This is a genomic window from Azohydromonas sp., assembly GCF_035325925.1.
Classification (GTDB): domain Bacteria; phylum Pseudomonadota; class Gammaproteobacteria; order Burkholderiales; family Burkholderiaceae_C; genus Calidifontimicrobium.
The window spans coordinates 1-41,957 of record NZ_DAOKZA010000033.1 but is presented as its reverse complement, the minus strand read 5'-3'; the positions used below and the strand labels follow the sequence as shown (position 1 = coordinate 41,957).

The 41,957-nt window shown below is 71.1% G+C and carries 43 protein-coding genes; 25 read left to right on the top strand and 18 right to left on the bottom strand.

The window, feature by feature from the left end; translation table 11 throughout:
* Nucleotides 1–225: 225 nt before the first annotated feature.
* The 17 genes from PKC53_RS12885 to PKC53_RS12805 all read left to right on the top strand — a co-directional run bounded on the left by PKC53_RS12885 (nucleotide 226) and on the right by PKC53_RS12805 (nucleotide 16,549).
* Entirely contained in the window at nucleotides 226–585 is a 360-nt protein-coding gene (locus tag PKC53_RS12885) for an NADH-quinone oxidoreductase subunit A (RefSeq protein ID WP_324429196.1), read from the top strand.
* A gap of 15 nt (nucleotides 586–600) precedes the next feature.
* On the top strand, nucleotides 601–1,077 hold the full coding sequence (locus tag PKC53_RS12880; protein WP_046113908.1) for an NADH-quinone oxidoreductase subunit B: 477 nt from the start codon (nucleotides 601–603) through the stop codon (nucleotides 1,075–1,077).
* A gap of 11 nt (nucleotides 1,078–1,088) precedes the next feature.
* Nucleotides 1,089–1,688, top strand: a complete 600-nt coding sequence (locus PKC53_RS12875; protein ID WP_324429182.1) for an NADH-quinone oxidoreductase subunit C — start codon at nucleotides 1,089–1,091, stop codon at nucleotides 1,686–1,688.
* A 65-nt stretch (nucleotides 1,689–1,753) separates the two neighbouring features.
* On the top strand, nucleotides 1,754–3,007 hold the full coding sequence (locus PKC53_RS12870) for an NADH-quinone oxidoreductase subunit D (protein ID WP_324429180.1): 1,254 nt from the start codon (nucleotides 1,754–1,756) through the stop codon (nucleotides 3,005–3,007).
* Complete coding sequence (locus tag PKC53_RS12865) at nucleotides 3,007–3,495, top strand: NAD(P)H-dependent oxidoreductase subunit E (protein ID WP_324429200.1); 489 nt, start codon at nucleotides 3,007–3,009, stop codon at nucleotides 3,493–3,495. Before PKC53_RS12870 ends, PKC53_RS12865 begins: the two co-directional genes overlap by 1 nt.
* Nucleotides 3,488–4,879 carry an NADH-quinone oxidoreductase subunit NuoF gene (nuoF, locus tag PKC53_RS12860; protein ID WP_324429178.1) on the top strand — a complete coding sequence of 464 codons (1,392 nt, stop codon included), beginning with the start codon at nucleotides 3,488–3,490 and terminating at the stop codon, nucleotides 4,877–4,879. The genes PKC53_RS12865 and nuoF overlap by 8 nt, the downstream gene beginning before the upstream one ends.
* Nucleotides 4,876–7,182: an NADH-quinone oxidoreductase subunit NuoG gene (nuoG, locus tag PKC53_RS12855; protein WP_324429176.1), complete on the top strand. Its 2,307-nt coding sequence runs from the start codon at nucleotides 4,876–4,878 to the stop codon at nucleotides 7,180–7,182. The genes nuoF and nuoG overlap by 4 nt, the downstream gene beginning before the upstream one ends.
* A gap of 1 nt (nucleotide 7,183) precedes the next feature.
* The gene (gene nuoH, locus PKC53_RS12850; RefSeq protein ID WP_324429175.1) at nucleotides 7,184–8,251 is read left to right on the top strand and encodes an NADH-quinone oxidoreductase subunit NuoH; all 1,068 of its coding nucleotides are present in this window, start codon (nucleotides 7,184–7,186) and stop codon (nucleotides 8,249–8,251) included.
* A 154-nt stretch (nucleotides 8,252–8,405) separates the two neighbouring features.
* Entirely contained in the window at nucleotides 8,406–8,894 is a 489-nt protein-coding gene (nuoI, locus tag PKC53_RS12845; RefSeq protein ID WP_324429173.1) for an NADH-quinone oxidoreductase subunit NuoI, read from the top strand.
* 73 nt (nucleotides 8,895–8,967) lie between these two features.
* Complete coding sequence (locus PKC53_RS12840; protein ID WP_324429171.1) at nucleotides 8,968–9,606, top strand: NADH-quinone oxidoreductase subunit J; 639 nt, start codon at nucleotides 8,968–8,970, stop codon at nucleotides 9,604–9,606.
* Nucleotides 9,606–9,917, top strand: coding sequence for an NADH-quinone oxidoreductase subunit NuoK (gene nuoK / locus PKC53_RS12835; protein ID WP_324429198.1), 312 nt, complete (start codon nucleotides 9,606–9,608; stop codon nucleotides 9,915–9,917). Before PKC53_RS12840 ends, nuoK begins: the two co-directional genes overlap by 1 nt.
* Before the next feature lie 126 nt (nucleotides 9,918–10,043).
* Complete coding sequence (nuoL, locus tag PKC53_RS12830) at nucleotides 10,044–12,068, top strand: NADH-quinone oxidoreductase subunit L (RefSeq protein ID WP_324429169.1); 2,025 nt, start codon at nucleotides 10,044–10,046, stop codon at nucleotides 12,066–12,068.
* A gap of 31 nt (nucleotides 12,069–12,099) precedes the next feature.
* On the top strand, nucleotides 12,100–13,575 hold the full coding sequence (locus tag PKC53_RS12825; protein WP_324429167.1) for an NADH-quinone oxidoreductase subunit M: 1,476 nt from the start codon (nucleotides 12,100–12,102) through the stop codon (nucleotides 13,573–13,575).
* Nucleotides 13,576–13,715: 140 nt separating this feature from the next.
* Nucleotides 13,716–15,200, top strand: coding sequence for an NADH-quinone oxidoreductase subunit NuoN (gene nuoN / locus PKC53_RS12820; protein WP_324429165.1), 1,485 nt, complete (start codon nucleotides 13,716–13,718; stop codon nucleotides 15,198–15,200).
* A complete protein-coding gene (locus tag PKC53_RS12815; RefSeq protein ID WP_324429163.1) occupies nucleotides 15,197–15,499 on the top strand; it encodes a DUF2818 family protein in 303 nt (100 codons plus the stop codon). The genes nuoN and PKC53_RS12815 overlap by 4 nt, the downstream gene beginning before the upstream one ends.
* Nucleotides 15,499–16,080, top strand: coding sequence for an NUDIX hydrolase (locus PKC53_RS12810; RefSeq protein ID WP_324429161.1), 582 nt, complete (start codon nucleotides 15,499–15,501; stop codon nucleotides 16,078–16,080). The genes PKC53_RS12815 and PKC53_RS12810 overlap by 1 nt, the downstream gene beginning before the upstream one ends.
* Before the next feature lie 31 nt (nucleotides 16,081–16,111).
* On the top strand, nucleotides 16,112–16,549 hold the full coding sequence (locus PKC53_RS12805) for a DUF1178 family protein (protein WP_324429159.1): 438 nt from the start codon (nucleotides 16,112–16,114) through the stop codon (nucleotides 16,547–16,549).
* On the opposite strand, the gene PKC53_RS12800 is transcribed toward PKC53_RS12805, so the two are convergent.
* The gene (locus tag PKC53_RS12800; RefSeq protein ID WP_324429157.1) at nucleotides 16,503–17,117 is read right to left on the bottom strand and encodes a GNAT family N-acetyltransferase; all 615 of its coding nucleotides are present in this window, start codon (nucleotides 17,115–17,117) and stop codon (nucleotides 16,503–16,505) included. The two genes, PKC53_RS12805 and PKC53_RS12800, sit on opposite strands and share 47 nt — an antisense overlap.
* A complete protein-coding gene (locus tag PKC53_RS12795) occupies nucleotides 17,114–17,539 on the bottom strand; it encodes a DUF2917 domain-containing protein (protein WP_324429155.1) in 426 nt (141 codons plus the stop codon). Before PKC53_RS12795 ends, PKC53_RS12800 begins: the two co-directional genes overlap by 4 nt.
* A gap of 17 nt (nucleotides 17,540–17,556) precedes the next feature.
* On the opposite strand from PKC53_RS12795, the gene gcvA reads away from it, so the two are divergent.
* Nucleotides 17,557–18,480: a transcriptional regulator GcvA gene (gene gcvA, locus PKC53_RS12790; RefSeq protein ID WP_324429153.1), complete on the top strand. Its 924-nt coding sequence runs from the start codon at nucleotides 17,557–17,559 to the stop codon at nucleotides 18,478–18,480.
* On the opposite strand, the gene PKC53_RS12785 is transcribed toward gcvA, so the two are convergent.
* A complete protein-coding gene (locus PKC53_RS12785; protein ID WP_324429151.1) occupies nucleotides 18,455–19,882 on the bottom strand; it encodes an FAD-binding oxidoreductase in 1,428 nt (475 codons plus the stop codon). The two genes, gcvA and PKC53_RS12785, sit on opposite strands and share 26 nt — an antisense overlap.
* Nucleotides 19,879–20,277, bottom strand: coding sequence for a DUF2069 domain-containing protein (locus PKC53_RS12780; RefSeq protein ID WP_324429150.1), 399 nt, complete (start codon nucleotides 20,275–20,277; stop codon nucleotides 19,879–19,881). The genes PKC53_RS12785 and PKC53_RS12780 overlap by 4 nt, the downstream gene beginning before the upstream one ends.
* A gap of 19 nt (nucleotides 20,278–20,296) precedes the next feature.
* Between PKC53_RS12780 and PKC53_RS12775 the strand changes: the two genes are divergently transcribed.
* Nucleotides 20,297–21,562 carry a YihY family inner membrane protein gene (locus tag PKC53_RS12775; protein WP_324429148.1) on the top strand — a complete coding sequence of 422 codons (1,266 nt, stop codon included), beginning with the start codon at nucleotides 20,297–20,299 and terminating at the stop codon, nucleotides 21,560–21,562.
* A gap of 4 nt (nucleotides 21,563–21,566) precedes the next feature.
* On the opposite strand, the gene PKC53_RS12770 is transcribed toward PKC53_RS12775, so the two are convergent.
* Both PKC53_RS12770 and PKC53_RS12765 read right to left on the bottom strand, forming a co-directional pair.
* On the bottom strand, nucleotides 21,567–22,367 hold the full coding sequence (locus PKC53_RS12770) for an alpha/beta hydrolase (RefSeq protein WP_324429146.1): 801 nt from the start codon (nucleotides 22,365–22,367) through the stop codon (nucleotides 21,567–21,569).
* Nucleotides 22,368–22,374: 7 nt separating this feature from the next.
* On the bottom strand, nucleotides 22,375–23,673 hold the full coding sequence (locus PKC53_RS12765) for an O-acetylhomoserine aminocarboxypropyltransferase (protein WP_324429144.1): 1,299 nt from the start codon (nucleotides 23,671–23,673) through the stop codon (nucleotides 22,375–22,377).
* Between the two features lie 87 nt (nucleotides 23,674–23,760).
* Here PKC53_RS12765 and PKC53_RS12760 point away from each other — a divergent pair, with 87 nt between their 5' ends.
* A complete protein-coding gene (locus PKC53_RS12760) occupies nucleotides 23,761–24,228 on the top strand; it encodes a CBS domain-containing protein (protein ID WP_324429142.1) in 468 nt (155 codons plus the stop codon).
* Nucleotides 24,229–24,240: 12 nt separating this feature from the next.
* On the opposite strand, the gene PKC53_RS12755 is transcribed toward PKC53_RS12760, so the two are convergent.
* Nucleotides 24,241–25,899, bottom strand: coding sequence for a methyl-accepting chemotaxis protein (locus PKC53_RS12755; RefSeq protein ID WP_324429140.1), 1,659 nt, complete (start codon nucleotides 25,897–25,899; stop codon nucleotides 24,241–24,243).
* A 177-nt stretch (nucleotides 25,900–26,076) separates the two neighbouring features.
* Here PKC53_RS12755 and thpR point away from each other — a divergent pair, with 177 nt between their 5' ends.
* The gene (thpR, locus tag PKC53_RS12750; RefSeq protein ID WP_324429138.1) at nucleotides 26,077–26,724 is read left to right on the top strand and encodes an RNA 2',3'-cyclic phosphodiesterase; all 648 of its coding nucleotides are present in this window, start codon (nucleotides 26,077–26,079) and stop codon (nucleotides 26,722–26,724) included.
* Nucleotides 26,725–26,972: 248 nt separating this feature from the next.
* Here thpR and PKC53_RS12745 read toward each other — a convergent pair whose 3' ends face one another.
* From PKC53_RS12745 to PKC53_RS12710, 8 genes are all read right to left on the bottom strand, one after another.
* Nucleotides 26,973–27,893: a cell envelope integrity protein TolA gene (locus tag PKC53_RS12745; RefSeq protein WP_324429136.1), complete on the bottom strand. Its 921-nt coding sequence runs from the start codon at nucleotides 27,891–27,893 to the stop codon at nucleotides 26,973–26,975.
* Nucleotides 27,894–27,915: 22 nt separating this feature from the next.
* Nucleotides 27,916–28,344: a protein TolR gene (tolR, locus tag PKC53_RS12740; RefSeq protein ID WP_324429134.1), complete on the bottom strand. Its 429-nt coding sequence runs from the start codon at nucleotides 28,342–28,344 to the stop codon at nucleotides 27,916–27,918.
* A 2-nt stretch (nucleotides 28,345–28,346) separates the two neighbouring features.
* Nucleotides 28,347–29,063, bottom strand: coding sequence for a protein TolQ (gene tolQ, locus PKC53_RS12735; RefSeq protein ID WP_324429132.1), 717 nt, complete (start codon nucleotides 29,061–29,063; stop codon nucleotides 28,347–28,349).
* Nucleotides 29,060–29,494, bottom strand: a complete 435-nt coding sequence (gene ybgC, locus PKC53_RS12730; RefSeq protein WP_324429130.1) for a tol-pal system-associated acyl-CoA thioesterase — start codon at nucleotides 29,492–29,494, stop codon at nucleotides 29,060–29,062. The genes tolQ and ybgC overlap by 4 nt, the downstream gene beginning before the upstream one ends.
* Complete coding sequence (locus PKC53_RS12725) at nucleotides 29,491–30,627, bottom strand: nucleotidyltransferase family protein (protein ID WP_324429128.1); 1,137 nt, start codon at nucleotides 30,625–30,627, stop codon at nucleotides 29,491–29,493. The genes ybgC and PKC53_RS12725 overlap by 4 nt, the downstream gene beginning before the upstream one ends.
* Nucleotides 30,624–31,529: an HprK-related kinase A gene (locus PKC53_RS12720; protein ID WP_324429126.1), complete on the bottom strand. Its 906-nt coding sequence runs from the start codon at nucleotides 31,527–31,529 to the stop codon at nucleotides 30,624–30,626. The genes PKC53_RS12725 and PKC53_RS12720 overlap by 4 nt, the downstream gene beginning before the upstream one ends.
* Nucleotides 31,523–31,717, bottom strand: coding sequence for a hypothetical protein (locus PKC53_RS12715; RefSeq protein ID WP_324429124.1), 195 nt, complete (start codon nucleotides 31,715–31,717; stop codon nucleotides 31,523–31,525). The genes PKC53_RS12720 and PKC53_RS12715 overlap by 7 nt, the downstream gene beginning before the upstream one ends.
* Before the next feature lie 166 nt (nucleotides 31,718–31,883).
* Complete coding sequence (locus PKC53_RS12710) at nucleotides 31,884–32,585, bottom strand: hypothetical protein (protein ID WP_324429122.1); 702 nt, start codon at nucleotides 32,583–32,585, stop codon at nucleotides 31,884–31,886.
* A 461-nt stretch (nucleotides 32,586–33,046) separates the two neighbouring features.
* Between PKC53_RS12710 and PKC53_RS12705 the strand changes: the two genes are divergently transcribed.
* Both PKC53_RS12705 and PKC53_RS12700 read left to right on the top strand, forming a co-directional pair.
* Nucleotides 33,047–34,054: an NAD-dependent epimerase gene (locus tag PKC53_RS12705; RefSeq protein ID WP_324429120.1), complete on the top strand. Its 1,008-nt coding sequence runs from the start codon at nucleotides 33,047–33,049 to the stop codon at nucleotides 34,052–34,054.
* 22 nt (nucleotides 34,055–34,076) lie between these two features.
* A complete protein-coding gene (locus tag PKC53_RS12700) occupies nucleotides 34,077–34,865 on the top strand; it encodes a serine protease (RefSeq protein ID WP_324429118.1) in 789 nt (262 codons plus the stop codon).
* Nucleotides 34,866–35,108: 243 nt separating this feature from the next.
* Here PKC53_RS12700 and PKC53_RS12695 read toward each other — a convergent pair whose 3' ends face one another.
* On the bottom strand, nucleotides 35,109–36,308 hold the full coding sequence (locus PKC53_RS12695; protein WP_324429116.1) for an IS256 family transposase: 1,200 nt from the start codon (nucleotides 36,306–36,308) through the stop codon (nucleotides 35,109–35,111).
* 487 nt (nucleotides 36,309–36,795) lie between these two features.
* Here PKC53_RS12695 and PKC53_RS12690 point away from each other — a divergent pair, with 487 nt between their 5' ends.
* Nucleotides 36,796–37,620 carry a long-chain N-acyl amino acid synthase gene (locus PKC53_RS12690; protein ID WP_324429114.1) on the top strand — a complete coding sequence of 275 codons (825 nt, stop codon included), beginning with the start codon at nucleotides 36,796–36,798 and terminating at the stop codon, nucleotides 37,618–37,620.
* An 828-nt stretch (nucleotides 37,621–38,448) separates the two neighbouring features.
* Entirely contained in the window at nucleotides 38,449–39,423 is a 975-nt protein-coding gene (locus PKC53_RS12685) for a PEP-CTERM sorting domain-containing protein (RefSeq protein WP_324429112.1), read from the top strand.
* A gap of 385 nt (nucleotides 39,424–39,808) precedes the next feature.
* Here the strand turns inward: PKC53_RS12685 and PKC53_RS12680 are convergent, their stop codons facing one another.
* Nucleotides 39,809–40,657: an EamA family transporter gene (locus PKC53_RS12680; protein ID WP_324429110.1), complete on the bottom strand. Its 849-nt coding sequence runs from the start codon at nucleotides 40,655–40,657 to the stop codon at nucleotides 39,809–39,811.
* 43 nt (nucleotides 40,658–40,700) lie between these two features.
* Nucleotides 40,701–41,852, bottom strand: coding sequence for a glycosyltransferase family 4 protein (locus PKC53_RS12675; RefSeq protein ID WP_324429108.1), 1,152 nt, complete (start codon nucleotides 41,850–41,852; stop codon nucleotides 40,701–40,703).
* Between the last annotated feature and the right edge of the window lie 105 nt (nucleotides 41,853–41,957).

The window sequence follows — 41,957 nt, the reverse complement described above, 5'->3', positions numbered from 1 at the left end:
CTTGAGGGGGTAGTGGCGAAAGCTGTGCGAGTTCGAGTCTCGCCGTCGGCACCAGGGTTTCCACAGTCCGCTGTACCGAGATCGCCGCGACGTCCTCACCCGGTGCGACGCGGCGGGCCCTGACAGGTTCGTGCAGGGTTCGGCAGGCAAGCTCGGGCTCACCGCGGTGGCCTCGATGCGCGAGGCCTGCCACGCCGGGTGAGCGAACAAGAGCACGCCGACACCATGGACCTGCAACAGTACCTGCCCGTCATCCTGTTCATCCTGGTCGGCGTGGCGGTCGGCGTCGCGCCGCAGGTCATCGGCTTCGTCTTCGGGCCCAACCGGCCCGACCCCGAGAAGAACTCGCCGTACGAGTGCGGCTTCGAGGCCTTCGAGGACGCGCGCATGAAGTTCGACGTGCGCTACTACCTCGTCGCGATCCTGTTCATCCTGTTCGACCTCGAGATTGCGTTCCTCTTCCCGTGGGCCGTCGCGCTGCACGACATCGGCGCCACCGGCTTCTGGGCCATGATGATCTTCCTCGCGATCCTCGTCGTCGGCTTCGTCTACGAGTGGAAGAAGGGCGCCCTGGATTGGGAATGACCCGGGAGCAGTGACATGGGCATCGAAGGCGTTCTGAAGGAAGGCTTCGTCACCACCTCGGTCGACAAGCTGATCAACTGGTCCAAGACCGGCTCGCTGTGGCCGATGACCTTCGGGCTGGCGTGCTGCGCGGTGGAGATGATGCACGCCGGCGCGGCGCGCTACGACATCGACCGCTTCGGCATGCTGTTCCGCCCCAGCCCGCGCCAGAGCGACCTGATGATCGTCGCGGGCACGCTGTGCAACAAGATGGCCCCGGCGCTGCGCAAGGTCTACGACCAGATGGCCGAGCCGCGCTGGGTGCTGAGCATGGGCTCGTGCGCCAACGGCGGGGGCTACTACCACTACAGCTACAGCGTCGTGCGCGGCTGCGACCGCATCGTCCCGGTGGACGTCTACGTGCCGGGCTGCCCGCCCACCGCCGAGGCGCTGCTGTACGGCATCCTGCAGCTGCAGGCCAAGATCCGGCGCGAGAACACGATCGCGCGCTGAGCCCAACGATCATGAGCGAACGACTCGACAGGCTCGAAGCCGCGCTGCGCGCGGCGCTCGGCGAGCGCATGCAGGACCTGCGGCGCGACCGCGGCGAGATCACGGTGACGGTGCGCGCGGCCGACAGTCTCGACGCCGCGCGCACGCTGCGCGACGACGCGGCGCTGCGCTTCGAGCAGCTGATCGACCTCGCCGGCGTCGACTACTCGGGTTACAAGGACCGGCCCTGGGAGGGCCTGCGCTACTGCGTGGTCACGCACCTGCTGTCGGTGAGCCTGAACCACCGCGTGCGGCTGAAGGTGTTCGCGCCCGACGACGACCTGCCGGTGGTGCCGTCGCTGACCGGCGTGTGGAGCGCGGCCAACTGGTTCGAGCGCGAGGCCTTCGACCTGTACGGCATCGTCTTCGACGGCCACGACGACCTGCGCCGCATCCTCACCGACTACGGCTTCATCGGCCACCCGATGCGCAAGGACTTCCCCGTGTCGGGCCACGTCGAGATGCGCTACGACCCAGAGCGCCGCCGCGTGATCTACCAGCCGGTGACGATCGAGCCGCGCGAGATCACGCCGCGCATCGTGCGCGAAGAATCCTATGGTGGACTGCAATGACCGCAGTGCTCGTCGTCGTCGAGCGGCCACGAGGGCCTCAGGCCGCTTCGCGGGGGGGCTGATCCATGGCTGACATCAAGAACTACACGCTGAACTTCGGGCCGCAGCACCCGGCGGCCCACGGGGTGCTGCGCCTGGTGCTCGAGCTCGACGGCGAGGTCATCCAGCGCGCCGACCCGCACGTCGGGCTGCTGCACCGCGCCACCGAGAAGCTCGCCGAGACGAAGACCTACATCCAGGCGCTGCCGTACATGGACCGTCTCGACTACGTGTCGATGATGTGCAACGAGCATGCGTACTGCCTGGCCATCGAGAAGCTGCTCGGCATCGAGGTGCCCGAGCGCGCGCAGTACATCCGCGTGATGTTCGCCGAGATCACCCGGCTGCTGAACCACCTGCTGTGGCTCGGCGCGCACGGCCTCGACTGCGGTGCGATGAACATGCTCATCTACTGCTTCCGCGAGCGCGAGGACCTGTTCGACATGTACGAGGCGGTGTCGGGCGCGCGCATGCATGCCGCGTACTTCCGCCCCGGCGGCGTGTACCGCGACCTGCCCGAGTCGATGCCGCAGTACCAGCCCAGCAAGATCCGCAACGCGAAGGCCGTCGACAAGCTCAATGCCAACCGCCAGGGCTCGCTGCTCGACTTCATCGACGACTTCTGCGCGCGTTTCCCGGCCAACGTCGACGACTACGAGACGCTGCTCACCGACAACCGCATCTGGAAGCAGCGCACCGTGGGCATCGGCGTCGTCAGCCCCGAGCGCGCGCTGAACATGGGCTTCACCGGCCCGATGCTGCGCGGCTCGGGCGTCGCGTGGGACCTGCGCAAGACGCAGCCGTACGAGGTCTACGACCGCATGGACTTCGACGTGCCGGTGGGCAGCAACGGCGACACCTACGACCGCTACCTGGTGCGCGTCGAGGAGATGCGCCAGGCCAATCGCATCATCCGGCAGTGCGTCGACTGGCTGCGCGCGAATCCGGGCCCCGTCATCACCGACAACCACAAGGTGGCACCGCCGCCGCGGGTCGAGATGAAGGCCAACATGGAGGAGCTGATCCACCACTTCAAGCTCTTCACCGAGGGCTTCCACGTGCCCGAGGGCGAGGTCTACGCCGCGGTCGAGCACCCGAAGGGCGAGTTCGGCATCTACCTGGTCAGCGACGGCGCGAACAAGCCGTACCGCATGAAGATCCGCGCGCCGGGCTTCGCGCACCTCGCCGGGCTCGACGAGATGGCGCGCGGCCACATGATCGCCGACGCGGTGGCGATCATCGGCACCATGGACATCGTGTTCGGCGAGATCGATCGATGATGAAGTTCAGCGACGCAACGATGGCGCGCTTCGCGCGCGAGATCGCGAAGTACCCGCCGCAGCACAAGGCATCGGCGGTGATGGCCTGCCTGGCGATCGTGCAGCAGGAGCAGGGCTGGGTGTCGCAGGAGGCCGAGGTCGCGCTCGCCGAGGTGCTCGACATGCCGCCGATCGCGGTGCACGAGGTCACGACCTTCTACAACATGTACAACCAGCAGCCGGTGGGCCGCTACAAGCTCAACGTCTGCACCAACCTGCCGTGCCAGCTGCGCGACGGCGAGAAGGCGCTGGCGCGCCTGTGCGAGAAGCTGGGCGTCGAGGAAGGCGGCACCACCGCCGACGGCCTGTTCACGGTGCAGAAGTGCGAGTGCCTGGGCGCCTGCGCCGACGCGCCGGTGATGCTGGTCAACGACCGCCAGATGGTCAGCTTCATGAGCGACGAGCGGCTCGACGCGCTGATCGACACGCTGAGGGCGCACGATGCTTGACCTGTCGAGGTTCCAGGCCAGCGGGCGCGAGACCTGCTTCCACGGCCGGCACATCCAGCCGCAGATCTACGCCGGGCTCGACGGCAGCAACTGGCGCCTGGCCGACTACGTCGCGCGCGGCGGCTACCGCGCGCTGAAGAAGATTCTCGGCGTCGACCCGCCCGGCGGCGGGATGACGCCCGAGCAGGTCATCGCCGAGGTCAAGACCAGCGCGCTGCGCGGGCGCGGCGGCGCGGGCTTCCCGACGGGGCTGAAGTGGAGCTTCATGCCGCGCCAGTTCCCGGGCGCCAAGTACCTGGTGTGCAACAGCGACGAGGGCGAGCCCGGCACCTGCAAGGACCGCGACATCCTCGCCTACAACCCGCACATCGTCATCGAGGGCATGGCGATCGCCGCCTACGCGATGGGCGTGAAGACGGGCTACAACTACATCCACGGCGAGGTCTTCGAGGTCTACGAGCGCTTCGAGCGCGCGCTCGAGGAGGCGCGCGCCGCCGGCTTCCTGGGCGACGACATCCTCGGCTCGGGGTTCGGCTTCCAGCTGCACGCCTTCCACGGCTTCGGCGCGTACATCTGCGGCGAGGAGACGGCGCTGCTCGAAAGCCTGGAGGGCAAGAAGGGCCAGCCGCGGTTCAAGCCGCCGTTCCCGGCCAGCTTCGGGCTGTACGGCAAGCCCACGACGATCAACAACACCGAGACCTTCGCCGCGGTGCCGTGGATCATCAACCACGGCGGCTTGGCCTACCTCGAGTGCGGCAAGCCGAACAACGGCGGCACGAAGATCTTCTCGATGGTCGGTGACGTCGAGCGCCCGGGCAACTACGAGATCCCGCTGGGCACGCCGTTCGCGAAGCTGCTCGAGCTCGCCGGCGGCGTCAGGGGCGGGCGCAGGCTCAAGGCGGTGATCCCCGGCGGCTCGTCGGCACCGGTGCTGCCCGCGGGCGCCATGATGGACCTGACGATGGACTACGACGCCATCGCCAAGGCCGGCTCGATGCTCGGCTCGGGCGCGGTGATCGTGATGGACGAGACGCGCTGCATGGTGCGCAGCCTGCTGCGGCTCGACTACTTCTACATGCACGAGAGCTGCGGCCAGTGCACGCCGTGCCGCGAGGGCACCGGCTGGCTGTGGCGCATCGTCAACCGCATCGAGCACGGCCAGGGCCGCCTGGAGGACCTCGAACTGCTCGACTCGGTGGCCGACAACATCAAGGGGCGCACGATCTGCGCGCTCGGCGACGCCGCGGCGATGCCGGTGCAGGGCATGCTCAAGCACTTCCGCGACGAGTTCGTGCACCACATCGAACACAAGACCTGTCTCGTGGGTGCGCACGCGCGCAGCGCCTCGCTGCCCGCCGAGCCGGTCGCCGGAGCGGCCCGATGATCGAGATCGAACTCGACGGCAAGAAGGTCAGCGTGCCCGAGGGCAGCATGGTGATGCATGCGGCCGACGCGGCGGGCACCTACATCCCGCACTTCTGCTACCACAAGAAGCTCAGCATCGCGGCGAACTGCCGCATGTGCCTGGTCGACGTCGAGAAGGCCCCGAAGCCGATGCCGGCGTGCGCGACGCCGGTCACGCAGGGCATGGTCGTGCACAGCCGCAGCGACAAGGCGCTGCGGGCGCAGAAGTCGGTGATGGAGTTCCTGCTCATCAACCACCCGCTGGACTGTCCGATCTGCGACCAGGGCGGCGAGTGCCAGCTGCAGGACCTCGCCGTCGGCTACGGCCACTCGGCGTCGCGCTACGGCGAGGAAAAGCGCGTCGTGGCGCCGAAGGACGTCGGCCCGTTGATCTCGATGGAGGAGATGACGCGCTGCATCCACTGCACGCGCTGCGTGCGCTTCGGCCAGGAGATCGCCGGCGTCATGGAGCTCGGCATGGTGCACCGCGGCGAGCACAGCGAGATCACGACGATCAGCGGCGGCACCGTCGACAGCGAACTGTCGGGCAACATGATCGACATCTGCCCGGTCGGCGCGCTGACCAGCAAGCCGTTCCGCTACAGCGCGCGCACCTGGGAGCTGTCGCGGCGCAAGAGCGTGAGCCCGCACGACAGCGTCGGCGCCAATCTGATCGTCCAGGTCAAGGGCACCCGCGTGATGCGCGTCGTCCCGTTCGAGAACGAGGACGTCAACGAGTGCTGGATCGCCGACCGCGACCGCTTCAGCTACGAGGCGCTGAACACCGACCGGCGCCTGACCTCACCGATGCTCAAGCAGGGTGGCCAGTGGCGCGCGGTCGACTGGAACACCGCGCTGGACTACGTCGCCGACGGGCTGCAGCGCATCAAGGCCGAGTTCGGTGCGCAGGCCATCGGCGCGCTCGGCGCACCGGGCCAGACCTGCGAGGAGCTGCACCTGCTGGCCAGGCTGGTGCGCGGCCTCGGCAGCGACAACGTCGACCACCGCACGCGCCACGCCGACTTCTCGCCGCGCGCCGGCGTGCGCTGGCTCGGCACCCCGATCGCGTCGCTGTCGTCGCTGCAGCGCGCCTTCGTGATCGGCGCGTTCCTGCGCAAAGACCAGCCGCTGCTCGCGCAGCGCATCCGCCAGGCGGTGCGCCACGGCGCCGAGGTCTCGAGCCTGAACGCGGTGCACGACGACTGGGCGATGCCCGTGGCGCACCGCCTGAGCGCCGCGCCGTCGGGCTGGCTGCAGGCGCTGGCCGACGTCGCTGCCGCGGTCGCCGCGCGCACCGGCGCGGCCGCGCCGCTGCCCGGCCACGCGACGCCCGAGGCGCAGGCCGTGGCCGACTCGCTGCTCGGCGGTGATCGCAAGGCGGTGCTGCTGGGCAACGCCGCCACGTGGCACCCGCAGGCCGGCGCGCTGCTCGCGCTGGCGAACTGGATCGGCGCACAGTGCGGCGCCACGGTGGGCGTGCTCGGCGATGCCGGCAACGCGGTGGGCGCGCAGCTGGTCGGCGCGATGCCGCGCGCCGGCGGGCTGAACGCAGCGCAGATGCTGTCGCAGCCGATGAAGGCGCTGCTGCTGCTCGGCGTCGAGCCGGCGCACGACGCCGCCGATCCGGCCGCCGCGGTCGCGGCGCTGCAGGGGGCAGGCATGGTCGTCGCGCTGACCGCTTTCAACGACGCGGTCGTCGAGCACGCCGACGTGATGCTGCCGATCGCGCCGTTCACCGAGACTGCCGGCACTTTCGTCAACGCCGAGGGCCGCGCGCAGAGCTTCCACGGCGTCGTCAGGCCGCTGGGCGAGACGCGCCCGGCGTGGAAGGTGCTTCGCGTGCTCGGCAACCTGCTGGGCCTCGACGGCTTCGAGCACGAGTCGGTCGACGAGGTGCGCGCCGAGGCGCTCGGCGACGTCGCGTCGATCGCCTCGCGCCTGGACAACGCCGCCGCGTTCGCCGCGCCGATGCCGGCGGCCGCGGGCCTCGAGCGCATCGCCGACGTGCCCATCTACGCCGGCGACGCGATCGTGCGCCGCGCGGCGTCGCTGCAGCGCACCGCCGACGCCGCCAGGCCCGTGGCCGGGCTGCCCAGCGCGCTGTGGCGCGAGCTTGGCCTGCGCGTCGGCGACCACGTGCGCCTGTCGCGCGGCGCCGCGCAGGTGGTGCTCGCGGCGTGCGAGGACACGACGCTGGCGGCGGGTGCGGGGCGCGTGGCCGCCACCGCCGACACCGCGGCGCTGGGCGCGCTGTTCGGCCCGCTGAGCGTCGAGAAGGTCTGACATGCTCGATCAAGTGCATCAACTCGGGCAGGCCACGCTGGGCGGCACCTGGTGGCCGGTGGTGTGGAACCTGGTGAAGATCGTCGCGCTGGTGCTGCCGCTGATGGGCTGCGTGGCGTACCTGACGCTGTGGGAGCGCAAGGGCATCGGCTGGACGCAGATCCGCCCGGGCCCGAACCGCGTCGGCCCGTACGGGCTGCTGACGCCGATCGCCGACGCGGTGAAGCTGGTCTTCAAGGAGATCATCCGCCCGACCGCGGCGAACAAGGGGCTGTTCTTCCTCGGCCCGGTGATGACCATCATGCCGGCGCTGGCGGCGTGGGCGGTGGTGCCCTTCGGCCCCGAGGTCGCGCTGGCGAACATCAACGCCGGGCTGCTGTTCCTGATGGCCATCACCTCGCTCGAGGTCTACGGCGTGATCATCGCCGGCTGGGCGAGCAACTCGAAGTACGCGTTCCTCGGCGCGCTGCGCGCGTCGGCGCAGATGGTCAGCTACGAGATCGCGATGGGCTTCGCGCTGGTCGTCGTGCTGATGGTCTCGGCGAGCATGAACATGACCGAGATCGTGCTGTCGCAGGATCGCGGCCGGTTCGCCGAGATGGGGCTGAACTTCCTGTCGTGGAACTGGCTGCCGCTGCTGCCGATCTTCCTCGTCTACTTCATCTCCGGGCTGGCCGAGACCAACCGCCACCCGTTCGACGTCGTCGAGGGCGAGAGCGAGATCGTCGCCGGGCACATGATCGAGTACTCGGGCATGAGCTTCGCGATGTTCTTCCTCGCCGAGTACGCGAACATGATCCTGGTCAGCACGCTGTGCGTGATCATGTTCCTCGGCGGCTGGCTGCCGCCGATCGACTCGGCGCTGTTCAACTGGATCCCGGGCTGGATCTGGCTCGCGATCAAGACCTTCGTCGTCGTCACCATGTTCCTGTGGGTGCGCTCGACGTTCCCGCGCTACCGCTACGACCAGATCATGCGCCTGGGCTGGAAGATCTTCATCCCGGTGACGCTGGTGTGGCTGGTGGTCGTGGGGCTGTGGATCCAGTCGCCGTGGAACATCTGGAAATGAACCGGCCCACCCCCGAAGCGCCTTCGGCGCTCCTCCTCGAGGCGGCGCCGCCGGCGGACCGGCGATGCCGGATCCGCGGCGGTGGCTTGCGCGCCCGTGCGCCGCGACGCGTGCGGGCATGGTGCGGGGCCGTCAACGCGTCTGAGGGCTCGTCATGAGTGCGGTCAAGGACTTCTTCTCGAGCTTCCTGCTGCTCGAGCTGTTCAAGGGGCTCGCGATCACCGGGCGGCACTTCCTGTCGCCGCACATCACGATCCAGTTCCCCGAGGAGAAGACGCCGCTGTCGCCGCGTTTCCGCGGGCTGCACGCGCTGCGCCGCTACGACAACGGCGAGGAGCGCTGCATCGCGTGCAAGCTGTGCGAGGCGGTGTGCCCGGCGCTGGCGATCACGATCGAATCCGGGTGCCGCGAAGACAACACGCGACGCACCACCCGCTACGACATCGACCTCACGAAGTGCATCTTCTGCGGCTTCTGCGAGGAGAGCTGCCCGGTCGACTCGATCGTCGAGACGCACATCTTCGAGTACCACGGCGAGAAGCGCGGCGACCTGTACTTCACCAAGGACATGCTGCTCGCGGTCGGCGACCGCTACGAGAAGCAGATCGCCGCCGCCAAGGAGGCCGACGCCCGCTACCGCTGACAGGCCTGCGGCGTCGCCCGCGCCCCGCGCCGTCCGCACCGAAGGCGCGCGCGCATCACGCGGCCCACACACCATGAACACCATCACCGCGCTCTTCTACCTGTTCTCCGTCGTGCTGCTGTTCGCCGCGCTGCGCGTGATCACGGCGCGCAGCACCGTGCACGCGGCGCTGTACCTCGTGCTCGCGTTCTTCAACGCGGCGTGCGTGTGGATGCTGCTCGAGGCCGAGTTCCTCGCGATCGCGCTGGTGCTGGTCTACGTCGGCGCGGTGATGGTGCTGTTCCTGTTCGTCGTGATGATGCTCGACATCAACACCGACCGCTTCCGCGAGAACTTCTGGCGCCACTTCCCGCTGGCCGGGCTCGTCGGCGCGGTGATCGCGCTCGAGATGGCGCTGGTGCTGATGGGCGGCTTCGACCTGCCCGACGCGCCGCAGCCCGACGCCGCCGCAGTGGCGATGGGCAACACCCGGCTGCTGGGCATCGAGATCTACACCAAGTACCTGTACCCGCTGCAGGTCGCCGCGGTGCTGCTGCTGCTGGCGATCGTCGCGGCGATCGCGCTGACGCTGCGCCGGCGCAAGGACTCGCGCTACATCGACCCGGCCGCGCAGGTGCGCGTGCGCAAGGCCGACCGGCTGCGTGTCGTCAGGATGCCGCCGGTGGTCGAGCGGCCGGCCGCGGCGCCGGCCGGCGAGGAGGGCAAGGCATGATGGGTCCGATCACGCTCGGGCATTTCCTGTCGCTCGGCGCGATCCTGTTCGCGCTGTCGGTGATCGGGATCTTCCTCAACCGCCGCAACCTGATCGTGCTGCTGATGGCCATCGAGCTGATGCTGCTGGCGGTCAACCTGAACTTCGTCGCGTTCTCGCACTACCTCGGCGACATGGCCGGGCAGGTGTTCGTGTTCTTCATCCTCACGGTGGCCGCCGCCGAGTCGGCGATCGGCCTGGCGATCCTCGTCGTGCTGTTCCGCAACCGCGCGTCGATCGCGGTCGAGGAGCTCGACACGCTCAAGGGCTGACATGGACCACCCCCCCACGGCCCTCGCCCGCCCCCTCGAGGGGGCGCCGCCAGCGCACCGGCAACGCCGGGTCCGCGGCGGCCGCTCGCCTTGCCGGCGTAGCCCCGTGCCGCTGCTGAACAGACTATGGCCGCAGAACTGAACCCCAACACCCTGCTCGCGATCCCGCTGGCGCCGCTCGTGGGCGCGATCGTCGCGGGCCTGGCCGGCCGCTGGGTCGGCCGGCGCGGCGCGCACACGGTGACGATCCTCGGCGTCGCGCTGTCGTTCGTGCTGTCGGCACTGGTGCTGCGCGACGTCGCGGTCGACGGCGCGCGCTTCGACGCCACCGTCTACGAGTGGATGGTCGTCGGCGGCCTGAAGATGGAAGTCGGCTTCCTCGTCGACGGACTGAGCGCGATGATGATGTGCGTCGTGACCTTCGTGTCGCTGATGGTGCACGTCTACACCATCGGCTACATGGCCGACGACCCGGGCTACCAGCGCTTCTTCTCGTACATCAGCCTGTTCACGTTCTCGATGCTCATGCTGGTCATGAGCAACAACTTCCTGCAGTTGTTCTTCGGCTGGGAGGCGGTGGGCCTGGTGTCGTACCTGCTGATCGGCTTCTGGTTCAAGAAGCCGACGGCGATCTTCGCCAACATGAAGGCCTTCCTGGTCAACCGGGTCGGCGACTTCGGCTTCATCCTCGGCATCGGCCTGCTCGCCGCCTACGCCGGCACGCTGCACTACGGCGAGACCTTCGCGAAGGCCGGCGAACTGGCGCAGCTCACGTTCCCCGGCACCGACTGGATGCTGATCACGGTGGCGTGCATCTGCCTGTTCATCGGCGCGATGGGCAAGAGCGCGCAGTTCCCGCTGCACGTGTGGCTGCCCGACTCGATGGAAGGCCCGACGCCGATCTCGGCGCTGATCCACGCCGCGACGATGGTCACTGCCGGCATCTTCATGGTCGCGCGCATGAGCCCGCTGTTCGAGCTGTCGGACACCGCGCTGTCGTTCGTGCTGGTGATCGGCGCGATCACCGCGCTGTTCATGGGCTTCCTGGGCATCGTCCAGAACGACATCAAGCGCGTCGTCGCGTACTCGACGCTGTCGCAGCTGGGCTACATGACGGTCGCGCTGGGCGCCAGTGCCTACTCGGTGGCGGTGTTCCACCTGATGACGCACGCGTTCTTCAAGGCGCTGCTGTTCCTTGCCGCCGGCAGCGTGATCATCGGCATGCACCACGACCAGGACATCCGCAACATGGGCGGCCTGCGCAGGTACATGCCGATCACGTGGATCACGTCGCTGCTCGGCTCGCTGGCGCTGATCGGCACGCCGCTGTTCTCGGGCTTCTACTCGAAGGACAGCATCATCATGGCCGTCGAGGCGAGCACGCTGCCGGGCGCGGGGTTCGCGACCTTCGCGGTGATCGCCGGCGTGTTCGTCACCGCGTTCTACTCGTTTCGCATGTACTTCCTCGTCTTCCACGGCGAGGAGCGCTTCCGCCACAAGCCGTTCCCGCCCGCGGACGACCACGCGCACGGCCGCGACGACCATCACGACGCGACGCCGCACGAGTCGCCGTGGGTCGTCACCGCGCCGCTGATCCTGCTGGCGGTGCCGTCGGTGGTGATCGGCTACCTGACGATCGGCCCGATGCTGTTCGGCGACTTCTTCAAGGACTCGATCGTCGTCGACGCCGCGCGCCACCCGGCGATGACCCAGCTGGCCGCGCAGTTCCACGGCGCCGCGGCGATGGCGCTGCACGGGCTGCAGACGCCGCCGTTCTGGCTCGCGCTGGCCGGCGTCGTCACCGCCTGGTGGTTCTACCTGAGGCAGCCGTCGATCCCGGCGGCGATCAAGGCGCGCTTCGGCGTCGTGTACCGCGTGCTCGAGAACAAGTACTACATGGACTGGTTCAACGAGAACGTGATCGCCCCGACCGCGCGCGCGCTGGGCACCGGCCTGTGGAAGGGCGGCGACGTGGGCCTGATCGACGGCCTGATCAACGGCAGCGCGCGTGCCGTCGACGCCCTGGCCGCGGCGGCGCGCCGCGTGCAGACCGGGCACCTGTACTGGTACGCGCTGGTGATGATCCTGGGCGTGTTCGCGCTGATGACGTGGCAGCTGTGGCCGCACCTGACGAGCCTGTTCGGCCGTTGAGACGACGACACGACGGGCGGAGCGAAGAACAATGGGCTTGCTGAGTGTTGCCATCTGGCTGCCGATCGTGGTCGGCGCCGTGCTGCTCGCGCTGGGGCGCGACGAGCACAAGGACACGGTGCGCTGGGTCGCGCTGGTCGGCTCGATCGCCGCCTTCGCGGTGACGATCCCGCTGGTGGCGGGGTTCGACGCGTCGACGGCGCAGATGCAGTTCGTCGAGCTGCTGCCGTGGATCGAGCGCTTCAACGTGCACTACCACCTCGGGGTCGACGGCATCTCGGTGTGGTTCGTGCTGCTGACCGCGTTCATCACGGTGATCGTCGTGATCTCGGCGTGGCAGGTGATCGAGCAGCGCGTCAACCAGTACATGGGCGCGTTCCTGATCCTGTCGGGGCTGATGATCGGCGTGTTCGCCGCGCTCGACGGGCTGCTGTTCTACGTGTTCTTCGAGGCGACGCTGATCCCGATGTACATCATCATCGGCGTGTGGGGCGGCCCGCGGCGCGTCTACGCGGCGTTCAAGTTCTTCCTGTACACGCTGCTCGGCTCGCTGCTGATGTTGATCGCGCTGATCTACCTGTACTGGAAGTCGGGCGGCAGCTTCTCGATCCTCGAATGGCACGCGCTGCCGATCCCGATGGGCGCGCAGGCGCTGCTGTTCTTCGCGTTCTTCGCGGCGTTCAGCGTGAAGGTGCCGATGTGGCCGGTGCACACCTGGCTGCCCGACGCGCACGTCGAGGCGCCCACCGGCGGCTCGGTGGTGCTGGCGGCGATCATGCTCAAGCTCGGCGCCTACGGCTTCCTGCGCTTCTCGATGCCGATCGCGCCCGACGCGTCGCGCGAGTACGCGTGGTTCATCATCGCGCTGAGCCTGGTCGCGGTGGTGTACATCGGGCTGGTCGCGCTGGTGCAGCGCGACATGAAGAAGCTCGTCGCGTACTCGTCGATCGCGCACATGGGCTTCGTGACGCTGGGCTTCTTCGTCTTCAACGACCTCGGCGTGGCCGGGGGGCTGGTGCAGATGATCAGCCACGGCTTCGTCTCGGGCGCGATGTTCCTGTGCATCGGCGTGCTCTACGACCGCGTGCACTCGCGCGAGATCGCCGACTACGGCGGCGTCGTCAACACGATGCCGCGCTTCACCGCGTTCGCGGTGCTGTTCGCGATGGCCAACTGCGGCCTGCCGGGCACCGCCGGCTTCGTCGGCGAGTGGATGGTCATCCTGGGCACCGTGAAGGTCAACTTCTGGCTCGGCCTGCTGGCGGCCACCACGCTGATCTTCGGCGCGGCGTACACGCTGTGGATGGTCAAGCGCGTGTACTTCGGCGAGGTCGCCAACGACGACGTCAGGGCGCTGGCCGACATCAACGCGCGCGAGTTCGCGATGCTCGCGCTGCTGGCCGCGGCGGTGCTCGCGATGGGCGTGTACCCGAAGCCGTTCACCGACGTGATGCAGGTGTCGGTGGCGCAGCTGCTCGAGCACGTGGCGCTGTCCAAGCTGGACTGACATGGCCCACCCCCGCAGCGCCTTCGGCGCTCCCCCTCGAGGGGGAGCCGCCAGCGGACCGGCGCAGCCGGGTCTGTGGCGGCCGCTCGATCGGTCGAGGCGCACCCGCCCAGGCCCGCTCGACCGCACTGGAAGCTGAGATGAACGAACTGAACTGGACCGTCGCGCTGCCCGAGATCGTGCTGCTGGTCGCGGTGTGCGTCGTCGCGATCGTCGACCTGTTCGTCGACGACCCGCGGCGCCGGCCGACCTTCTGGCTGGCGCAGGCGTCGCTGGCGCTGGTCGCCTGGCTGCACCTGCAGGCGCTGAACGCGGGCGACAGCGCGCTGGCGATGCAGGGCCTGATGGTGTCCGACCCGATGGGCCACCTGCTGGCGCTGGCCGCGACGCTGGCGGTGATGCTGACCATCGCATACGCGCAGCCGTACATCGCGTCGCGCGAGATGCTCAAGGGCGAGTTCTTCACGCTGGCGATGTTCTCGCTGCTCGGCATCTCGGTGATGGTGTCGGCGAACAACTTCCTCGTCATCTACCTCGGCCTCGAGGTGATGAGCCTGTCGCTGTACGCGCTGGTCGCGCTGCGGCGCGACGATGCGCAGGCCACCGAGGCGGCGATGAAGTACTTCGTGCTCGGCGCGCTGGCCAGCGGCTTCCTGCTGTACGGGCTGTCGATGATGTACGGCGCCACCGGTTCGCTGCAGCACGCCGAGGTGTTCGACGCGATCCAGAGCGGGCGCATCAACCAGGAGGTGCTGGTGTTCGGCCTGGTGTTCGTCGTCGCCGGGCTGGCGTTCAAGTTCGGCGCGGTGCCGTTCCACATGTGGGTGCCCGACGTCTACCACGGCGCCCCGACCGCGGTGACGCTGCTGATCGCCGGCGCGCCCAAGCTGGCGGCGTTCGGCATGACGCTGCGCCTGCTGCACGAGAGCCTGAACGGGCTGGCCGCCGACTGGCAGCAGATGCTGATCGTGCTCGCCGTCGCGTCGCTGGTGGTCGGCAACTTCGTCGCCATCGCGCAGGGCAACTTCAAGCGCATGCTGGCGTACTCGACGATCGCGCAGGTCGGCTTCGTGCTGCTCGGCCTGACGCCCACCGTGGTCGGCGGCAACACGCTGTCGGCGGCCAACGGCTACAGCTCGGCGCTGTTCTACCTGGTGACCTACGTGCTGACCACGCTGGGCACCTTCGGCATGGTGATGCTGCTGGCGCGCCAGGGCCACGAGTGCGACCGCATCGCCGACCTCGCCGGGCTGTCCAGGCGCAGCCCCTGGCTGGCCGGCGTGATGACGGTGTTCATGTTCTCGCTGGCCGGCATCCCGCCGACGGTGGGCTTCTACGCGAAGCTGGCGGTGCTGCAGGCGCTGGTGACCACCGGATCGACCGGCTACATCGTGCTCGCGGTGGTCGCGGTATTGCTGTCGCTGATCGGCGCGTACTACTACCTGCGCGTGGTCAAGGTGATGTACTTCGACGAGCCGACCGACCCGACGCCGGTGACCTGGGTGCCGCAGGGCGCAGGTGCGCTGCTGGCGCTCAACGGTGCGGCGGTGCTCGCGCTCGGCCTGCTGCCCGGCGGGCTGATGGCGCTGTGCCGTGACGCCATCGTCAAGGCGCTGGCGGGGTGACCCAGTCCGCCGAAGTCTGGCTGGTGCTGCTCGTCGCGCTGCTGCTGGCCAACCTGCCGTTCGTCAACGAGCGGCTGTTCGTCGTCGGTCCGCGGCGGGCGAACAAGCACCTGGGCTGGCGCGTGCTCGAACTGCTGCTGTTCGGCGCGCTCACGCTGGCGGTCGGGTTCGGGCTCGAGACGCGCGTCGGCCAGCGCCACGCGCAGGGCTGGGAGTTCTATGCCGCCGCGCTGTGCCTGTTCCTGACCTTCGCGTTCCCCGGGGTCGTCTGGCGCTACCTGCGCCGGCGCGGCGGCTGATGGACGGCGACGACGCGCACCTGCGCGAGACGCGCGTCGACACGCGCGTGGTGTTCCGCGGCGCGCTGCTCGAGGTGCGGCGCGACACCGTGCGCCTGCCCGGCGGGCGCGAGGCCGGGCGGGAGTACATCGTGCACCCCGGCGCGGTGGTCGTCGTGCCGCTGCTCGACGACGGGCGGCTGGTGATGGAGCGCCAGTTCCGCTACCCGCTGGGTCGCGTGCTGCTCGAACTTCCCGCCGGCAAGATCGACGCCGGCGAGGGCCCGCTGGCCACCGCGGTGCGCGAGCTCGCCGAGGAGACCGGCTACCGCGCGCGCGAGTGGGCGCGCGCCGGCGCGATGCACACCGCGGTCGCCTACTCCGACGAGTGCATCGAGATCTGGTTCGCGCGCGGCCTGTCGCCGGGCGAGCAGCGCCTCGACGACGGCGAACACCTCGACGTCGTGTGTCTCGACCCGGCCGAGCTCGACGCGATGGCCGCGCGCGGCGAGGTCACCGACGCGAAGACGCTGGTCGGGCTGATGTGGCTGCAGCGCTGGCGCGCCGGCGCCTGGGCGCTGCCCTGGCAGCCCGCGCCCTGACGGCCTCGGCCCGCCTGCCGATAATGCGCCCATGAAGGTGCTGGACCTGCGCTGCCAACACGGCCACCGCTTCGAGGGCTGGTTCACCTCGGAGGACGAGTTCCTCGACCAGAACGGCCGCGGCCTGGTCGAGTGCCCGCTGTGCGGCGACCGCATCGTGCAGCGGCTGCCCAGCGCGCCGCGGCTGAACCTGTCCGGCGCGACCGAGCCCGCGGCGGCCCCGCCGGCCTCGCCGCCGCAGCCCGACCTGCAGGCGCTGTGGCTGAAGGCGGTGCACCACGTGCTGGCGACCACCGAGGACGTCGGCGAGCGCTTTCCCGACGAGGCGCGGCGCATCCACTACGGCGAGGTCGAGTCGCGCGGCATCCGCGGCCGCGCGACGCCCGAGCAGACGCAGGCGCTGCGCGACGAGGGCATCGAGGTCACGCCGCTGCCGATGCCGAAGGCGCTGAAGGAACCACTGCAGTAGCCGGCGGCGTGCGGTGCGACGCGGCGTTGAGCCGCGCGACGACCTGCACCAGCCGCGCGTCGCCGGGGTGCGCGCGCAGCTCGAATCCCAGGCGCCGCGCCAGCGCCAGCATCGCCGCGTTGCCGGCCTGCACCTCGCCCTCGAGCTGCGCCAGCCCGGCGGCGTGCGCGTGGTCGCGCAGGCTCGCGAGCAGCCGCCGGCCGATGCCGTGGCGCTGCCAGGCGTCGGCGACGACGAGCGCGAACTCGGCCGCGTCGTCGCGCTCGCCGATCACGTAGCGCGCCTCGCCCACCGGCGTGGCCGCCGGCCCCGGCGCGTCGTCGAAGCTCTCGGCGACCAGCGCGACGTGGCGCCGGTGGTCGACCTGCGTCATGCGCCGCAGCCAGTCGGCCGGCAGCTCGCGGATCGGCGCGAAGAAGCGCTGCGTGCGCGCCGCCGGCGACAGGCTGCGCACCAGCCGCTGCTGCAGGTCGTCGTCCTGCGGCAGCACCGGGCGCAGCGTCACGCGGCGGCCGTCGGCGAGGCGCACCACGTCGATCAGGCGCGTCGGCACGTGCAGCGCGGTCACGGCGCCACCCTGGCGGCCGGCCGGTGCGGCGGTACCAGTTCGCCGCCGAGGTCGAGCAGCAGCAGCGACGAGTCCTGCAGCGCGCTGACGATCGCGTCGCCGTCGTCGGGCGCGAACACGTGGCGGTCGCCGGGCGCGAGGATCACGTCGCGCGGATCGTCGTCGACGGTGATCCACAGGCTGCCGCTGAGGCAGACCACGGCGCGCCCCTGCGGCCGGGGCAGGCGCAGCAGGCTGTGGCGCGCCATCCGGCGCGCAGGCAGTTGCAGATCGGTGAACATGGTGCGGGCCTCCTTGCCATGCGTGCGATGCATCTGTCGATCGGTCTCGACATTGCCACCGAACGCCATGTCACGATGTTCGGTGAGGAAGTAGACTGATTCAAACGGTGATTTGGAATACTCTGCATGCGCGTACTGCATGCGAAGGAGCAACCACGATGGCTCGCCGGCCGTACCACCTGCCCCCGCTGGCGCCGCTCGAGGCGTTCGAGGCGGCCGCGCGCCACCTGAGCTTCACGCGCGCCGCCGACGAGCTGGCGCTGACGCAGTCGGCGATCAGCCGGCAGATCCAGGCGCTCGAGGCGCACTACGGCGTGCCGCTGTTCCAGCGCCTGCACCGCGCGCTGCGGCTGACGCCCGACGGCGAGCTGCTGCAGCGCGTGGTCGTCGACGTGCTGCAGCAGCTGCACGCCACCGGCCAGGCGCTGCAGCGCGCGGCGCGGCCGAAAACCGTGGTCGTCACGACCACGCCCGGCTTCGCCGGCCTGTGGCTGATCCCGCGGCTGGGCAGCTTCACCGCGGCGCATCCGGGCGTGGACGTGCGCATCTCGGCCACGCACGCGCTGCTGCACCTGGAGCGCGACGGCATCGACGTCGCGATCCGCTACGACGCCGCCGCCGACACGGTGTCACGCCTGTTCGGCGAGGTCGTGTTCCCGGTGTGCAGCCCGCGGCTGCTCGGCGACCCGGCGCGCCCGCTGGCGCAGCCGCAGGACCTGCGCCACCACGTGCTGCTCGCGCTGCACGACGAGGGCCAGACGCCGTACGCCGAGTGGCCGCTGTGGCTGCGCGCGGTCGGGCTCGAGCGGCTGCAGCCGGCCGGCACGCTGCATCACTCGCTGTACGACCAGCTGATCCAGGCCGCGGTCAACGGCCACGGCGTCGCGCTCGGGCGCTCGCCGCTGGTCGACGCGCTGATCGACGACGGCCGGCTGGTGGCGCCGTTCGACACACGGCACGTCTCGCCGCGCAGCTACCACGTGCTGACGTCCGATGCCGGCGCGGCGCGCGCCGAGGTGCAGGCCTTCGTGGCCTGGCTGCACGCGCAGGCCGGCGCTACAGCACCCGGCCCGGGTTCATGACGCCCTGCGGGTCGAGTGCGGCCTTGATCGCGCGCATCATGCGCAGCGCCACCGCGTCCTTGCGCCGCGCCAGCTCGTCGCGCTTGAGCGCGCCGATGCCGTGTTCGGCCGAGAACGTGCCGCCGTGCGCGGCCACCGCGTCGAACACCAGCGCGTTCACCGCGCGCTCGTGGTCGCGCAGGAACGCCGCGGCGTCGACGCCCGCGGGCGCCTGCACGTTGTAGTGCAGGTTGCCGTCGCCGAGGTGGCCGAAGTCGACCAGCCGCACGCCGGGGAACGCGGCGGCGAGCGCGGCGTCGGTGGCGGCGACGAACGCGGCGATGCGCGACACCGGCAGCGCGATGTCGTGCTTGACGTTCAGCCCTTCCTCGGCCTGCGCCAGCGGGATCGACTCGCGCAGCTGCCACAGCGCCTTCGACTGCGCGAGGCTCTCGGCGACCACCGCGTCGCCGATCACGCCGGCGTCGAGCGCGTCGGCGAGCAGCGCCTCGAAGGCGTCGCGCGCGTGCGCCTCGCTCTCGCCGTCGGACAGCTCGAGCAGCACGGTCCACGGCGGCGTCTCGCGTCCGGCGAACGGCCGCGGCAGCTGCGCGAAGTGGCGCGACACCAGGTCGAGCGAGAGGCGGTTCATCGCCTCGCAGCCGGTCAGGCCCGCGCCCAGGCGCGTGCGCGCCAGCTCGAGCAGGCGCACCGCGGCGCCGATCGAGTCGCAGGCGGCCAGCGCGGTCATCACCGCCGCCGGGCGCGGGAACAGCTGCAGCGTCGCGGCGGTGATCACGCCCAGCGTGCCCTCGCTGCCGACGAACAGGTCGCGCAGGTCGTAGCCGGTGTTGTCCTTGCGCAGCCCCGACAGCCCGTCCCACAGCTCGCCCAGCGGCGTCACCACCTCGAGTCCCAGGCACAGCGCGCGCGCGTTGCCGTAGCGCAGCACCTGCGTGCCGCCTGCGTTGGTCGCCAGGTTGCCGCCGATCGTCGCGCTGCCCTCGGCGGCCAGGCTCAGCGGGAACAGCAGCCCGGCGTCGGCGGCGGCCCGCTGCACCGCGTGCAGCACGCAGCCGGCGTCGACGGTGATCGTCAGGTTCGCCGCGTCGAGCTCGCGCACGCGGTTCAGCCGCGTCAGGCTCAGCAGCACCTGCGTGCCGCTGTCGTCGGGCACGCCGCCGCCGACCAGTCCGGTGTTGCCGCCCTGCGGCACCACCGCGACGCCGGCGTCGGCGCAGGCGCGCACGACGGTGGCCACCTCGGCGGGCGTGCCCGGGCGCACGACGGCCAGCGCACGGCCGTGCCAGCGGCGCCGCCAGTCGGTCTCGAAGGCGGCGAGGTCGGCGCCGCCGTCGCGCGTGAGCACGTGGCCGGCGCCGACGATGTCGCGCAGGCGGTCGGGCAGGGTCGAGGCGTTCATCGCGAGGCCTCCTTCGCGCCGCCGCCGCGCAGCCGCCAGCGCACGTGCAGCGCACAGGCGGCGAACACCAGCACGCACAGCAGCACCTGCAACGCGGCCAGCAGCGCCGAGGTGCCGCGCTCGGTGGTCGCGCGCACCACGCCCTCGGCGACGTACGGCCACACCAGCAGGCTCAGCCAGCGGTAGGTGTACATGCGGTGTCTGAGCAGCCCGCCGATCGGGATCGCCAGCGGCAGCACCTTCAGCGCCCAGGTGCGGTTGCCGGTGGGCGCCAGCCACAGCTCCCACGCCAGCCCGAGCACGATCATCGCCAGCAGCCCGCCCACCGCGAGCGCGCGCGTCAAGCGCACCACGTCGTCGACCGGCGCGGCGGCCGGGGCAGGGGTCGCGTCCATGGCTGGCATCATAGGCCGCATGCCGTCGCCCCACGCCTGGCTGGTGCGCTTCGCGGCGCAGGGGCGTGTGCGCCTGGCCGAGCTGCTCGACACGCTGCACGACTGGCCGTGGCTGGCCACGCTGGCCACGCTGCGCCAGCGCTTCCGCGAGGACCACCTGAGCCTGACCGCCAGCAGCCTGACCTTCACGACGCTGTTCGCGCTGGTGCCGCTGATCACCGTGGTGTTCACGGTGTTCTCGGCGTCGCCGATGCTCGCCGGGCTGCGCCGCTCGTTCGAGACCACGGTGCTGCCTGCGCTGCTGCCGGGCGAGATCGCGCGTCCGGTGCTGCTGGCGCTGACGCGCTTCGCCGAGCGCGCGCTGGCGCTGGGCGGCGTCAGCCTCGCGGTGCTGCTGGTCACCGCGCTGGCGCTGATGCTGACCATCGACCGCACGCTGAACACGATCTGGCGCGTGCGCCGCCCGCGCCCGTTCGGCCAGCGCATGCTGATCTACTGGGGCGCGCTGACGCTGGGGCCGATCGTGCTCGCGGTGAGCCTGACGGCGTCGTCGTACGCGCTGTCGGCGTCGCGCGGCTGGGTCGGCCCGCTGTCGGGCGGCGCCGCGTGGCTGCTCGGCAGCGCCGACTTCGCGCTGCTCGCGGCGCTGATGGCCGGATTGTTCCACTTCGTGCCGAACACCCACGTGCGCTGGCGCCACGCCTGGGCCGGCGGGCTGTTCGTCGCGCTGGGCATCGAGCTGGCCAAGCGCGCGATGGCCTGGTACGTCGGCGCGTTCCCGGCCACCGCGGCGATCTACGGCGCCGCCGCGGCGCTGCCGGTGCTGCTGCTGTGGGTGTACGCGGTGTGGGTCATCGTGCTGCTCGGCGCGGTGATCGCGGCGTACGCGCCGAGCCTGTCGATGCGCGTCGCGCGGCGTGCCGCGACGCCCGGCCACCGCTTCGACCTCGCGCTCGAACTGCTGGGCGTGCTGCAGCTCGCGCGCGCGACCCCGCGCCACGGGATGTCGCTGCACGACCTGGCGGCGCAGCTGCGGCTGGACCCGCTGCAGGTCGAGCCGGTGCTCGACACGCTGGCCGCGCTCGACTGGGTCGGCCGCCTCGACGAGGACGGCATGCAGCGCTACACGCTGCTGTGCGAACCGCAGGCCACGCCGGCGCAGCCGCTGGTCGACGCGCTGCTGCTGTCGCCGACCACCGTCAGCGCGCGCTTCCGCGCCGCGACGCGGCTGGGCCAGCTGACGCTGGCCGACCTGCTCGCCGCCGAGCCGGGGATCGCGGCGTAGCCGGTCAGCCCAACGCGTCGCGCAAGGCGCGCAGCACCGCGTCGGGCGCCTCGGCCATCATGTTGTGCCCCGCCTGCACGACGTGCACCTGCGCGTTCAGCGCCTGCGCCAGGTCGCGCGCGCGCTGCGGCGCGGTCATCTGGTCGACGCGGCCGAGGATGCACGACACCGGGCAGGCCACCTTCGCCGCCGCCGCCTCGCCGCCGCGGTAGCGGTCGCAGGTCGAGAACTCGTGGTGGAACAGGTTCAGCTCGCGCCAGCCGTCCTGCATGCGGCGCATCAGCGCGCGGTTGCTGCCGTGCAGCCACATGCCCGGCCCGGGGAACGAGGGCTTCGCCGCCGTCGACGCGTGCGACCACGCGGTGACCATGTCGATCGCGCGGCGCGGGTCCGCCTGCGCGGTGGCCAGCAGCGTCTCGGAGACCTGCATCGGGTACGCCGTGCCCATCAGCACCAGGCGCTCGGCGCGCTGCGGCGCGCGCCCGGCGGCCTCGAGCGCGACCAGCGAGCCCATGCTGTGGCCGACCAGCGCGGCACGCGACACGCCCGCGGCGTCGAGCAGCGCGAGCAGCCAGTCGGCGAGCGCCTCGACGTCGGGCAGCGGCGGGCCCTCGCTGCGCCCGTGCGCTGGGAGATCCACCGCCAGCACGCTGCGGCCGTGGTGCGCGCACCAGCGCGCCAGCAGCGTCCAGCAGCTGTGGTCGTGCAGCGCGCCGTGCACGAACACCACCGTGGGCCGGGCCGCGTCGAAGGGCTTGCCGCCGGTGTAGGCGTAGGCGGCGCGGCCGTGCACGTCGAGCTTCATCGTCGCCTCACCCGGCCTTGTGCGCGGCCTTGAACGCGCGCTTGAGGTCCTCGATCAGGTCGTCGGGGTCCTCCAGGCCGATCGACAGCCGGATCGTGCCCGGGCCGATGCCGGCCGCGGCGAGTGCCGCGTCGTCCATGCGGAAGTGCGTCGTGCTCGCCGGGTGGATCACCAGCGAGCGGCAGTCGCCGACGTTGGCGAGGTGGCTGAACAGCGCGAGCGCCTCGATGAACGCCTGCCCCTGCCGGCGCGAGCCCTTCAGGTCGAAGCTGAACACGCTGCCGCAGCCGCGCGGCAGCAGCCGCTTGGCCAGCGCGTGACTGGGGTGCGTTTCGAGTTCGGGGTAACCGACCGACGCGACCATCGGTTGCGCGGCGAGGAAAGCGACGACCTTGCGCGTGTTGTCGACGTGGCGCGCCATGCGCAGCGGCAGCGTCTCGAGCCCCTGCAGCACCAGCCACGCGGTGTGCGCGCTCATGCACGCGCCGAAGTCGCGCAGGCCCTCGCGGCGCGCGCGCAGCAGGAACGCGCCCACCGTGCTCTCCTCGGTGAACACCATGCCGTGGAAGCCGGTGTACGGCTCGCTCAGCTCGGGGAAGCGCCCCGAGCGGTCCCAGTCGAAGGCGCCGCCGTCGACCAGCACGCCGCCGACCACGGTGCCGTGGCCCGAGAGGAACTTGGTCGCGCTGTGGTAGACGAGGTCGGCGCCGTGCTCGAAGGGCTTCATCAGCCACGGCGTCGTGAACGTGCTGTCGACCAGCAGCGGCAGCCTCGCGTCGTGCGCGATCGCCGCCACCGCCGCGACGTCGAGCACGTCCAGCCCCGGGTTGCCCAGCGTCTCGCCGAACAGCAGCCGCGTGTTCGGCCGGATCGCGGCGCGCCAGCCGTCGAGGTCGCCGGGGCGCACGAACGTGGTCTCGATGCCGAAGCGCCGCAGCGTGTAGTGCAGCAGGTTGTGGCTGCCGCCGTACAGCGCGGTGCTGGCCACCAGGTGGCTGCCGGCACCGGCCAGCGTCGCGATCGCCAGGTGCAGCGCGGCCTGGCCGCTGGCGGTGGCGATCGCGCCGGCGCCGCCCTCGAGCGCAGCCACGCGCTCCTCGAGCACCGCGTTGGTCGGGTTGCTGATGCGGCTGTAGACGTGGCCGCTGCGCTCCATGTTGAACAGGCTCGCGGCGTGCTCGCTGTTCTCGAACACGAAGCTCGTGCTCAGGTGGATCGGCACCGCGCGCGCGCCGGTGGCGGGGTCGGGCGCGGCGCCGGCATGCAGCGCGAGGGTGTCGAAACCGGGGTCCGAGGGGCCGGGCATGGGTTGATCCGGGGCTGTCGTCGTCGGGCGATTGTGGGCTATATTGGCCCGGCGAGGCCCCGGGGACACGGGCGAGGAGAGTGGAGCATGAAGGTCAGCGACATCCTGCGTGTCAAGGGCGGCACGCTGTTCACGGTCCCGCCCGACCAGCCGTTGTGGCAGGCGATCCAGACGATGGCCGACAACGACATCGGCTCGCTGGTGGTGATGGACCACGGCGACCTCACCGGCATCCTGACGTTCCGCGAGGTCATCGCCAGCGTCGTGAAGAACGGCGGCAGGGTCGGCGACACGCTGGTGCGCACCGCGATGGACGACGCGCCGCTGACCTGCACGCTCGAGACCGAGCTCGACGAGGTGCGCCGCATCATGCTGCAGCGCCACGCGCGCTACACGCCGGTGATGGACGGGCGCACGCTGATGGGCGTGATCAGCTTCTACGACGTCGCGAAGGCGGTGGTCGACGCGCAGGACTTCGAGAACCGCATGCTCAAGGCCTACATCCGCGACTGGCCGCTCGAGGACCAGCCGCGCGCCGACCAGGCGCAGGGCTGAGGCCCGCGGCGCTCAGGCCGCCGCCCCCGCCGCCTGCAGCCGGAACACCGCCACCGTCTCGGCCAGCCGGTGCGCCTGCGTGCGCAGGCTCTCGGCCGCCGCGGTGCTCTGCTCGACCAGCGCGGCGTTCTGCTGCGTCATCTGGTCGAGCTGGCCGACGGCGGTGTTGATCTCGCCGATGCCGGTGCGCTGCTCGCCGGTGGCGGCGCTGATCTCGCCGACGATGTCGGTCACGCGCTGGACGCTGGCGACGATCTCTTGCATCGTCGCGCCGGCGTCGCCGACCAGCTTCGAGCCGGCCTCGACGCGCTCGACGCTGCTGCCGATCAGCGCCTTGATCTGCCTGGCCGCCTCGGCGCTGCGCTGTGCCAGGCTGCGCACCTCGCCGGCGACCACCGCGAAACCGCGGCCCTGCTCGCCGGCGCGCGCCGCCTCGACCGCGGCGTTGAGCGCGAGGATGTTGGTCTGGAACGCGATGCCGTCGATGACGCCGATGATGTCGGCGATCTGGCGGCTGCTGGCGTGGATCTCGTCCATCGTCGCGACCACCTGCGACACCACGCTGCCGCCGCGGCGCGCGACCTCGGCGGCCGACAGCGCGAGCCGGCTGGCCTGGGCGGCCGCGTCGGCGCTGTGGTGCACCGTGCCGGTGAGCTGCTGCATCGAGCTGGCGGTCTGCTGCAGGCTGGCCGCCGCCTGTTCGGTGCGCCGGCTCAGGTCCTGGTTGCCGGCGGCGACCTCGCCGCTGGCGGTGCGGATGCTGTCGGCGCTGTCGCGGATGCCGCCGACCAGTCGCGTCAGCGCGGCCTGCATCTCGGCCAGCGAACGCTGCAGCGCGCCGAGCTCGTCGTGGCGGTCGACGCGCACGACGGCCGCCAGGTCGCCGCCGGCGATGCCCTGCGCCACCGCCACCGCGTCGCGCACCGGGCGGGTGATCCAGCGCGTCGTGCGCCACGCCACCAGGCCGCCGACGAGCAGCGCGGCCGCGCTGCCGGCCGCGAGCACCGTCAGGGTGCGCTGCACGACGGCCGACATCGTGTCGGTGGCGGCACGCACGCGCGCCTCGAAGTGCGCGCCCAGCGCGTCGAGCGCGGCGACCATGCCCTGCGCCAGCGGCACCAAGTCGGTGTCGATGCGCGTCGGCGGCTCGCCCATCTGGATGTCGTCGCGGATCTGCGCGCGCAGCGCGACGAAACGCTGGCGCTGCTCGTTGACGCGCGCGACCAGCGCGGCGGTGTCGGTGTCGTCGGTGCCCACCGACGCCAGCAGCTGCTCCTGCAGCTCGCTGGCGCGCGTGGCCACCGGGGCCATGTCCTCGGCGAGCCGCCCGGCCAGCGGCGCCAGCCGAGAGCGCACCGACTCGTCGTCGCCGGTGGCCGCGTCGAGCGCGGTGGCGTGCATCGCGCGGTCGAGGTTGGCGTGCACCAGCGCGGTCCAGCGCTTGACCAGCGCCAGCCGCTCGGTGTGCCTCACGACCTCGGCGTTGTGCTCGGCGATGCGCCACAGCTGCATCACCGCCAGCGCCGCGGCGAGCACGACGACCGCGAGCACCGCGGCGAAGCCGGCGCCGAGCCGGGTGCCCAGCCGGTCGAACGACCGCGGCGCGGCCAGCGGCGCGTGGAGGGGCGCTCGCTCGGAGCGCCGGGGCAGCGAAGGCAGCAGTCGCTTCATGGTGGGCTCGTCGGCAGGGGGAAGAAGCCACAGGACGGCGCGACAGCGCGTCGCGCCCCTGCTGCGGTTTCGGCCGCGCGGGCGCGCACTTGAGGCGCCCCGCCCGCGGCACCCGACCGACTGCACGCGCGCCCGCCGCGCGACACGGGTGCCCCGGCGCTCGGTTAGCCTCGCGCGATGCCCGCCGCCGACGAGACATCGCGTACCAGCGTCGGCGCGGCGCCCGCCGCGGGCGGTGCGAACCGCGCCGACCGCGCAAACCGCGTCGGCCCGCCGGCCGACGCCAGCGCCGCGCGCGGCGCCTGCACCGACGCGAGCGCTCGCCTGTTCGTCGCGTTGTGGCCAGACGCCGGCGTCCGCCGCACGCTGGTGCGCTGGCGCGACCGCTGGCATTGGCCGGCGTCGGCGCGGCTCGTCGCGCCGCACGACCTGCACATCACGCTGCACTTTCTCGGCGCGGTGCCGCGCGGCGCGCTGCCGGCGCTGCGCGACGCGCTGGCCTGGCGCGGGCCGGCGTTCGAACTGCACCTGGGGCCGGTGCTGCCGTGGTCGGGGGCTCTGGCGGTGGCCGGCGTCGACGACCCGCCGCCGGCGCTGTTCGCGCTGCACGCGGCGACGGCCGGCACGCTGCGCGCGCTGGGCCATCGCCCCGAAGCGCGTGCCTACCGGCCGCACGTGACGCTGGCGCGCCGTGCCCCCGGCGCGCGGCCGCCCGACACGCCGCTGGACTGCCGCTGGACCGTGCACGAGTTCGTGCTCGTCGAGTCCGGCGGGCCGGCGGGGCCCGGGTACCACGTGCTGCGGCGCTACCGGCCCAACGGGTGAAGTGCGGCGGCGGTGCTGCGCAGGGCAGGTCGTCGAGCCAGCGCAGGCGCGCAGCGCGGCCTGGGTCGCCTGCGTCCGACGGCGTCGACCATCGGGGCCGCAGGGTTCGTGCCGCTCGCGGAGCTCGCGGCCTGAACGCCGTCCAGGGCTGCGCGGGCAGCCCTGGAGCCGCGGGCTTCGTGCCGCTCGCAGAGCTCGCGGCCTGAACGCCGTCCAGGGCTGCGCGGGCAGCCCTGGAGCCGCGGCGTTCAGTCCCTTGGACGGAAGACGATGACGATCGACGACGGCACGCGCCCGTCGACGTCGCGCGGCAGCACCGCGGTGCGGTCGATGGCGCGCAGCACCGCGTCGTCCCAGGCCGGCACGCCGCTGCTGCGCACGATGCGCCGCGCGACGATGCTGCCGTCGGGCAGGGTGCGCAGTTCGACCTCGGCGGCCGGGTTGCCCGGCACGTCGTCGGTGAAGATGATGTTCGGCTTCACGCGCGCGACGATGCGCCCGGCGTAGCTCGCCGACGGGCCGGCGTCGCGCGCCGCCGCGCCGGTGGACGACGCGCTGCCGCTGCCGGGCTGCTGCGCCAGCTCGCGCAGCCGCGCGAGGTTCTGCTGGCGCTGCTGCTCGATGCGCTGCTGCTGCGCCTGCTCCTCGCGGCGGCGCTGTTCGAGTTCGCGCTGGCGTTTCACCTCGGCCTCGCGTTGCGCCTGCGCTTCGCGCCTGGCGCGTTCGTCGCGCTGGCGCTTCTCGGCCTCGGCGCGTTCGCGCTGGTCGCGCAGGCGCTGCGCCTCGCGCTCGCGCCGCGCCTGCTCGGCCTGCTGCCGGCGCAGCTGCTCGGCCTGGCGCTCGCGCTCCTTTTCGATCGCGATGTCGGCGTCGCGGCGCGGCGGCGGCTCGGCCGGCGGCGGCGCCGGCGCGGGCGGGGGGGCCGGGGCCGGCGCGGGTTCGGCCGGCGTCGGTGCGGGTGCGGGCGGTGGCGCCGGTGGCGCGGCGAACTGCGGCACCGCGGCCCACAGCTCGGCGGCCACCGGCGTCGGGTCGTGGCTGCGCCACTGCAGCCCCAGCGCCAGCGCGCCGACCAGCGCCAGGTGCGCGCCGACGGCGAACGCCGCGCCCGGGCCGAGCCGGTCGGGGCTCGCCGGCTTGAGCGGGTCGGCGGGCAGCGCGGGGTTCATCGCGACGACTTGCGGGTGGCGGTCAGCCGGCCTGCCGCACCGCCAGCCCGACGCGCTGCACGCCGGCGCGCTGGAGCCGGTCCATCACGCGCACGACGGCGTCGTACTTGACGTTGCGGTCGGCCGAGATCACCACCGGCACCTGCGCGTTGCCGCCCTGCGCCTGCTCGACGCGCGCGGCCAGCTGCGGCAGCGCCACCGATTCCTCGTTCCTGCCGTCGACCTTCAGCCGCAGCCGCTCGTCGGCGTCGACGATCACCTCGACCACGCTCGGCGCGCGCTGCTGCGCGCGCCCGACGCTGGGCAGGTCGACCACGCCGACCGTGATCAGCGGCGCGCTGACCATGAAGATGATCAGTAGCACCAGCATCACGTCGATGAACGGCACCATGTTGATCTCGTTCATCGTGCGCCGGCGCCGCGCGCCGCCACGTCCTGCGAGCTGCGGCATGGTCAGAACCTCGACGCCGCGGCAGGCGCCGCGGGCGCGGGCGGCGGCACGCTGGCGTTGCGCTGCAGGATGTTCGAGAACTCCTCGATGAAGGTCTCGAGCTGGATCGCGATGCGGTCGATGTCGCGCGCGAAGCGGTTGTACGCGACCACCGCGGGGATCGCCGCGAACAGCCCCAGCGCCGTGGCCACCAGCGCCTCGGCGATGCCCGGCGCGACGGTGGCCAGCGTCACCTGCTGCAGGTTCGCCAGCCCGACGAAGGCGTGCATGATGCCCCACACGGTGCCGAACAGCCCGACGTACGGGCTCACCGAACCCACCGAGCCGAGGAAGCTCAGGTGGCTCTCGATCATGTCGAGCTCGCGCTGGAAGCTCGCGCGCATCGCGCGGCGCGCGCCGTCGAGCTGCGCCGCGGCGTCGAGGCGCTTCTCGCGCAGCTTCAGGAACTCGCGCATGCCGCTGGCGAAGATGCGCTCCATCGGCGCGCCGTCGCCGGCGGCGCGCGCCACCGCCGCCTGGTGCAGCTCGTTGAGGTTGCGCCCCGACCAGAAGTCGCGCTCGAAGCCGTCGTTGCGCGCGCGCACGCGCTTCAGGCCGAACAGCTTGCCGAAGATCACCGTCCAGCTCGCCAGCGAGACGGCGAGCAGGCCGGCCATCACGATCTGCACCACGACGCTGGCCTGCAGCACCAGCGAGACGATCGACATGTCCTGGTTCATCGGGGAAGGGCGTGCAACGTCGCCGCGTCGGCGATCGGCTGGGGGATGCGCCGCGGCGCGAAGGTGGCGGCGTCGACGCAGCCGATGCGGATCTCGCCCTCGGCCAGCAGCGTGTCGCCGCGCCAGGCCTGCTGCGCGATGTCCAGCGTGGCGCGGCCGGCGGCGGTGACGCCCACCGTCACGTCGAGTTCGTCGTCGAGCCGCGCCGGACGCAGGTAGCGCACCGCGGTGGCGGCGACGACGAACATCAGCGCGTGCCGGTCCTTCAGCGCCTGCTGCCCGAAGCCCAGCGCACGCAGCCACTCGGTGCGCGCGCGCTCGAAGAACCTCAGGTAGTTGGCGTAGAACACCACGCCGCCGGCGTCGGTGTCTTCCCAGTACACGCGCAGGCGGTGGCGGAAGGCGGTGGGCGAGGGGACGGAAACGGTCATCGGTCGGGGCGCATTATCGGCGCCCCGTCGCCCGACGACTTCCTGCCGCGCTCGAACCAGCCTTCGGTGCGCCGCTTCCACGACTTGCGCAGCAGGTGCGGCAGCAGCAGGTGCGGCGGCATGCGCAGCCAGTGGCTGCGCACGTAGAGCACGAACTCCGCCGGCGCCGACAGCGGCAGGCGCATGCTGTGGTGGGCGGTGGCGAACGCGGCGGTGAACAGCCGGTCCATCAGCGCGCGCACCGGCGGCGACGGCGCCGCCGGGCAGCGCGCCAGCACGTCGGCGGGCACCGGCGTGGCGAGGATGCGTTCGGCGCAGCGCAGCGCGTGGTACAGCGGTCGTCCCAGGTTCAGCGCCGCGGCGCGCTGCAGCAGCCGGTCCCAGAAGCCCGGCTCGGCGGCGTAGGCGCGCAGCAGCGCGTCGAGGTCCACGAGGTCGCGCAGCCCGTGCTGCCACTCGCCTTCGTGGAACAGGTGCGTCGCGCTGTGCAGCACCTGGTCGGGCCGCGACGGGATCGAGAAGCGCGCGAACGCGGCCAGCGGCGTCGCCGCCGCGAGGATCAGGTCGGGGCGCGTGCGGATGCGCGCCGTCTCGGGCAGCAGGTCGTGGTGCAGGTCGATCACCGTCTGGCGGCGGATGTGCACCATCGGCGGCAGTTCGTGCATCCACTGCCGGTAGTAGCGCTGGTCGTAGGCGTCGTGGTGGCTGGCGTGCCAGCCGCCGAGCATCAGCGCCGGCTCGGCGGCGCCGAGCTGGTCCTTCGGCACCATCAGGTCGATGTCCGAGAACAGCCGCCCCGGCGCCGGCGGCAGGTCGGCCGCCGCGTACGCCGCGCCCTTGAGCAGCAGCACCGGGCCGGGCAATTCGTCGAGCGCCTTCGACAGGTGGACGAGCTCCCAGCGCACCGCACGCTGCTGCTGCTCGGCGATCGTGCGGTGCGCGGTCAGGTGGCGCTGCACCGGCACCGGGATCGCGCCGTCCACGCCCGCCTGCCGCGCCAGCGCCGCCAGCCGGCCCAGCAGCCCGGCCGCGGCGGCCTGGCGCACGACGAGGTCCCAGTCGTCGTCGCCGAAGCCGGCCATCGCCGCCGGCTCGCGCAGCGCGTGCAGCAGCTTCGCCGCCGCGGGGATCATGCGACGAGGTCCTCGAACACGCGCAGCGCGTCGTCGAGGTCGGCGTACTCGAAGTCCCAGCAGTCGCAGGCGTCGATCAGCGCGGCGTTCAGCTCGAAGCCCAGGCGGCCGAGCAGGCTGTAGTTGAAGGCGTGGGTGGCGTTGTGCATGAACGCGTCGGCCTTCGGGCGTGGGTGCAGGCGGGTGGTGGCGCCGGCGCGCCAGCGCGGGAACACGACGTGGGCCGCGCGCGCCTTCTCGTCCATGCGCGCCACGCTGTGCGCGCTCGGGCGCAGGTGCGACACCGTGCCCTTGTGCGTGTCGGCCGCGACGTCGCCGAGCACCGCGGCGGGTTCGCGTGCACGGATCACGTCGATCGACCGGTTCTTCAGGCTCACGGGTCGCGCCAGCGGCACCAGCAGGGCGTCGTCGCGGTCGACCATGGTGATCTCGTCCGACAACAGCCGCCAGCCGGCCAGCATCAGCGCGGCGGTCAGCGTGCTCTTGCCCGCGCCGGGGTCGCCGGGCAGAACGACCGCACGACCGTGCCGCTCGAGCACCGCCGCGTGCAGCAGCAGGTAGTGGTGCGCGCGGGCGGCCACGCACCAGTTCATGCCCCACTCGAGCATCGCGAAGGCCTGCGCGGCGGGCAGCGGCTTGAACGGCGCGTGGCCGTCGACGAGGAACTCGACCTGCGGCCGCAGCCAGCGCCGCGGGCCGCGCCCCGGCAGCAACTGGACGTGGAAGTCGTGGAAGCCGGCTTCTTCGCGCAGCGGCGTCGCCGCGTACAGCCGATGCAGCCCGCGCGCCACACTGCCCAGCGGCGACTGCACGCGAAACCGCAGCGGCCCCGTCGCCAGCGACAGGCCGTCACGCAGGCGCCGCGACAGCGCGCGCGCGTCGAGTTGCCCCAGCGTCAGCACCGGGTGACGAACCCGAGGTCCGCCAGCGCCACCAGGCAGGCGTCGCGGTGCGGATCGGCCGGGTCGTCGGCGACGATGCCGCCGGACGTCGTCAGCGCCGCCAGCGCCTCGCCGGCTTGCGCCGACAACCGGTAGGTGTCGTTCGACAGGGCGTGGTGCACCACCACCTCGTCGCCCCAGCGACGCATGTCGGGACTCGCGTCGGCAGCGATGCGCCACCGCGTGCCGGTGCAACTGCCGTCGTCGGGTGGGTGGGTGCGGGACGCCCCGTCGGGGCGGTGCCTCGCAGTTGCAGGGTCGGCCGCCGCATCCGGCGTCGGGCCGGGCCTCGGCCACTCACTCATGCGAGCGAGTCTACGCCAGCGGGTACAGGCTCTCGAGGTACTCGATCACGCGGCCTCGCGGCCACGACTTGCTTGCGGTCACCCAGTACGAGCCGCCGGTGCAGGTGGCGTTGTACATCGCGATGATCGTGTGCGCCGTCACCGGGTAGCTCAGCCCCGAGTTGAAGGCTTCCTGCGCGTTCAGCAGCGACGTGACGACCGCGCGCGCCAGACGGTATAGATCGGTCAATGCCGTGTCGCTCGGATCCGCACTGGCCAGCACCTGCAGCATCGTGGCGGGATTGGTGCTGGTCGTCGTGTCCATGGTGCACACCGGCGGGCTCCCCACGGTGCGGTTGTAGAAAGTCGCGGTCAGCGCCGGAACGCCGCCACCGGGCGTGTAGCCGTTGAAGTTGGTCCCACGCAACCGGACGCCGCCGGTGAAGCTGCAGTTGGTCGCCTGCGGCTGCGTGCCCTTGACGAACGGTGACGGCCAGGCCGACGCCGAGAGCCAGTCACCCCGAGACAGCCCGACCACGCAATCCTCGGCCAGCCCCTGGCGCGACAGGTTGCCCGACACCTGCCCCGACACCGTGCAATGCGTCAGCGACGCGCCGAGCACCGGCTTGCTCGACAGGGCCCCGAGCACCACCGGCACGGCGGTGCCGGCGCGGGTGAAGCGCCGCCGGCCCAGGTCGGGCGTGTCGGCGGGCGGCTTCGGCTGGTCGTGCATGCTGGTACTCAAGATGTCAATGCAACCGGAAGCAATTATCGGACCTCGAGCCCAAGTTGTTGATCCTGAACGACTTCGTGATGATCGAAACCGTGAATGTCAAGTTTCCCGACGGGTTTGCGCGGGTTCCGGACCTTCCTGCCCGAACGATCGGCCCGGTGTGCGCGCCCGCCCGTGCGCCTCACCCGGCCCGCCGGCGCCCGAGCATACGCCCGCCGGCCCCGCGTCGCCCACCTCGCGCCGCCAACTGCTTCATGCAACCGGCGTTCGGCGCACGCCGAATCGACCGGGACCTGCGCCGCAGCGTGCCACCGACCGACGACGCCGGCAACCCCGTGAATGGGCGCCGATGCGCCCGCCGATCACGTGACGTATCGCCGAGGCGGCCGGAGCGGGCTGCGGATAATCGCGCGACGCCCGCCGGCAACCCGAACGACGACAAGCCAGATCGGCCACCCAAGATGAAATACCTGCTCACCGGCGCCGCCGGCTTCATCGGCATGCACACCGCGCAGCGCCTGCTGGCGCGCGGCGACGAGGTGGTCGGGCTCGACAACCTGAACGACTACTACGACGTCGCGCTGAAGCAGGCGCGCCTCGCCCGGCTGGAGCGCCAGCCGGGGTTCCGCTTCGTCAAGCTCGACGTCGCCGACCGCGCCGGCATGGACGCGCTGTTCGCGCGCGAGCGCTTCGACCGCGTGATCCACCTCGCCGCGCAGGCCGGCGTGCGCTACTCGCTGACCAACCCGCACGCCTACATCGAAAGCAACGTCGTCGGCTTCACGCACGTGCTCGAAGGCTGTCGCCACCACGGCGTGCAGCACCTGGTGTACGCGTCGAGCTCCAGCGTGTACGGCGGCAACACGCGGCTGCCGTTCTCCGAGCACGACAGCGTCGACCACCCGGTGAGCCTGTACGCCGCCACGAAAAAGGCCAACGAGCTGATGGCGCACACCTACAGCCACCTGTACGGACTGCCGACCACCGGGCTGCGCTTCTTCACCGTCTACGGGCCCTGGGGGCGGCCCGACATGGCGCTGTTCCTGTTCACCAAGGCCATCCTCGAGGGCCGGCCGATCGACGTCTTCAACCACGGCCGCATGCAGCGCGACTTCACCTACGTCGACGACATCGTCGAAGGCGTCGTGCGCGTGGCCGACCGCGCCGCCACGCCGGACCCGGCGTTCGTCTCCGACACGCCCGACCCCGGCACCAGCAACGTGCCGTACCGCGTGTTCAACATCGGCAACCACCAGCCGGTGCCGCTGCTCGACTACATCGCCAGCCTCGAGCGCGCGCTGGGCATGACCGCCGAGAAGCGCCTGCTGCCGATGCAGGACGGCGACGTCCCCGCCACCTACGCCGACACCGACGCGCTGCGCGAGTGGGTGGGCTTCCAGCCGGCCACGTCGATCGACGTGGGCATCGAGCGCTTCGTCGCCTGGTACCGCGACTACCATCGCGTGTGACTGCGCCATCGTCACGGCCGCGATGCCCTCCGTCCTGCTGACGCGCCGCCGCGCCGCGCTGGCGCTGACCGCGCCGCTGCTGACCGCGGCCGCACCGGCCGGCGCGGACCTGCGCGACGTCGTCGCCCGGGTCAAGCCGTCGGTGGTCATCGTCGGCACCTTCAACCCCACTGCCAGCCCGCGCTTCGCGCTCAAGGGCACCGGCTTCGTGGTCGGCGACGGCAACCTGGTGGTGACCAACGCCCACGTGCTGTCGGGCGACGCCGACGCGAAGCCCGGCGAGCCCGGCACGCGCCAGGTCGTGCAGGTCTGGCGCGGGCCGCGCGACTGGAGCATGCGCGGCGCCACCGTGGTCGCGTCCGACCGCGCGCGCGACCTGGCGCTGCTGCGCATCGACGGCGCCGCCGTGCCGGCGCTGCCGCTGGCCGAGCCGGCGGGCATCCGCGAAGGGCAGTCGATCGCCTTCATCGGGTTTCCCATCGGCGGGCTGCTGGGCTACTCGCACGTCACGCACCGCGGCATCATCTCGTCGATCACGTCGGTGGCGCTGCCCACGCCGCAGGCCGGCCAGCTCAGCGAGCGCGCGGTGCGGCGGCTTTCGGAAGGCAACTTCGAGGTCTACCAGCTCGACGCGGTGGCCTACCCCGGCAACAGCGGCGGCCCGGTGTTCGACGCCGACACCGGCGAGGTGGTCGGCGTCATCAATATGGTGATGATCAAGGGCACGCGCGAGTCGGCGCTGTCCACGCCGACCGGGCTCACCTACTCGATCCCGGTGCGTTTCGTGCGCGAACTGCTCGAACGGCGCTGACGCCGGCTGGCCCGGGTTCCGTCTGCACGGGACCGGACGGAGCCGGGTCGGCCGACGCGGCTGGACCCGGCGTGACCGCAGCCTGGACGACCGAACCGGTTGTCTCTGCCGGATGCGGGTCCGGTGTTTGTGTCAATCGGTGTGTGTCCACCCCTCATTCGAGGGGGTCGGTGGCTTGCGTTGATCGTGTCCCAACGCGTGGTGTAGGTCCACAGCCCGGAAGGGCCGAGATGCACGCGGGTCTCAGCGCTGCACAGCAGACAGCCGAGGCTGGGCAGTATCGCTGAGCGACTGCAGGCCCTCAAGCTGCATGTAGCGGCGCTGCAAAGTCCACTCGTCGTTCTGCTCGAGCAAGATGGCGCCCACCAGGCGCGTGACGGCACGGTCGTTGGGGAAGATGCCCACGACATCGGTACGCCGCTTGATCTCGGCGTTCTGGCGCTCCAGCGGGTTGGTGGAGTGGATCTGCAGCCAGTGCGCTCGGGGGAAGTCCATGTAGGCCAGCACCTCGTGCTCGGCGCTGTCCATGAGCGCGCCGATCTTGGGGAACTTGCCCCGCAGCTGGTCGGCCACGACACGCCACTGCTCGCGCGCGTTGGCCGCCGTCTCCTGGGCGAAGACGGTGGCAATCGCTGCGCTGACCATGCGGCGCTGGGTCTTCGGGGCGTGCGCCAGGGCATTGCGCATGAAGTGCACGCGGCAGCGCTGCCAGGTGGCCTTGAGCACCTTGGCGGCGGCGGCCTTGATGCCCTCATGGCTGTCGCTGATGACGAGCTTGACCCCTCGAAGACCACGCCGCGTGAGGCTGCGCAGGAACTCGGTCCAGAACGGCTCGGCCTCGCTGGCGCCGACCTTCATGCCCAGCACCTGGCGCTGGCCGTCGGTATTGACGGCAACAGCCACTATCACCGCCACGCTGACGATGCGGCCGGCCTCGCGCGTCTTGACGTAGGTGGCGTCGATCCACAGGTACGGCCAGTCGCCCTCGATGGGGCGCTCGAGGAAGGCGCCCACGCGCTCGTCGAGCTCGGCGCACAGCCGGCTGACCTCGCTCTTGGACACGCCGCTCATGCCCAGCGCCTTGACCAGCTCGTCCACCGAACGCGTGGAGATGCCCTGGACGTAGGCCTCCTGGATGACGGCGGCCAGCGCCTTCTCGGCGGTGCGGCGCGGCTCCAGGAACTCGGGGAAGTAGCTGCCGCGGCGCAGCCTGGGGATCTTGAGCTCGACAGTGCCCGCGCGAGTGTCCCAGGTCCGCTCGCGGTAGCCGTTGCGGCTGTTCAGGCGTGCGCCCGGGGCCTTCTCGTCGTAGCCGGCGCCGCAGCGGCCCTCGACGTCGATCTCCATGAGGCGCTGGGCCATGAACTGCACCATCTGGCGCAGCACGTCGACATCGGGTCCCTTCTCGGCCAGTTCGGCCAGTGTCATGATCGGTGCGGTCATCGTGGAATCTCCTTCGGACAGGTTGGTTGGGTCGCACCTCAACCTTATCCGGGGCCACGATGGCCACCCCGAGCGGGACGGCCGCCGCCGCGCGGCAAGCCGCTACGGGTTACGCCCTTCGGGCTGCACCCGGCGCGTCTTGCCGCGCACCGAAGGACTTACACCACTTCCTGGGACACCACCCTTGCGTTCGACGGCGACATCGACGTGCGACACACCACTCCCCCGCCCCGCGGCCAGCGCCGGCGACGCAGATGACCGGTGAATCGGGGCCATTTCTGCGCCGCAACGCGCGTCGAACCGGCTTGCGGCGGACGTGCGCAGCACGCACTGGCCCTTCGGCCGCCCGCAGGCCCCTGCAACGAGGCGTCCGCGCCTGCGCCACGGCCGACGCTTTTTGTAACCAGCCCCCCCGCTGTTGGGGGGGTGACGCGGGCACAATTCACGCCAGTTCGGTAGTGTCTACGGTCGTGGAGGGGGAGAGCCCATGAACAGTGTGTCGGTCGTCGAACCGCAGCATGGCGTCGTCCCGTTCGGCCTGCACCCCGCGGCGCCGCAGATACACATGCCGCGCACCGCACTGCCGGCCGCCGGCGGCCACGCGGACACGCTGGCGCTGCTGAGCATCGACCACGGCCGCGCCGACGGTACGCAGACCTTCCGCATCCGTGCCGCGCAGGCCGACACGCAGCGCCGCGCCGCGCGTCAGCTGGTGCGCCGCATGTACTCGCACCGCGGCTACCTGACGCCCGAGGCCGACGAGCCGGTCAACCCGCACACCGTGACGCTGGTGGTCGCCCGTGCCGAAGAGGCCGTCGGCACGCTAACCGTGGGCTTCGACTCGCCGGCCGGGCTGCTGTGCGACGAACTGTTCGGTCCCGAGGTCGACGCGCTGCGCCGCGCAGGGCGCCGCGTGTGCGAGTTCACCAAGCTCGCGCTCGACGTCGACGGCAACTCGCAGCAGGTGCTGGCCAGCCTGTTCCACATGGCCTACCTGCACGCGCACCGCATCCGCGGCTGCGACGACGTGCTGATCGAGGTCAACCCGCGCCACGTCGGCTACTACAAGCGCATGCTCGACTTCCGCGTCGTCGGCGAGGAAAAGCTGTGCCCGCGCGTCAACGCGCCGGCGGTGCTGATGGCGCTGGACCTGTCGCACACGCGGCGGCAGATCGAGCTGTACGCGGGGCGCTTCGACATCCTCGCCACCGAGCGGTCGCTGTACCCCTACGCTTTCGCGCCTGCCCAGGAGAGCGAGTTGCTGGGCATCCTTTTTGGGTCTGCGACGGCGCCTTCTCACTGTGTGGCCTAACATCGCTGTTTGAAGGCGGAACCATCCGTCCACGATCGGCGGGCTCCGGCAGTTGCACAACTGTTCGGCTCGATGCGCGTTCGGCGCGTGGGGCTTCGACCAAGGTTCCCGTTCGTGGGGGGGAGGCCTTGCGACTAAGACGCCGGCCTGACACTCAGCTGCGGCGCGCCCCGGCGCAAGTGCCGATCTTCGGTCGGTGACGCCAGTCGTCTTCCACAAGGTCGAGGTTGGCGTTTCGCACCCGGCCCACCCAAGCCGGTGGGGGGCACAAGTGGAGCTCGCCGGTTGGCAGGGCGCACGCATGCCGCGGCAGGCCCATGTAAGGCACGTCGACAACTGCGCCCAGGGCTGTATCCCGCCGGCAAGTGGCACGCGCGGAGACCCAATGTATGTGTGGCAAGGTTGGCCCCCAGGGAAGTTCGCCGTCCGGTTCCTCTAGCAGCGCGGCGCGCGGCGGGGACGGAAGCGCTTGCCGCGAAGTGCGCGTTCAGGCTTGCGGGCGTGGGCCCCGCGTCGCGCCCGCAAGTTGGGCTCGCGGCGCAAATGCAGACTGCGGGCGTACGCCTCGGACCACAATGACGGAAAGTCGGGGGCACCGTCCGCGACCCTGACTCGACTGGTAGGCGACGGATGTCGATCCGCTTTACAGGTCGATATCTCGCAGACGGCAACCCGAAGCTCGGTTCGGAAAATTTGCCAGACAGAACAACAGGTTGAGTTGCTCCCCCCGTCCGGTTGGCACGCGTTCTGCTAGATGATCGACACGCGGCAGGTAGCCGCTGTTCTCGGCAAGCAAACAGGTCCCCCATGGCCCAGAAGGAGTTCAACATGACGACGATCCGCAAGGCGTGTGCGAGTGCGGTACTCGCCGCGTCGGCATTGGCTGGAGTGAGTGCCCAGGCAGCGCCGACCTTCGGCGATGGCTTCAACGGCATCTACTTCCAGAACTTCGAGACGCTGTTCCGCGCGTCGACCGCCTGCACGGCTGCGACCTGCGAGGCCGCCATCGCGGGGGATCCGGCGGGTTACCAGCGCGTGCGGCGCGACGTGATCGGCAACATCAGTCAAGGGGATCTGTTCATCGGTATTCTGAACATCCAGAACATCGACAGCCCCAATCAGGGCACGGAGGTGTGGAGCACCTCCGCCGGGGATCGCTTCCGCGGGTACTTCGTGCAGGAAGTCCTTAACGTGAACGCCGTAGTTCCGACCAACGCAATCATCACGCTCGGGGCGGGCACCGACCCGTTTGGCTTCCTGGCTGCGGGCGAGATGTTCGCGCTGTACACGGGCGCCTCGCAGCTGAATACCGGTGGATCTTTGCTGAACAGCATCAATTCGGCGACCGCCGGTACGCTGTGGGGCAAGCTGGGACTCGGCACGGAGGGTTATGCCTACACCGCGACAGACCTGACTCAACTGATCACGTCGAGCAACACCGAAGCGTTTCTCGGGCTTAATCTGCTGTTCGCGGGGCCGTCGTACAACGCAGGCCCGTTGGCGTACATGAACGACTTCAACGAGGACTTGTTCGGTGGCGTTGCCGCCGCGGATGCGGCGGAAGTGTGCACGGCGGCGGACCTCGCGAATGCGAATGTGTCGTGCACGAACTTCGCCGGCACGAGCGAGATCGAGCAGAACGTGAACTACAACCCGGGGACGACTACCGGGTCGAACAACTGGCAGTACGCCAGCAACGATCCGTTCAAGTTCTACACCGCGGTGCCGGAGCCGACGTCGCTGGCGCTGATCGGCCTCGGTCTGCTTGGGTTGGGTGCGGCCCGCCGTCGCCGCTCCGCCTGATCGTTAGGTTCTCGGTTTGACACGACGCCCGGCAGCCGCCGGGCGTCTTGCTTTTGCGCCCGGCACGGCTGCCTCACGACGGTGCGATCCCCTCCGCGGTGCCAACTGGAGTGAACCCCTGAGGTAGGGCGGGCCGCGATCGTTGGACCGATGCGCCGGCGAAGAGACGTTCGAGGACGTCACCGCTCGATCGCTGCGACTCAGCGAAGAGATCCACAAGAGTCGCCTCCACTCGGCGCTCGGATCTCGTCCACCTGCAGCGTTCAAGGCACAGCTCGGCGGGCAGCACAAGGCACACACCGGGGCGGAAGGAGGCAGGCAGAGCCACTGTCGGGGCACGCGATGTGGTGATCCGCGGCGCGCGCCTCGGACGCGACATCGCTGGTCATGATCGCGGTACGTCGCGATTGCCGCGATGCAGCAGTGCCGTTCCGATCACGATCGCGCCAATGCCGCACCACCGGGTCGGGCTCACGTGCTCGGCGAAAACCAGCATCCCGCCCGCAACGGCCACGCCGTTGGTCACGGCCAACTGCAGCGGCACGATGACGGCGGCCCTGCCGCGCTGGAAGGCGGCCTGAAGCAGGACGAGCCCCGCGACGTTGGCGGCCATCACGGCCAGCAGCATCGGATCGAGCGCGAATTCCCACGGCATGGGTGGCGCGGTGGCCGCGGCGGTGGTGGCTGCGGCCGACGTCATCGCCTTGGTCAGCGTGGCGCCACATCCAAACGCGAGGCCCACGGTTAACGCCAGCGCCAGCTCGCCGCGTGCCCCGCGGCGCACCGCCAGCAGCAGTGCGCCGGCGGCGGCCAGCGACGCGGCCAGCAGCCCGAGCAACGACGTGCTGTCGATGTGCGTTCCCGGCGATGCCGACGGGTCGAATGCCAGCGTCGCCGCACCGGCGATCGTCACCGCGATGCCGAGCCACTCCTGGCGCGACATGCGCTCGTGAAGAAAGGCAACGGCGAGGAAGATCAGGAACACGTCGCCAACCGTCATCAGCGGCTGGACCAGGCTGATATCGCCGAGCGTCGTGGCGCGGATGAAGAGCAGCCATCCGGCAATCGTCGCCGCGAGGCCGCTCAGCCATCGCCAGTCACCGAGAAGCGCGCGCGCGACCTGCAACGGCGGTGCGACACCGATGCGCGGCTGGCCCCGTGCCGAGATCTTCCACAGCAAGTAGCCCACCTGCATGCACAAGGTCGCGCCCAGCGCTATCACGACCACGCTCACGGGGCGCACCGCTGTGCCAGGCTGGCCATGCGTCGAGTCCGCTTCAGCGTTGCATGGCCCGGCCCACAAAGAGGCCAGCGTAGAGCCGTTCAAGTTCGTCGACGACGACTTCAGGACGAAAGCGCAGCGAACGCTGCTTGCCGGCCTCGCCCAATCGCTGTCGCAACGCCGGGTCCTGGGCGATGCGGTGGAGCGCTTGCGCCAACGCGTCGGGCCGGTCGTGCGGGACGATGAAGCCGTTGACCTCGTCGTCGACGAGTTCGTCGGCCGACACCACGGTGTCGGCGACGATCACCGGCTTGCCGAACCACATGGCTTCCATCGCCACCAGACCCTGCGTTTCCACGAGCGACGGCAGCACGAACACGTCGCAGGCGGCGTAGTGCCGGGCCAGCGGCGCGTGCGCCAGGAAGCCCAGGAAGCGCACATCGGCGTCGATGCCCATTGACTGCGCGAGCCGGCCCAGCCGATCGCGCTGACCGCCATGGCCCGCGATCCACAGTTCGGCCCGGCCGGTGAACCGCTGGCGAAAGCGGGCGAAGCCGTCGAGCAGCAGCGGTAGGTTCTTCTCCGGATCGAGCCTTCCGGCGAACATCACGACGAAGTCGGCGTCGCGCGTCGCCGGTTCCGGCTGGGCCTGCGCCGGGAAGCGCACCGGGTTGCTGATGTACGTCACCGGCGCGGTGATGCCGGTGCCGGGTAGCTGCGCGGCCATGTTGCGCGAGACCGCGATCACCGCGTCCATGCGGTTGCAGCGGCGCACGATCTCGGCGCGGATCAGCGGCCGCAGCGGCCGCATCGGCAGCGGCTGCGTCAGGTGGTCCTCGGTCATGTGGTAGGTGTAGACCTGCGGCAGGCGCATCGACGCGGCCACGCGCATCGCCCTGACGAGCATGACGCCCAGGTAGTGGTGATGCAGCAGGTCGGGTCGGACTTCGGCGAAGATGGCGCGCAGCCGGCGCACCGACGGCAGCGCCTGGTAGAAGCCGAACGCCCGAACGGTGAACACGCGGTGCACGTCGACGCCGCGCCAGGTCTGGCGTTCGGGCTCGCCACGGCGTCGTGTCGTGACGACGCTGACCCTGTGGCCGCGACGGGCCAACTGCTCGCTCACCGCCTGAAGGTGCGTGCCGACACCGGTGGCCGCCGGGATGAAGTCGTCCGACAGCATGCATATCGACAGCGGCACGGCCACGTCCTACTCAGAAGTACGCCGTCACGACGACGCCCACCGAGTTGCGCGCAGGCACGATGCCGAACTCCGAGCCGGCGTCGCCGCCGTTGTGCTGCGCCTGCAGCG

What these genes read in the sequence shown, in the direction of transcription:
- PKC53_RS12685 (WP_324429112.1), top strand. Translation starts at nt 38,449, where the DNA reads ATGACGACGATCCGCAAGGCGTGTGCGAGTGCGGTACTCGCCGCGTCG.
- PKC53_RS12715 (WP_324429124.1), bottom strand. Translation starts at nt 31,717, where the DNA reads ATGCGTCGCTGGGGCGACGAGGTGGTGGTGCACCACGCCCTGTCGAAC.
- PKC53_RS12745 (WP_324429136.1), bottom strand. Translation starts at nt 27,893, where the DNA reads ATGAACCCCGCGCTGCCCGCCGACCCGCTCAAGCCGGCGAGCCCCGAC.
- PKC53_RS12785 (WP_324429151.1), bottom strand. Translation starts at nt 19,882, where the DNA reads ATGAACGCCTCGACCCTGCCCGACCGCCTGCGCGACATCGTCGGCGCC.
- PKC53_RS12725 (WP_324429128.1), bottom strand. Translation starts at nt 30,627, where the DNA reads ATGATCCCCGCGGCGGCGAAGCTGCTGCACGCGCTGCGCGAGCCGGCG.
- PKC53_RS12700 (WP_324429118.1), top strand. Translation starts at nt 34,077, where the DNA reads ATGCCCTCCGTCCTGCTGACGCGCCGCCGCGCCGCGCTGGCGCTGACC.
- tolQ (WP_324429132.1), bottom strand. Translation starts at nt 29,063, where the DNA reads ATGAACCAGGACATGTCGATCGTCTCGCTGGTGCTGCAGGCCAGCGTC.
- PKC53_RS12825 (WP_324429167.1), top strand. Translation starts at nt 12,100, where the DNA reads ATGGGCTTGCTGAGTGTTGCCATCTGGCTGCCGATCGTGGTCGGCGCC.
- PKC53_RS12805 (WP_324429159.1), top strand. Translation starts at nt 16,112, where the DNA reads ATGAAGGTGCTGGACCTGCGCTGCCAACACGGCCACCGCTTCGAGGGC.
- PKC53_RS12695 (WP_324429116.1), bottom strand. Translation starts at nt 36,308, where the DNA reads ATGACCGCACCGATCATGACACTGGCCGAACTGGCCGAGAAGGGACCC.
- PKC53_RS12765 (WP_324429144.1), bottom strand. Translation starts at nt 23,673, where the DNA reads ATGCCCGGCCCCTCGGACCCCGGTTTCGACACCCTCGCGCTGCATGCC.
- ybgC (WP_324429130.1), bottom strand. Translation starts at nt 29,494, where the DNA reads ATGACCGTTTCCGTCCCCTCGCCCACCGCCTTCCGCCACCGCCTGCGC.
- nuoG (WP_324429176.1), top strand. Translation starts at nt 4,876, where the DNA reads ATGATCGAGATCGAACTCGACGGCAAGAAGGTCAGCGTGCCCGAGGGC.
- PKC53_RS12710 (WP_324429122.1), bottom strand. Translation starts at nt 32,585, where the DNA reads ATGCACGACCAGCCGAAGCCGCCCGCCGACACGCCCGACCTGGGCCGG.
- thpR (WP_324429138.1), top strand. Translation starts at nt 26,077, where the DNA reads ATGCCCGCCGCCGACGAGACATCGCGTACCAGCGTCGGCGCGGCGCCC.
- PKC53_RS12760 (WP_324429142.1), top strand. Translation starts at nt 23,761, where the DNA reads ATGAAGGTCAGCGACATCCTGCGTGTCAAGGGCGGCACGCTGTTCACG.
- PKC53_RS12795 (WP_324429155.1), bottom strand. Translation starts at nt 17,539, where the DNA reads ATGCAGTACGCGCATGCAGAGTATTCCAAATCACCGTTTGAATCAGTC.
- PKC53_RS12885 (WP_324429196.1), top strand. Translation starts at nt 226, where the DNA reads ATGGACCTGCAACAGTACCTGCCCGTCATCCTGTTCATCCTGGTCGGC.
- PKC53_RS12875 (WP_324429182.1), top strand. Translation starts at nt 1,089, where the DNA reads ATGAGCGAACGACTCGACAGGCTCGAAGCCGCGCTGCGCGCGGCGCTC.
- PKC53_RS12810 (WP_324429161.1), top strand. Translation starts at nt 15,499, where the DNA reads ATGGACGGCGACGACGCGCACCTGCGCGAGACGCGCGTCGACACGCGC.
- PKC53_RS12705 (WP_324429120.1), top strand. Translation starts at nt 33,047, where the DNA reads ATGAAATACCTGCTCACCGGCGCCGCCGGCTTCATCGGCATGCACACC.
- PKC53_RS12780 (WP_324429150.1), bottom strand. Translation starts at nt 20,277, where the DNA reads ATGGACGCGACCCCTGCCCCGGCCGCCGCGCCGGTCGACGACGTGGTG.
- tolR (WP_324429134.1), bottom strand. Translation starts at nt 28,344, where the DNA reads ATGCCGCAGCTCGCAGGACGTGGCGGCGCGCGGCGCCGGCGCACGATG.
- nuoL (WP_324429169.1), top strand. Translation starts at nt 10,044, where the DNA reads ATGGCCGCAGAACTGAACCCCAACACCCTGCTCGCGATCCCGCTGGCG.
- nuoF (WP_324429178.1), top strand. Translation starts at nt 3,488, where the DNA reads ATGCTTGACCTGTCGAGGTTCCAGGCCAGCGGGCGCGAGACCTGCTTC.
- PKC53_RS12775 (WP_324429148.1), top strand. Translation starts at nt 20,297, where the DNA reads ATGCCGTCGCCCCACGCCTGGCTGGTGCGCTTCGCGGCGCAGGGGCGT.
- PKC53_RS12770 (WP_324429146.1), bottom strand. Translation starts at nt 22,367, where the DNA reads ATGAAGCTCGACGTGCACGGCCGCGCCGCCTACGCCTACACCGGCGGC.
- nuoH (WP_324429175.1), top strand. Translation starts at nt 7,184, where the DNA reads ATGCTCGATCAAGTGCATCAACTCGGGCAGGCCACGCTGGGCGGCACC.
- PKC53_RS12690 (WP_324429114.1), top strand. Translation starts at nt 36,796, where the DNA reads ATGAACAGTGTGTCGGTCGTCGAACCGCAGCATGGCGTCGTCCCGTTC.
- PKC53_RS12840 (WP_324429171.1), top strand. Translation starts at nt 8,968, where the DNA reads ATGAACACCATCACCGCGCTCTTCTACCTGTTCTCCGTCGTGCTGCTG.
- nuoN (WP_324429165.1), top strand. Translation starts at nt 13,716, where the DNA reads ATGAACGAACTGAACTGGACCGTCGCGCTGCCCGAGATCGTGCTGCTG.
- PKC53_RS12870 (WP_324429180.1), top strand. Translation starts at nt 1,754, where the DNA reads ATGGCTGACATCAAGAACTACACGCTGAACTTCGGGCCGCAGCACCCG.
- gcvA (WP_324429153.1), top strand. Translation starts at nt 17,557, where the DNA reads ATGGCTCGCCGGCCGTACCACCTGCCCCCGCTGGCGCCGCTCGAGGCG.
- PKC53_RS12880 (WP_046113908.1), top strand. Translation starts at nt 601, where the DNA reads ATGGGCATCGAAGGCGTTCTGAAGGAAGGCTTCGTCACCACCTCGGTC.
- nuoK (WP_324429198.1), top strand. Translation starts at nt 9,606, where the DNA reads ATGGGTCCGATCACGCTCGGGCATTTCCTGTCGCTCGGCGCGATCCTG.
- nuoI (WP_324429173.1), top strand. Translation starts at nt 8,406, where the DNA reads ATGAGTGCGGTCAAGGACTTCTTCTCGAGCTTCCTGCTGCTCGAGCTG.
- PKC53_RS12865 (WP_324429200.1), top strand. Translation starts at nt 3,007, where the DNA reads ATGAAGTTCAGCGACGCAACGATGGCGCGCTTCGCGCGCGAGATCGCG.
- PKC53_RS12755 (WP_324429140.1), bottom strand. Translation starts at nt 25,899, where the DNA reads ATGAAGCGACTGCTGCCTTCGCTGCCCCGGCGCTCCGAGCGAGCGCCC.